This window comes from Bacteroidota bacterium, assembly GCA_039821555.1.
In the GTDB taxonomy this organism is placed as follows: Bacteria; Bacteroidota; Rhodothermia; order Rhodothermales; family Rubricoccaceae; genus JBCBEX01.
In genome coordinates this window covers 61,356-119,026 of record JBCBNX010000007.1, presented here as the reverse complement: position 1 = coordinate 119,026, position 57,671 = coordinate 61,356, and the positions used below count along the sequence as shown (strand labels likewise).

General features: G+C 66.3%; 51 protein-coding genes and 1 tRNA gene (1 of these 52 only partly in view). 37 read left to right on the top strand and 15 right to left on the bottom strand.

All coding sequences use genetic code 11. From position 1 onward, the window contains the following. The 3 genes from AAFU51_10530 to AAFU51_10520 all read right to left on the bottom strand — a co-directional run. Positions 1-2,211, bottom strand: partial view of a C25 family cysteine peptidase gene (locus tag AAFU51_10530; protein ID MEO1571694.1) — the 5' end (the start) only. The gene continues 2,775 nt to the left of window position 1, outside the view; only the first 2,211 of its 4,986 coding nucleotides appear in the window; it begins with the start codon at positions 2,209-2,211; its stop codon lies off the left edge, out of view. Between the two features lie 145 nt (positions 2,212-2,356). Next, the gene (locus tag AAFU51_10525; GenBank protein MEO1571693.1) at positions 2,357-2,911 is read right to left on the bottom strand and encodes a GrpB family protein; all 555 of its coding nucleotides are present in this window, start codon (positions 2,909-2,911) and stop codon (positions 2,357-2,359) included. 79 nt (positions 2,912-2,990) lie between these two features. Continuing rightward, the gene (locus tag AAFU51_10520; protein ID MEO1571692.1) at positions 2,991-3,839 is read right to left on the bottom strand and encodes a hypothetical protein; all 849 of its coding nucleotides are present in this window, start codon (positions 3,837-3,839) and stop codon (positions 2,991-2,993) included. Between the two features lie 97 nt (positions 3,840-3,936). Between AAFU51_10520 and AAFU51_10515 the strand changes: the two genes are divergently transcribed. Further along, entirely contained in the window at positions 3,937-5,997 is a 2,061-nt protein-coding gene (locus AAFU51_10515; protein MEO1571691.1) for a cation:proton antiporter, read from the top strand. A 226-nt stretch (positions 5,998-6,223) separates the two neighbouring features. Here AAFU51_10515 and AAFU51_10510 read toward each other — a convergent pair whose 3' ends face one another. Then, positions 6,224-6,655: a MarR family transcriptional regulator gene (locus tag AAFU51_10510; protein MEO1571690.1), complete on the bottom strand. Its 432-nt coding sequence runs from the start codon at positions 6,653-6,655 to the stop codon at positions 6,224-6,226. Positions 6,656-6,791: 136 nt separating this feature from the next. Here AAFU51_10510 and AAFU51_10505 point away from each other — a divergent pair, with 136 nt between their 5' ends. Beyond that, the gene (locus AAFU51_10505; GenBank protein ID MEO1571689.1) at positions 6,792-7,826 is read left to right on the top strand and encodes an aldehyde reductase; all 1,035 of its coding nucleotides are present in this window, start codon (positions 6,792-6,794) and stop codon (positions 7,824-7,826) included. A 159-nt stretch (positions 7,827-7,985) separates the two neighbouring features. On the opposite strand, the gene AAFU51_10500 is transcribed toward AAFU51_10505, so the two are convergent. Both AAFU51_10500 and AAFU51_10495 read right to left on the bottom strand, forming a co-directional pair. Then, complete coding sequence (locus AAFU51_10500; GenBank protein MEO1571688.1) at positions 7,986-10,097, bottom strand: helix-hairpin-helix domain-containing protein; 2,112 nt, start codon at positions 10,095-10,097, stop codon at positions 7,986-7,988. Positions 10,098-10,259: 162 nt separating this feature from the next. Next, positions 10,260-11,114 (bottom strand): hypothetical protein, encoded by an 855-nt coding sequence (locus tag AAFU51_10495; protein ID MEO1571687.1) that lies wholly within the window; start codon positions 11,112-11,114, stop codon positions 10,260-10,262. A gap of 213 nt (positions 11,115-11,327) precedes the next feature. Between AAFU51_10495 and AAFU51_10490 the strand changes: the two genes are divergently transcribed. From AAFU51_10490 to AAFU51_10450, 9 genes are all read left to right on the top strand, one after another. Then, the gene (locus AAFU51_10490; GenBank protein MEO1571686.1) at positions 11,328-12,254 is read left to right on the top strand and encodes a DUF4835 family protein; all 927 of its coding nucleotides are present in this window, start codon (positions 11,328-11,330) and stop codon (positions 12,252-12,254) included. A 66-nt stretch (positions 12,255-12,320) separates the two neighbouring features. After that, positions 12,321-13,586, top strand: coding sequence for an FtsX-like permease family protein (locus AAFU51_10485; protein MEO1571685.1), 1,266 nt, complete (start codon positions 12,321-12,323; stop codon positions 13,584-13,586). A gap of 76 nt (positions 13,587-13,662) precedes the next feature. Continuing rightward, entirely contained in the window at positions 13,663-14,433 is a 771-nt protein-coding gene (tpiA, locus tag AAFU51_10480) for a triose-phosphate isomerase (GenBank protein ID MEO1571684.1), read from the top strand. An 83-nt stretch (positions 14,434-14,516) separates the two neighbouring features. After that, on the top strand, positions 14,517-15,923 hold the full coding sequence (locus tag AAFU51_10475; protein MEO1571683.1) for a GWxTD domain-containing protein: 1,407 nt from the start codon (positions 14,517-14,519) through the stop codon (positions 15,921-15,923). Positions 15,924-16,590: 667 nt separating this feature from the next. Continuing rightward, positions 16,591-17,277 carry a hypothetical protein gene (locus AAFU51_10470; protein ID MEO1571682.1) on the top strand — a complete coding sequence of 229 codons (687 nt, stop codon included), beginning with the start codon at positions 16,591-16,593 and terminating at the stop codon, positions 17,275-17,277. 115 nt (positions 17,278-17,392) lie between these two features. Beyond that, positions 17,393-19,225 (top strand): SUMF1/EgtB/PvdO family nonheme iron enzyme, encoded by a 1,833-nt coding sequence (locus AAFU51_10465; protein ID MEO1571681.1) that lies wholly within the window; start codon positions 17,393-17,395, stop codon positions 19,223-19,225. 67 nt (positions 19,226-19,292) lie between these two features. Beyond that, positions 19,293-20,066: a hypothetical protein gene (locus AAFU51_10460; GenBank protein ID MEO1571680.1), complete on the top strand. Its 774-nt coding sequence runs from the start codon at positions 19,293-19,295 to the stop codon at positions 20,064-20,066. A gap of 18 nt (positions 20,067-20,084) precedes the next feature. Next, a complete protein-coding gene (locus AAFU51_10455) occupies positions 20,085-21,077 on the top strand; it encodes a hypothetical protein (GenBank protein MEO1571679.1) in 993 nt (330 codons plus the stop codon). Positions 21,078-21,148: 71 nt separating this feature from the next. Further along, complete coding sequence (locus AAFU51_10450) at positions 21,149-21,799, top strand: hypothetical protein (protein ID MEO1571678.1); 651 nt, start codon at positions 21,149-21,151, stop codon at positions 21,797-21,799. A gap of 172 nt (positions 21,800-21,971) precedes the next feature. Here the strand turns inward: AAFU51_10450 and AAFU51_10445 are convergent, their stop codons facing one another. Continuing rightward, the gene (locus tag AAFU51_10445) at positions 21,972-23,171 is read right to left on the bottom strand and encodes a hypothetical protein (protein ID MEO1571677.1); all 1,200 of its coding nucleotides are present in this window, start codon (positions 23,169-23,171) and stop codon (positions 21,972-21,974) included. A gap of 131 nt (positions 23,172-23,302) precedes the next feature. Here AAFU51_10445 and AAFU51_10440 point away from each other — a divergent pair, with 131 nt between their 5' ends. From AAFU51_10440 to AAFU51_10410, 7 genes are all read left to right on the top strand, one after another. Continuing rightward, positions 23,303-24,094 (top strand): HAD family hydrolase, encoded by a 792-nt coding sequence (locus AAFU51_10440; protein MEO1571676.1) that lies wholly within the window; start codon positions 23,303-23,305, stop codon positions 24,092-24,094. A gap of 256 nt (positions 24,095-24,350) precedes the next feature. Further along, on the top strand, positions 24,351-24,866 hold the full coding sequence (locus AAFU51_10435) for a hypothetical protein (GenBank protein ID MEO1571675.1): 516 nt from the start codon (positions 24,351-24,353) through the stop codon (positions 24,864-24,866). 155 nt (positions 24,867-25,021) lie between these two features. Further along, on the top strand, positions 25,022-25,951 hold the full coding sequence (locus AAFU51_10430; GenBank protein MEO1571674.1) for a hypothetical protein: 930 nt from the start codon (positions 25,022-25,024) through the stop codon (positions 25,949-25,951). An 87-nt stretch (positions 25,952-26,038) separates the two neighbouring features. Continuing rightward, positions 26,039-26,539: a hypothetical protein gene (locus tag AAFU51_10425; protein ID MEO1571673.1), complete on the top strand. Its 501-nt coding sequence runs from the start codon at positions 26,039-26,041 to the stop codon at positions 26,537-26,539. A gap of 3 nt (positions 26,540-26,542) precedes the next feature. Beyond that, entirely contained in the window at positions 26,543-27,445 is a 903-nt protein-coding gene (locus AAFU51_10420) for a DUF6175 family protein (GenBank protein ID MEO1571672.1), read from the top strand. A 2-nt stretch (positions 27,446-27,447) separates the two neighbouring features. Then, positions 27,448-28,440, top strand: coding sequence for a hypothetical protein (locus AAFU51_10415; GenBank protein ID MEO1571671.1), 993 nt, complete (start codon positions 27,448-27,450; stop codon positions 28,438-28,440). Between the two features lie 46 nt (positions 28,441-28,486). Further along, entirely contained in the window at positions 28,487-29,230 is a 744-nt protein-coding gene (locus tag AAFU51_10410; GenBank protein ID MEO1571670.1) for a hypothetical protein, read from the top strand. Between the two features lie 82 nt (positions 29,231-29,312). On the opposite strand, the gene AAFU51_10405 is transcribed toward AAFU51_10410, so the two are convergent. The 4 genes from AAFU51_10405 to AAFU51_10390 form a co-directional block, all read right to left on the bottom strand. Beyond that, positions 29,313-32,009, bottom strand: coding sequence for a serine/threonine-protein kinase (locus AAFU51_10405; GenBank protein MEO1571669.1), 2,697 nt, complete (start codon positions 32,007-32,009; stop codon positions 29,313-29,315). Between the two features lie 18 nt (positions 32,010-32,027). Beyond that, entirely contained in the window at positions 32,028-32,543 is a 516-nt protein-coding gene (locus tag AAFU51_10400; GenBank protein MEO1571668.1) for an ECF-type sigma factor, read from the bottom strand. Between the two features lie 537 nt (positions 32,544-33,080). After that, entirely contained in the window at positions 33,081-34,307 is a 1,227-nt protein-coding gene (locus tag AAFU51_10395; protein ID MEO1571667.1) for a site-specific integrase, read from the bottom strand. 2 nt (positions 34,308-34,309) lie between these two features. After that, positions 34,310-34,585, bottom strand: a complete 276-nt coding sequence (locus tag AAFU51_10390; protein ID MEO1571666.1) for a hypothetical protein — start codon at positions 34,583-34,585, stop codon at positions 34,310-34,312. 247 nt (positions 34,586-34,832) lie between these two features. Between AAFU51_10390 and AAFU51_10385 the strand changes: the two genes are divergently transcribed. The 10 genes from AAFU51_10385 (at position 34,833) to AAFU51_10340 (ending at position 45,407) form a co-directional block, all read left to right on the top strand. Continuing rightward, a complete protein-coding gene (locus AAFU51_10385; protein MEO1571665.1) occupies positions 34,833-35,489 on the top strand; it encodes a hypothetical protein in 657 nt (218 codons plus the stop codon). 295 nt (positions 35,490-35,784) lie between these two features. After that, on the top strand, positions 35,785-36,129 hold the full coding sequence (locus AAFU51_10380) for a helix-turn-helix domain-containing protein (GenBank protein ID MEO1571664.1): 345 nt from the start codon (positions 35,785-35,787) through the stop codon (positions 36,127-36,129). Next, a complete protein-coding gene (locus AAFU51_10375; GenBank protein MEO1571663.1) occupies positions 36,129-36,386 on the top strand; it encodes a hypothetical protein in 258 nt (85 codons plus the stop codon). Before AAFU51_10380 ends, AAFU51_10375 begins: the two co-directional genes overlap by 1 nt. 29 nt (positions 36,387-36,415) lie before the next feature. Beyond that, positions 36,416-38,815 carry an AAA family ATPase gene (locus tag AAFU51_10370; protein MEO1571662.1) on the top strand — a complete coding sequence of 800 codons (2,400 nt, stop codon included), beginning with the start codon at positions 36,416-36,418 and terminating at the stop codon, positions 38,813-38,815. Between the two features lie 2 nt (positions 38,816-38,817). After that, entirely contained in the window at positions 38,818-39,117 is a 300-nt protein-coding gene (locus AAFU51_10365; protein MEO1571661.1) for a hypothetical protein, read from the top strand. Between the two features lie 15 nt (positions 39,118-39,132). Continuing rightward, positions 39,133-39,351 (top strand): hypothetical protein, encoded by a 219-nt coding sequence (locus tag AAFU51_10360; GenBank protein MEO1571660.1) that lies wholly within the window; start codon positions 39,133-39,135, stop codon positions 39,349-39,351. Further along, the gene (locus AAFU51_10355) at positions 39,341-39,664 is read left to right on the top strand and encodes a hypothetical protein (GenBank protein ID MEO1571659.1); all 324 of its coding nucleotides are present in this window, start codon (positions 39,341-39,343) and stop codon (positions 39,662-39,664) included. The genes AAFU51_10360 and AAFU51_10355 overlap by 11 nt, the downstream gene beginning before the upstream one ends. A gap of 74 nt (positions 39,665-39,738) precedes the next feature. Then, on the top strand, positions 39,739-40,764 hold the full coding sequence (locus AAFU51_10350) for a hypothetical protein (protein MEO1571658.1): 1,026 nt from the start codon (positions 39,739-39,741) through the stop codon (positions 40,762-40,764). A 48-nt stretch (positions 40,765-40,812) separates the two neighbouring features. Next, positions 40,813-45,060, top strand: coding sequence for a hypothetical protein (locus AAFU51_10345; protein MEO1571657.1), 4,248 nt, complete (start codon positions 40,813-40,815; stop codon positions 45,058-45,060). A gap of 29 nt (positions 45,061-45,089) precedes the next feature. Continuing rightward, entirely contained in the window at positions 45,090-45,407 is a 318-nt protein-coding gene (locus tag AAFU51_10340) for a hypothetical protein (GenBank protein ID MEO1571656.1), read from the top strand. Between the two features lie 611 nt (positions 45,408-46,018). Here the strand turns inward: AAFU51_10340 and AAFU51_10335 are convergent. Next, positions 46,019-48,763: an endonuclease gene (locus AAFU51_10335; GenBank protein MEO1571655.1), complete on the bottom strand. Its 2,745-nt coding sequence runs from the start codon at positions 48,761-48,763 to the stop codon at positions 46,019-46,021. Between the two features lie 136 nt (positions 48,764-48,899). Here AAFU51_10335 and AAFU51_10330 point away from each other — a divergent pair, with 136 nt between their 5' ends. Together AAFU51_10330 and AAFU51_10325 are read left to right on the top strand one after the other, a co-directional pair. Beyond that, positions 48,900-49,319, top strand: a complete 420-nt coding sequence (locus AAFU51_10330) for a hypothetical protein (GenBank protein MEO1571654.1) — start codon at positions 48,900-48,902, stop codon at positions 49,317-49,319. A gap of 48 nt (positions 49,320-49,367) precedes the next feature. Beyond that, positions 49,368-49,703 (top strand): hypothetical protein, encoded by a 336-nt coding sequence (locus tag AAFU51_10325; protein ID MEO1571653.1) that lies wholly within the window; start codon positions 49,368-49,370, stop codon positions 49,701-49,703. 7 nt (positions 49,704-49,710) lie between these two features. Here the strand turns inward: AAFU51_10325 and AAFU51_10320 are convergent, their stop codons facing one another. Beyond that, a complete protein-coding gene (locus AAFU51_10320) occupies positions 49,711-50,187 on the bottom strand; it encodes a hypothetical protein (GenBank protein MEO1571652.1) in 477 nt (158 codons plus the stop codon). Positions 50,188-50,266: 79 nt separating this feature from the next. Beyond that, positions 50,267-50,473 carry a hypothetical protein gene (locus AAFU51_10315; GenBank protein ID MEO1571651.1) on the bottom strand — a complete coding sequence of 69 codons (207 nt, stop codon included), beginning with the start codon at positions 50,471-50,473 and terminating at the stop codon, positions 50,267-50,269. Between the two features lie 163 nt (positions 50,474-50,636). Between AAFU51_10315 and AAFU51_10310 the strand changes: the two genes are divergently transcribed. From AAFU51_10310 to AAFU51_10295, 4 genes are all read left to right on the top strand, one after another. Beyond that, entirely contained in the window at positions 50,637-50,882 is a 246-nt protein-coding gene (locus AAFU51_10310; protein ID MEO1571650.1) for a hypothetical protein, read from the top strand. A 78-nt stretch (positions 50,883-50,960) separates the two neighbouring features. Continuing rightward, positions 50,961-51,311: a hypothetical protein gene (locus AAFU51_10305; protein MEO1571649.1), complete on the top strand. Its 351-nt coding sequence runs from the start codon at positions 50,961-50,963 to the stop codon at positions 51,309-51,311. Between the two features lie 54 nt (positions 51,312-51,365). Next, a complete protein-coding gene (locus tag AAFU51_10300; GenBank protein ID MEO1571648.1) occupies positions 51,366-51,980 on the top strand; it encodes a hypothetical protein in 615 nt (204 codons plus the stop codon). Then, positions 51,977-52,462: a hypothetical protein gene (locus AAFU51_10295; GenBank protein ID MEO1571647.1), complete on the top strand. Its 486-nt coding sequence runs from the start codon at positions 51,977-51,979 to the stop codon at positions 52,460-52,462. The genes AAFU51_10300 and AAFU51_10295 overlap by 4 nt, the downstream gene beginning before the upstream one ends. Positions 52,463-52,649: 187 nt before the next feature. Here AAFU51_10295 and AAFU51_10290 read toward each other — a convergent pair. Continuing rightward, positions 52,650-52,722: transfer RNA gene (locus AAFU51_10290), tRNA-Ala, on the bottom strand. Between the two features lie 148 nt (positions 52,723-52,870). Here AAFU51_10290 and thrA point away from each other — a divergent pair. The 3 genes from thrA (at position 52,871) to AAFU51_10275 (ending at position 57,594) form a co-directional block, all read left to right on the top strand. Next, positions 52,871-55,375 (top strand): bifunctional aspartate kinase/homoserine dehydrogenase I, encoded by a 2,505-nt coding sequence (gene thrA, locus AAFU51_10285; GenBank protein ID MEO1571646.1) that lies wholly within the window; start codon positions 52,871-52,873, stop codon positions 55,373-55,375. Positions 55,376-55,466: 91 nt separating this feature from the next. Further along, positions 55,467-56,879, top strand: coding sequence for a HAMP domain-containing sensor histidine kinase (locus AAFU51_10280; GenBank protein MEO1571645.1), 1,413 nt, complete (start codon positions 55,467-55,469; stop codon positions 56,877-56,879). A gap of 76 nt (positions 56,880-56,955) precedes the next feature. Beyond that, positions 56,956-57,594, top strand: coding sequence for an adenylate kinase (locus tag AAFU51_10275; protein MEO1571644.1), 639 nt, complete (start codon positions 56,956-56,958; stop codon positions 57,592-57,594). Positions 57,595-57,671: the final 77 nt, after the last annotated feature.

The following is a 57,671-nucleotide window of genomic DNA, read 5'->3' as shown; positions in this document are numbered from 1 at the left end:
GGTGTCGGCGTCGCCCTCGCGCGACTCGCTGAAGATGACCTGGTGCGCGAAGTCGCTGATGGCGCGGGTTTCGGGCACGCGCGCGATCTCGGAGGTGCCCCAGTGCGCGATGCTCCCCGCCTCCGAGCCCAGCACGAGGCGCTCGGCGAGCGTCCCGCGGTCGGATAGCGCGGCGAAGTTGCCCGTCCGGCAGCCCAGCGAGAACACGACGGGCAGGCGGTCCTCGTTGCTGAAGTCCTCCGGGTCGTCGATGACGATCTCCCACGTCTCAGCGGCAGAGTGGCCGAGGTAGGTCAGGAACGCGGCGCCGTCCTGGATCGCCACGCGGATCGAGTCCTGCAGCGAGGTGTCGAGGACTTCGTCCGACGTCTTGTGGAAGAAGACGGTGTCGGCACCCACGGGGCGATCCGAGACGCGGGCACCGACGCCTTGGATGTAGGCGCGGAAGTCGCGCTGCTCGCCCGCGCCGTTGCCACCAGACATGAGGATGGCCCGCTTCTGCCAGTCGGAGGGCGCGGCGCTTTCGCTGCGTTGCACCTTGCCGGTGAAGAGCGCGCCCTCCGCGTTGGTGCGCAGCGGGACACGCCCGATGGCGATGATCTCGGTAAGGTCGCCCGGCCCCTCGCTCTGCATGGCAAACCAAGCGTCGGAGACGGCATTGCCGTAGGACGGCAGCCACCACGCGGGCTGCGGATCGGTGCGGAATCGGTAGATGTCGTCGCCCCATAGGAGGAGGAAGCGGGGGGGCTGGCTCCAGGCCTTCGTCTGGCGAATGAAGCGGCGAAGAGCCACCGGCGTCGCCCGGCCATAGTCGAACTGGTCGAACACGTCGCGCAGGTCCACGATGGCTACGGTGTGGCCGCCGCCCGCCGCCGTGCGACGGTATGCGGCGTGGGCTTCGGCGCTCGGCCGGAGTGCCGCAGGCGTTACGATCAGGTAGTCAGCGGCGTTGGCCGTGCTCGCGAGGTCGCTCTGGACAACGGCCGCGATGTCGGCGACGCTCGCATAGCCGCTCGACTCGGCGACCCAGAGGATCGAGGGGGCCGCGATGTCGTTGGTGAAGCGTACCGAGTTGCCGAGTTGGCGCAGCTCGATCCGGCGTAGGGTGGCGGGGTCGTAGGCAACGGGGACTTCGGTGGAGCCGCGCAGGATGAACTCGTAGCGTCCGGGCACCGCCGCAACGCGCGCGATGCCCCCTTCGAGCCGAAGCGCCCGCGTGGAGATCACCTCGATGTAGTCGAGGTCCACGATGCTGTTGACAGCCCCCGGCGAGGTCGAGGTGATGCGGAAGCGAAGTTGGTTGCCCGGAGGTACGGTCGCGGCGTCGAAGGAGCCCGCCACCTCGGCGAAGGCATAGTTGCTCCAGCCGACGCGCCCCAACTCTACATAGCCGAGCACACCGCCGCCCGTGTCCACCTCGACGTCGAGGCGTACGTCGTGCTGGGCACCGGAGGCCCCGTTGAACTTCGCGCGGACGAGCAACGGGTCGGGAGACGTTCGGTCGATGAACGACGCCGCCACGGTAGGCTCGAAGACGATTTCGCCGCCCGACTCGAAATGCCGGAGGCGGCGCCAGTAGTAGCCCTCGCCGCGTGTGTAGAACGGATGCCCGGCGCGGAATTGAGCCGGATCACCTGGGTAGTAGTTGTTTCCGTCGACCTCCGCGAGCACCGTGTCGCGCTGGATGTTGCGGGTAAGGGCGCCCTCGGCGAAGGCCTCAGCACCGAGCGTCTCGTAGCGCGGGCTGGGCGCGCCGTTCCAGGTCAGCCAATAGGACGTCGTGTCGGTGAAGAGGCTGAAGTGGTCGCTGCTCTGGAGGGCGGGGTCGGATTGGGTGGGAGCCGTTCCGTCGTTGTAGGCCCAGAGTTCGTCGTCGCCCCGGTTTTGGCGGCCGACGAAGACGAGGGCGTCGGCGGCCTGCATCGGGCCCGTGGTGTTGCCGTCGAGGTGGACGGGGATGCGCCGTCCGTTCTCGATGAGGGCGAGCGTGGCGAGGTCGATCCCGGAGGCGCCCGCAGCCGCTAGCTCCGCGCCGGTGACGCGGTAGAGGCCGTCCTCGACGACCGAGAGCTTGACGTGCGGCTGGCCGGCCACGTACCACGACGGGTCGTAGCCATCGGCTTGCGTCTGGGCCGCGGTGGGAGCGGCGAGCAGCCCAGCAACGAGCCCTGTGAGGAGTGCTAGGCTGAGGGGGAAAGACCAGGATCGCATGGCGGAAGCGAAACGGGTGGGCGTCATCCGGAAAGGAGGCGACGGGTGCGGTCCCGTCGCTCACCAGACGGCAAGGATAATGCCTACCTGATCCTAGGGCTAGCCCTTTTCCCTGCCAAGCGGGATGACATCGTTTAAATCGCCCTCAAGCGTCGGACATGCCGGGCGTCCAGCCCGTTTCTTGGGCCCAGCGGTGGGCGCCGCGCAAGGCTTCCCAGAGCACCGTCGGCTTGGCCGTCGCGTAGGCGGCTGCCGGGTACTCTTCGTGAGCCACGGCATCCGCGAGTGCTCGTTTCCCTGACGCGAACGCGGTGCGCGCCTCGGCATCGGTGCGGAGGAAGTCGCGTAGGACCAGCGCCGATTGCTCACCGAGGGTGCCGGCGGCGCGAACATGCAAGTGAACACGGCTCGGCATCTTGGTCTCACGGAAGAACCGGACCGTCTTGTCGGGGTGGCCCGCCTCCATCGCGAAGCCGAGCGCCGAGAGCGCCTCCCGGTACGCCGACTCGGGCGTGAGAGCTGGCACTGAGATCTGCACGTCTACGATCGGAAGCGCCGGGACGCCGTCAAGGGCCGTGCTTCCGATGTGGTCGATGCGGAGCGCGGCGTCACCGAAGGCGAGGCGGAGGCGGCGGCCTAGCCCGCCAAACCTGTGTCGCCAGTCAGGATCGGAAGACGCGAGTTCGAGCGGGGCAGGCATGACGAGGCGGACTTGAAGAGCGAGGCGATTGGGCGGAAAACATAGGAACGCAGACGGTTGTCACGCCCGAAAAACGCCGTCAAAGCTCAGTCGGAGCGTCGGCCGCCAGCGCCCGACCGTCGAGGCGCGCAGCTGGGTCTGTGAACGCAGCCGGGTCGAGGTCTGTGGGGAGCGCGAGCGCATCGGTCAGGATCGCCAGGCCGTCCGCACGCTCCTTGCGGGCTGAGAGCAGCACCGGCCCCGCCTTTGTTTCAAACGGCTGGTAGTCCACCCAGGCAGACTGGCCGACGCCTCCGCTCTCCAGTACATACGTCCAGCCCTCCACGGCGCCCGAGTCTCGGTTGATGTAGATCCAGTAGGCGTCATCGGGCGTGAGGCCCACGCCGTCGAAGGCGAGCGTGAGCGCCGCCGTGGTGGCGTCCGACGAGTCGGCATCGAGGCCGCGCGTGACGCCGTCGTCGAAGAGCTTGACGGGGAGCAGCAGCCAGTAGGTGTCGTTGAGGTAGGCCTGCTCGGCGTTGTCGAGGGCGTCGGCGAGCGTGCTGTCCGCGAGCGGCCTACCGTTCATGTAGACCGAGCCCGCGGTGTAGTCGTTCACGTCGAAGAGCGCCGTATAGAGCGTGTCGCCGTTGGACCAGTCGATGCGGTAGGCGCCGGTGGTGCGGTCCCAAAGGTGGTGACGGATCGGGATGCGTTCACCGCCGCGCTCGATGGCAAAGTCGAAGCGCAGCGCGGCGACGCTCGCCCAGGCAGCAGGGCCGCCCGCGTAGTCAAAAGCCTGCATTGCCAGGGAGTCCGCTGCCGAATGGAGGGGGATCTCAGCAACCTCGGACGGAGCGGCATCTGTGGTCGCGGTGTCCGGGTCTGGGGTAGCGCAGGCGGCCAGAGCAATGGCTACGAGAGGCGTGAGGAGATAGGCGAGACGCATGAGCGGACGGGCGATGGTATGGAGAGAAGCTTCACAAGGTAGCGCGGGAGCATGAACTGTGGGTGTCGCCTACCTTGAACATACCGCCCCTCTCTGCTTGCCTCTCTCCGCTGTGGTTCTTGCTGCTTCCATCCCTTTTCTCAACGAGATCGTCGCGCTCTTTGCCGTGAGCGTGGGGATGGCCTACCTGTGCTACAAGCTGCGGCTGGTGCCCATCGCAGGCTTCCTGCTGGCGGGCGTCTTGATCGGGCCGAACGCCCTCGGGCTGGTCTACGAGCAAGAACTCGTCGACGTGCTCGCCGAGATTGGCGTGATCCTGCTGCTGTTCACCATCGGCGTCGAGTTCAGCTTGGAGAAACTCTCGCGGATCGGGCGGGCCATCTTCATCGGCGGTGGGACGCAGGTGTTCGTCACCATTGGCCTCGTGACGGGCATCTTGGCGCTGGCGGGCATCGGCTGGCAGGCGGGAGTCTACACGGGTTGCCTCGTCGCGCTGTCGTCCACGGCCATCGTGCTGGCGCTCCTCGCCGAGCGCGCCGAAACCGACACGCCCGCGGGAAAGCTCTCGCTCGCGGTGCTCATCTTCCAGGACCTCGCCATCGTGGCGATGGTGCTCCTCGTGCCGATGCTCGCGGGCACGGGCGGCGGACCGCTCGACCTCCTGATCGTGCTCGGCAAGGCCGCGGCGCTGATTCTGGCGGTGATCGTGCTCGCGCGGCGCGTGGTGCCGTGGGTGCTGGAGAAGGTCGTCCGCACGCGGCGCCCTGAGTTGTTCCTGCTCACCATCGTCGCAATCTGCTTTGGGACGGCGGCCGTATCGGCGATGGCCGACGTGAGCCTCGCGCTCGGCGCATTCTTGGCCGGGCTGATCGTGAGCGAGAGCGAATACTCCGAGCAGGCGCTCAGCGAGATTCTGCCGCTGCGAACCGTCTTCAACGCGGTGTTCTTTGTCTCCGTCGGCATGCTGCTCGACCTCCGTTTCGTGCTGGGGAATCCGCTGCTCGTGCTCGGCGTGGCAGCGGCCGTCGTGGTGCTCAAGTTTGTCATCACGACCGGGGCGATCCTCGTGCTCGGCTATCCCATCCGCATCGCGGCAGCGACGGGCTTGGCGCTCGCGCAGATTGGCGAGTTCTCCTTCGTGCTGGAGCGGGCGGGCCGCGCCGCCGGGATCACACCGGCTGGGCTGGGCGACGCGGGCGCGCAGACGTTCATCGCTGTGACGGTGCTGCTGATGATCGCAACGCCATTCCAGGTGCAGGCTGCGCCTAGGTTCGGGACGTTCATGGCGCGTACGCCGCTGCGCAAGCTGGGCGACGGCCCCGGCCCTGACGCGGTGAAACCCGCGAGCGAGGACGGCGCCCATGGCGTGGACGTGCATGCGATGGAGGACCACGTGGTGGTGGTCGGCTACGGACCCGCCGGGCAGCGCCTCGTGCAGGTGATGCAGGATGTCGGCATCCCGTTCGTGGTGATCGAACTCAACCCGGAGTCGACAGCTAGGCTGCGCAAGGAGGGCGTGCCGGTGATCTACGGCGACGCCAGCCGCGCCTTTCTGCTCGAACACGCGGGCATCGCGCGGGCCAAGCTCGGCGTGATCCTCATCAACGACCCCACCGCTGTCCCGCGCATCCTCCAGCAGATGCGCTACCTCAACCCGACGCTCCAACTCATCGCACGGACCCGCTTCCTGCGCACCGTCGAGCCGCTCCAGAAAGCCGGCGCCGACATCGTGGTGCCGGAAGAGATGGAGACCACGGTGCGCGTCTTCTCGCACGTGCTCGGGGCCTACCTCGTCCCGCCCGCCGAGATCGACCGCCTCGTGCGCGAAATCCGGCAGGAGGACTACCGTATCCTGCGCGGCTCGATCCAGGAGGCGCACCTGATGGTGCTCCAGGGCCTCGACGAGGAGGGCCTCCACACGCGCGCCGTCGCCCTGCGGAACGGCGCTCCAGCAGCCGGGCAGACGCTTGCCGAGCTCGACCTCCGCCGCTGCCACGAGATCACCGTCATCGCAGTCCGGCGCGGGGGCCGTACGCTCGCCAACCCCGCAGGCGACTTCCAGGTGGAGGCGGGCGACCGTCTGGTCCTGATCGGCTCCGCCGAGCACTTCGCCGAGGCGGCCACGCTCTTCCGTGCCCCGATGCCGAGCGACGGATGAGGCGGCGAGAAGCTCGAAACGAGTGAAACGCACCCGCTACTGAGGTCGGCAGCTGAGGTTGGCAGTGGGGCACAGCGGCCCTTGCGCAGGCCTGTCGCGTGCTCGATATGGTGATAGGCCAGCTTGTGGTCTTCAGCGCGATCCTACAGGAACGCACTCCTCATCCGCCTTGCGGACACGAAATCGCTGCGGCGTGCGCGTCTGACCTGCTGAACGTCACCACGCCCTAGTCAGGGACGCGCATCTTTTTGAAGAGCTGGACGAGGGCGCGCTGCTCCTCTGGGGAGAGCGGGGCAAGCATTTCGGCCGCGGCTTGCCGGTAGACCGCGTCTTCGTCGTCATAGACGCGCGTGCCGGCCTCGGTGAGTTCGGCGAGCCAAACGCGCCGGTCGGCCTCGCTACGGTGTCGGCGAACGAGACCATGGTCTTCCAGGCGGTCAACGAGCGGGGTGACAGCGCTCTGGCGGACACCGAGCCGCTCGGCAATCTCGCCCATGCGCATGGCGCCATGGAGGCCGATCGTGCCGATCGCAACGAGCTCCTGCTTGCTGAGCGCGGTGTGGGCGGCGCCCCGAGCCCCGGCGATCTCGGTAAGCCGCCCTCCGACACGCCGGATGGCGTCGGAGAAGAAGTCGAGCGAGGCGGGGTCGACAGACATGGGGCAAGGCGCGGAGAAGGAGCCTAAGATCGCACGTTGCACCCTCAACGCGCTTTCTTTTCGATTTTTGAAACATCCGAAATGCGAAGCGGTTCTTTGCGAACCTCGCTTACCCGCTGTCTACCAGTCTGTGCTCATGCCTACTCCCATCACCGACGCCCCGGTCCTCGTCACGGGTCTAACCGGCTACATCGGCTCGTATCTCGCCGCGGACCTCCTCCGCCGTGGCTACGCTGTGCGCGGCACGATGCGCAATGCCCAGAAGTTCGAGCGCGTCCGCGCGGCTCTCGCTGAGCACGCGCCCATCGACAAGCTGACTGTTGCCGAAGCGGATCTCCTCGATGCCGGCTCGTGGCAGGCGGCGGTGGAGGGCGTGACGCATGTCCACCACGTTGCCTCGCCCTTCTTTGTCGTCCAGCCCGAGGACCCCGACGAGATGATCGTGCCAGCTCGCGAGGGCACGCTCAACGTGCTTCGTGCAGCGACCGAGGCAGGGGTGCAGCGTGTCGTGCTCACGTCATCGCTCGTGGCCGTCGCCTACGGGTTGAAGGCGCCCCCTGCTGGTTCACTCGACGAGTCGCACTGGACCGACACCACCGTTGCGGACGACGTCACGCCTTACATCCTAAGCAAGACGATCGCCGAGCGCGCGGCGTGGGACTATGTCCAAGACACCCCAGGCGCACCCGAACTGGCGACTGTAAACCCAAGCCTCGTGCTGGGGCCGCTGATGACCGACAACCTGAGTGCCTCGCACGTGGTGGTCTCGAAGATGATGAAGGGCGAGATGCCCGGCATGCCGAAAATCGGCTTCGAGGTGGTCGATGTGCGCGATGTGGCGAACCTCCACGTCCGCGCCATGGAGGCGCCCGAGGCAGCAGGCGAGCGCTACCTCGCCGCGGGCGGCTACCGCTCCTTCAAGCAGATTGCCGACGCCATCCGTGAGGCAGCGCCGGCCTATCGAAAGAAGCTGCCCAAGTTCGAACTGCCCGACTTCGGCATGCGCCTGTTTGCCCTCGTCGACAAGGAGGCACGCAACGTGCTGTTCGAGCTAGGCAAGCGCCGCACCGTCAGCAACGCGAAGGCGCGCGGACTTGGCTGGACACCCCGCACGCCTGAGGAAGCCATCGCCGCCAGCGCCCAGGCGCTCATCGAGCAGGGGGCGGTGTAGCTACCGGCTCGCCGCCAACGGCTGCATACAAGGCGGCTTGAGAGGGGCGACTGGGGCCAGTTCCATCCGGCGAATTCGCTTGTGCGTGCCGCTGCCATCGGTTTGCTTCTGCGACCTGCGACCTGCGACCTGCGACCTGCGACCTGCGACCTGCGACCCTCAGAACCGCACCTGAAGCTGTAGCGTGAGGTCGCGCACCTGTGAGCCTTCGACCTCGTCCAGCCCGGAGCCGACGGTGAAGCGGTCCTCGAAGCGCGTCTGGGCGAGCTTGGCCTGGAAGCGCACGCCCTCGGCAGGCTCGACGGTGGCGAGGAGGTAGGCGCGTGTCCCGCGTCCGCTCAGGAGCACGTTTGAGAGCACGCCCGTGGCGTCGGACTCGAACTGGTAGAGGCGCGCGTCGAAGCCATCGGTGCGGAAGAACGTCAGCCGACCGTCCAGGCGGAGCCAGCGCGCGGTCTGCCAGCGCACGTCCTGGAAGACGAGCGAGCCGTAGCTGTCATCGAAGCCTGCCTCCTGGTAGCGCGCGATCTCGGCGCGGGCCCGCAGCCGCAGCGCGCGGTTGGCGACGTAGCTGCCATGCAGCCGCAGCGTCTGCCGCGTCTCGGAGGTCAGTCCACCCACGACGGAGCCATTGGGATCGCTCACGTCGGTGCCGATCTCGCGCGTCTCGTGGCGGCCCTGCGCGTAGACCGTGAGCCAGCGCGCAGGGCGATGCTCGACGTAGAGCAGGGCCTCGTAGCCCGTCGCTGAGCGCGGGACGGTGAAGCGGAGGTACGGGAAGCGGTATTGGTCAAAGAACCCCGTGATCGTCCACGTGGGCGAGGGGCGGAGGCGGAGGCCGAGGTAGAGCCCGGTCTCGTTCTGCGTGGTGCCGTTGCGCTCACCGAAGGCGTAGCCGTGGAGGCTCACGAAGTCGCGCGGGAAGTGCCGGGCGACGGCCAGCGCCTCGACTTCGCGCCCGAGCTTTTGCAGCGCCCCGACGATGCCGCCGACGGCCCCGCCCGGCGCACGTGCCACCTCGCCGAAAAGCTGCGTGCCGCCTGCCTCGCCGCGCGGGCGTAGGAGCGTCACGTCGAAGTAGGCGCTCAGCATCGCTGCCTGGTCGCCCTCGAAGTCGAAGCGCTGAAAGTCGCGGTCGCCACGCTGGATCGGGTTGTCGAAGCGCGCCGAGTAGCCGACGAGGCCCACGGTGGCGCGGGGGAGGCGGAGTTCGGTCGCCCCGCCGAAGAGCGTCTCGTCGAGGGCGTCCTTGCGGGCGCGCTCGGTAGCGGTGCGGTGCAGGCCCGTGATCGGGAGGCTCGTCGCCACGCCGTCGATCTCGGCGGCCGGCTGCCCGGCCAATGAGCCCGCAAGCGAGGTGTCGGCTTGCACGATGGAGGCGTCGAGCGAGCGCCGCGAGCCGAAGGCGCTCACGTAGAGTTCGGGCGTCACCGCGACGGTCGCCGCAAGCCCGCGGAAGAACTGGTTCTCGTCAACCGAGCCGTAGGGCCGGATGCCGCGCGACGTCCGGACGATGGGCCGCAGTTCGCGCCCTTTGCCGAAGCCACTCGCCCGCCACAGGGCCACGCCCTGCCCAAACTCCGCCGTGAAGTCGCCCACCACGAGCGCGTCGATGCGCCCCGCGTCGAGCAGCGCCACGTGCATCGAGGCGAAGTCGTAGCCGTAGCTGCCGGAGCCCGGGTCCCAGGCGAATTGCTCGCCGGGGTCCTTTTCGAGCGTGAGGTTGGCCGAGGCCTGCCGCCGGTACGTCGCGCGTACGCGGGTGTAGACGCGCTCCGGCGAGCCGATATAACTCGACCGAGTTGAGTCGTCGCGCAGTTCGTCGGAGTAGCCGCGGCCCTCATCGAGGCGCCGCTGCACGCGTTGACGGACTTCGTAGCGCGCGCCCTGGAGTATCTGGCCGAAGCTCGGCGCGGTGGGAAACGCCGAGGGCGTGGGTGTTACAACATCGAGCGTCTCGCCGATGGTGAGGTAGGGCCGGGCCGCGAGGAAGACATCGACGGTGACGCCTTCGATGGCGCGCAACTCCGGGATCGAGTCGAACAGGCCGAGCTCGTCGCGGAAGCGGACGATCGTCTCGGCGAGGAGCGGCGAGATGACCGGGATGAGCGCGAATTCCTCAGCCGTCGCGCTGTTGATGTCGAGCGGGTTATCGCGGAGGTCTTCGAGCGCCTCCAGCAGCACCGTCGGGTCGCCAGAGACATCCTCGTCCACGAGCGATTCCAGGACGGCCTCTTCAGGAGGCTCCGCGTCCGTCGAGTCTGCCGGCACTTGCGCGAACGTGATGGGCGCGAACAGGGTCAGGAGAACGAGCCAGAAAGCCAGCGAAACGAAGCGAAAGCAAAGCCAATCCCGCCGAGGGGTTCTGCGCTGCAACCCGCGACTGTTGGCCTGCGACTCTCGACCTACGACCTGCGACGCGTGGACCATGACCTAAAACCGCACCAGGAGGTCGATAGCGGGCGTCCAGCCGAGCGCCTCATGGTTTTCGAAGGCGAGCGCGGCATGTGCGCGGCTGAGGTCGACGCCGGCGCCCAAGCTAATCCGGGCTGGCGCGGTCGTGAAGCCAGCCCGCACGGCGAGCACCTCCACCGGGCGGATCTCCAGCCCGCCGCGCACCGACGTGTCGAAGTCGTCCACGCCGCGATCCACGGCGAGCAGCACCGTCGCTGCGTCGATGGGGCGATAGGCGAGGCCGACTTCGAGGCCGGGCTCGGTTGAGAGCGGCGCTTCGAGGCGGGCGCCGTCGTCCCGTGGGGCTAGGAGGTTGCGCGCATGCACGCCAAACGTGACGCCGCGCAGCACGTCTACGAGCGCACCCGCGGAGAGCGTGAACGTCGAGGTCGAGCCGAAGTCGCCGCCGAAAGCGAGGGTGTGAAGGCGGGCGTGCAGGCCGAGGTGGATGCGCCGCGAGCGGCTCAGCGGCACCGCGCGCGCGACGCCGAGGCCCAGCGTCGTCTCGCGGTAGTCCTCGAAGCCATACGTGCGTGCGGTCGCGGCGGCGGTGCCGTAGGGCGTTGGCACGGCGGCGGCGAGGCTCACGATGCGCAGCTCGGACAGGCCAAACGGCTGGCTGGCGAACAGCGCCACGGAGCGCGCGTCGAGCGTGCTCCACCCAGCCGGGTTATGGTGGTTCCAGGTGTCGCCGGGAAGCGCGACCGTTGCCCGGCCTAGCGATAGCGAACGCGCGCCGCCCTCGGCTAGCTGTGCTTGCGCGGCGGGGAGGGCGCCGAGCAAGCCCGCGAGCAGGATCAAGCAGCAGGCGAAAAGGCGACGACAGACGATCATGCAGGGCGAAGGCGTTGGGATGGCGGACCGTCGGTCGTGGTGCTAAGTTGCACCGCCAAGCTACGAGGCCACAGCGCCGGGGGCGGCGTCGCGGGAGTATACCCCACGGTATGCGAATGCTGACGGGCTGCCAGCGATTCGGTCTCCCTCGCTGCGCAATCGGTCTCCAGACGCCCCACGCCTACGCGGCCTCACCTCGCTGCCACTCGTTCCATGCGCCGTCCGTCGTCAACCCATCTGCTTGGTCTCGTGCTGGGTATCGGAGCACTCTGCGCCGGCGCGACCTCAGCGCTGGCTCAGAGCGGCGAGTTCAACTGCAACGTCTCGGTCAACTACGAGTCGATCAGCGGCACGGAGTACAACTTCCTGGAAGACCTGCGGGACGACGTGTTTGAATACGTCAACAACCGGTCGTGGACGGAACTCTTCTTCGAGGAGATCGAGCGGATCGGCTGCGACATCGCCATCACGATCCGCGACGCGGAGTCGCTCAGCCGCTTCCGCGCCGAAATCTTTGTGCGCAGCCTGCGGCCGATCTACGGCAACAGCGTCAGCACTACCGTCTTCGCCGTCGCCGACGACACCTGGACGTTTGACTACAACCGGGGCCAGCCGCTCATCTACGACCCCAACCAGTACAACTCGCTCACCTCGGTGATCGACTTCTACATCTTCCTGATGCTCGGCTACGACTTCGACACGTTCGAAGAACTGGGAGGGACGCCCTACTTCGAGCAGGCTCGCGAGATCGCGGACATCGCCACCGGCCGCGGCGTCGACGACTGGGTCGCCATCGGCGACGACCGGAGCCGTACCACGCTGATTCAGCAACTCCTCGACCCGCTCTACGTCCCGCTGCGGCGCGCCTACTTCCAGTACCATTTCGGGGCGCTCGACCGCTTCGCCACGCAGCACGAACAGGCCTGGGAGACGGCGTTCGAAGCGCTCACGGCGGTCTACGGCGTCTTCGAGGAGTTCAACCAACTCCGCTACGCCATTGACCTGTTCATCACGGCCAAGAGCGACGAGATCGTGAACCTCTTCCGCGAGGCCGATCAGCAGCGCAACGACCTCTACGACATGCTGATCGACATGAACCCGAGCAACCTGCAGGTCTACCAGGGCCTGCTCGAAGGGTAGGGAAGTCGCCGACCCGCATCGCCTACGACCGCGCTTCACTTCTCGACGCCCTCGCCCTGCACATCGGTGGACTTTCGCTTTCTCATCGCCCGGCGCCTGCTGGCCAGCCCGCGCCGCGTGTCGCTCGTCTCGGTGCTGAGTGGGCTGTCGGTCGCAGGGGTGGCGCTCGGGGTGACGGCGCTGATCGTGGTGCTGAGCGTGATGAACGGCTTCTTCGGCGTCGTGCGCGACCTGCTTGTGTCGTTTGACCCGCACGTTCGCATCGTGGCGACGGCGCAGCATGAGGGCCTCGCCGAGGCCGACTCGCTGCGCGCCCTCGTGCTCGACCTGGAGCACGTCGAGAGCGCGACGCCGTATGTGCAGGGCAAGGCGCTGCTCGCCGCGGACAACGGCGGGGCGGACAACAAGGTGGTGATCGTGCGCGGCGTGGAGGCGACGCACCTCCCGAGCGAGACGGGACCAGGCGCCGCCGTCATCACGGGCGGCTTCGACCTCGCGACGGCCGACGGGCAACCGGGCGTTGTCATCGGCGGAGCACTCGCCAGTCGCCTCGGGCTCTATCCAGGCACGACGCCCACACGCGGCTCGCGCATCGACTTGCTCTCGGCGCCGGCCCTGGAGCGGATGCTCGTGCAGTACCCGTTCGGCCTGCCCGCAGCGGCGCGCTTCACCGTGCGCGGCATCTACGAGATGGACGAGGTCTTCGACCAGTCAAATGTGTACGTGGACCTCCCGCAGGCGCAGCGCCTCTTCCGCATGGGCGACCGCGTCACCGGCCTCGACCTACGCCTCGACGACCTCGACCGCGCTGCCGAGGTGAAACGCACGCTCCAAGCTCAGCTCGGCGAGCGCTATACGGTGCAGACGTGGTATGACCTCCAGCAGTCGCTCTACAGCGTCATGCGGCTGGAAAAGTGGGGGGCGTCGCTCATCCTCGCGCTCATCATCGTCGTGGCGGCGTTCAACATCGTCGGCAGCCTCACCATGATCGTGATCGAGAAGCGGCGCGACCTTGGGGCCTTGCAGGCGATGGGTGCGTCGCAGCGCGACATCCGGCGCATTTTCTTGATCGAAGGCCTGCTCGTCGGTGGGCTTGGCGCGGGGCTTGGCCTCGTGCTTGGCCTCGGCATCGCCTGGGCGCAGCAGCAGTTCGGACTCGTCAAGCTCGCAGGCGCCGAGTCGTTCATCATCGATGCCTACCCGGTCGACATTCAAGCGCTCGATGTCTTGGGTGTCACGCTCGTTGCTCTCGCGCTCTGCGTCGTCGCCTCGCTCTACCCTGCGGCTCGTGCGGCTCGCATTGAGCCGGCCGATGCTGTCCGGTGGCGCTAGCCGGTTGCCGTGCCGGGTCAGAAGTGCGAAGTTCGAGGCGCTGTTGCAACCCCAACTCCAACCCTCACCCCTCGCCATGCTCGTTGCTGGAAACTGGAAGATGAACACCGACTTCGAGGGGGCGCTCGAACTCGCCGAGGCCGTGGCGGACGCGGTCGGCGAGCCTGGCGAGGGCGTCGACGTGGCAGTCTGCCCTCCCGCGCCGCTCCTGCTGGCGGTCCTCGACACGCTCGGCGAGTCGGACATCCTCCTCGGTGCCCAGACGATGCACGAGGCTGACAGCGGGGCCTACACCGGCGAGTCGTCCGCGTCGATGCTCACGTCGGTGGGGTGCGTGTTCGTGATCCTCGGGCACTCAGAGCGACGGCAGTATTTCGGCGAGACGGACGACGGAGTGAGGCGCAAGGTCACGCAGGCATTGGCGCATGAGCTCGTGCCGATCGTGTGCGTGGGGGAGACCCTCGCCGAGCGCGAGGCGGGCGACGCCGAGGCCGTCGTGCTGCGCCAGCTCAGCGGTGCTTTCGGCGAAATGGAGGCGTTGGCGGCGCCGGACGCGGTGGTAGTGGCCTACGAGCCCGTGTGGGCCATCGGCACCGGCCGGACCGCCTCGCCGGGCGACGCCCAGGCGATGCACGCGGCCATCCGCGCGTGGATGACCGAGCGGTTCGGAGAGACGGGCGCCGACGTTGAACTGCTCTACGGTGGCAGCGTTAAGCCTAGTAACGCCTCCGAACTCTTCGCGCAGCCCGACATCGACGGAGGCCTCATTGGAGGGGCAAGCCTGGATGCGTCGTCGTTTGCCGCCATCGCTCGGGCCGCTGAGGCGGCGGTCGATGCAGGCACATGAGGGGGAGCAGGCGCGCGAGGCTGTCCGACAGGACGAGGGGCCGTGTGTCCCTGACCTGGTGGGTAATTCCCTGGCTGGGCGCGTTGGCGCTAGTCCTCGCAGCCTGCTCCGCGCCGGATCGCCTCGACGACGTGGATGCCGGTCGTACGCTCGTCTACGACCCCGACGAGCCGGTCTTCGACCTCGATGCCCGGCTGCTACTCGCCGAGCATGTTGAATCCGGTGTTGAATCCGATGTGGACAGCGCTAAGACGGTTCCTCTGCAAGCGCTGGTCGCCGTCGAGCCGAGCACCCTCGTGGCCGAAGCGGACGGGGTCGAGGAGGAGCGCGTCCGCGTGCGTTACCAGCTATCGGTGCTCGTACGAATTGCTGGAACGCGAACGACAGTGCGCGAGCAGCTTTGGGCGGACACCCTGAGCGCCAGCACCGCCGACGGGCTCCGTTCCCTCACAACGGCGATGCACGAAGCTCGCTTTGCGCTCGCGCCGGGGCTATACCTAGTCGAAGCACGGTTGGACGACCTAAGTACGCAGCGCGAAGCCGTGAGGCAGCTACGGATTGAGGTGCCGGACACCAGCGCTCCAGACTGGAACACTGAAGTGCGCGTCGGGCGCCTCCAACTCGAGCGGAAAAACGGCGACGGGTATGCGCCGTACCTCGGGCGAACGCTGGCGACTTCTCCCGAGTCGCTCCGAGTCCGGGCCACGGTAGTCACTGGAACGGACCTTCCAGTCACGCTACACGTCGAGCGACTGCCGAGCGACACGACGGTGGCGCGGCCGCCGCACTGGCTGGGTCCGCAACGTGGTTCCCTTGCCTACCAGGGCGTCCGGATGCGCGATGGTGTTGTGGTGGCGCGGCGTGAAGCTGTGCACGCAGGCGGTGCTGCCGACCATGTCCTCATGGTGCCGCCCATGACGCCCGGGCTCTACAAAATCGCAGTCTCTATTGGGGAGCCCGAGGGGCTAGGAGCAGTGTCCGCCCGGTATCTCACCGTGCTTGACGCTGGGCATCCACGCATGGAGACCATGGACGGCCTCATCGAGAGCCTCGCGTTCATGGCCTATGAACGCGAGCGCGCTTTCATCCTGGAGGCTGAGGCTCCGGAGGAGCGCCGCGCCCGCTTCGACGCATTCTGGGGGGCGCTGCTGGGCGATCGTCGGGTGGCGGCCAACGTGCTCCGTCTCTACTACGAGCGCGTCGAGGACGCCAACCGCCGCTTCTCAACCGTGAAAGCAGGGTGGAAGACAGACCGGGGCATGCTCTACGTTCTCCTGGGGCCGCCCGCCTACGTCGAGCTCGATCCCATGGGAGAGACGTGGTACTATGGAAGCGGGCTGCGCCAGGACGCGACGGCGTTCAGCTTCAGGAGGGTCGACGATTTCGGGCAGCCGGCGGGCTGGCAACCCTACGTTCTGCAGCGTCAGGCAGCGTATGAAGCCGTTTGGGCACGGGCGCTCCGGCAGTGGCGCACGGGACGTGCTGGGTAGGCATGTTGTAGTCCAGGCGCTACATGGCCGTGCCGGTAGCGTGCAGAGGGGCAGGCACGTGTCCAGGCCATGGATGGGCGTGGCGTAGTCGCTGGGATTTTGAAGAAAACGCAAGAGCCCGCAATCAGGTGGGTAGGGAGCCGCGTTCACGGGTCGTTCACAGCGAGGAGAGGGATCGCAGGAGAGGTGAAAAAGAACCACCCGCCCGAGGGGAGGAAAAAAAGTGCCTATCATACAGCACCGTGACCTTCGCAGAAGCAACGGCGGCCTACCGGGTCGCGTCGCCCCCGCGCGTTCCGTGCGAGAACGCTGTTGCGAAGAGGTGTCGCCCCACCACCTAGAGGTGAATGACCGCAGCCACAGGTGCGGTCCGTTGCCCCCTAACCCGATTGATCGTCAGGATGGGTTGTCCCGTCTCGTCCGTTGTCTCGTCCTGCGTCTCAAAACTGGTATGATCCATGCGGGACGTATGCCACGGCGGTGGACCCATCACCCGTCCCTTTCTCCAATCACCTGACAGTCTCTGCTGACCGCGCTGCGTGGCGCCCCGATCGCCCCCACACCCCCGTCGGGATGCCCTGCCGCGTCGTCATAACCCCGCTGAGAGGAAGCAGCCGCCCGCTCTTTACCGAGCTTCGTAGCCTCCATACTCGCACGATCCACACCCATGACTTGGTTCTCGCCCACCCGGCGTGAGTCCGCACGGCTTCAGGAGCAGCCCGGCCTCGCCCAATCGCTTGCGTTCGTCCTTCTCCTTCTGACAGGCCTGGGGGTAAGCACGCCTGGTGCACACGCTCAAGGAGGGGGCGCTATCGATGGCCTGACGCTTGGTCTCGGCCTCGGGGTCTACCAGGGCGAGCTTGACCGCAATGCCTCGAGCAACCCCATCGAATACTTCGCGCTGGCTGAGTTTAGTCTCTCCGTCCACGCCGACCGCGCCCTCTCGCCGTTGTTCATGGCCGAGGCGGGCCTGGTCTACCACCGCTTCAACATCGACGTGGATGCGGACAACAGCATGGGGGTGAACGTCTTCGCCTTCGACGTGAACGCGGGCCTGCGGGTCGGGCTCTTCGGTCGGCCCGGGTTCGTGCGGCTCCAGGCTGGCGTGGCACCCACGATGGTGTCGACGACCTACAATTTTTCGACGCCTGACGTGTTGGAGTCGCGGGGCTACGTGTTCGAGCAGACGAGTCCGCGCTTTATCCTGACGTTCCCGGTGTCCATGATCTTGCAGGACGCTTGGCGCTTCGGCATCCGCTTCATGACGTCTGACTTCCTCGATAGCGCCCAGCGGCGCACGACCGGCCCCGATGTGATCTCGTCGATCCACGTGGGCTACCGATTCCGCCTCTAGCTTCTCACTCACCTGACTCCTGGCGCTCCGCCATCGCAGGCGCTTACGCCTGTTGCAACTCTGCCTTCTTCTCGGCGCAGTTGCCCCGCCACCCTCACCTGATCCCACGCGATCTATGAAGACCTCTACGTTTTTCCTCCTCGCGCTGCTGCTGGCCTTCGGTCCTGCAGTGGGCGCTCAGTCGCTGCTCCTCAAAGCGGGCCCCGCTGTGACCCAGGCCCCGGACGCAGATCCAGTCACGCAGGCCGGGTTCCAGATTGGCTCCCGCATTTGGCTGGCCGAGTTCTTCCAGGTACAGGGGATGCTCGGCTACACCGACGAGGCGAGCGCCGAGGTGACCATGAACGTGCGTCCGTTCTCCGGGGCGCAGCGCTTCGAGCCGTACGTCTTCTCGGGCTTCGGCCTCTTCTTCAGCGGTGACGACCACCGCTCGGTGATCCCGGTGGGCATCGGCATGGACTACTCGCTCAACGAGCGCGTGGCTCTCAACTTTGAGCTGGCAGCCCGCTGGACGCTCTTCCGTGACCTCACGCCGTCGCCCGGAGCTCGCAACGGCCTGCAAGAGCTTGGGTTCGGCGTCTTCCCAGCAGTGGGCGTGAACTACACCTTTGCCAAGGCATCGCGCTACGACCCCGAGGTCATCGCAGAGGAGCGTGCTATCGAGCGGGGCCAGATCGCACGCCGCGACTTCCCTGAGCAGGATCCTACGATTGTCTCGCGCGACGCGACGGCTGGCGGAGGCCAGGTGGCGGCGCCGAGCTATGGCACGCCCCAGGCGGGCGGAGGCGCGGTGTCGGCGCAGCCCGGCATCACGTCGGAAGGGCAACCGGGCTACGCGCCGTCGGTCCAGTCGGGACAGTCGGTGGGTATGCCGGTGCAGGGTACCGTCGGCCGGACCGTAGCAGACCCGGCCGCCCGGCAGGGAGCCCTCAGCGGCTCCTACCAGGTTCCGGGCGCGGCCGCTATCGGAGGCGCCGCGGCACAGCCGGTGGGCCTCCCCCAGCAGGGCGGCTTCCCCCAGGGCGGCGGCGTCCAGCCCGCGGGCGTGAGCCAGGCTGGCGACATGGTCTTGGTTCCGGACGGCACCTACACGATGGGCCTCTTCGAAGAGGACCCACTCGGCCTCCAGACGCAGGGCTTCAAGCGCGTCACCGTGTCCTCGTTCTTCATCGACAAGTTCGAGGTGACCAACATGCAGTTCCGCCAGTGGCTCCAGGGCCTCGCGCCGTCGGCCCGGGAGGCGATGACGCCGGACTCGATGGCGTGGCAGGACGCCGGTGGCCGCGCCAACTTCCAGTCTTACTTCCTGGGTCAGGCCTACAACGACTACCCCGTGGTGGCGGTGACCTGGGACCAGGCCAACGCCTATTGCCAGGGCCAGGGCAAGCGCCTCCCGACCGAGGCAGAGTGGGAGTACGTCGCCCGCTCAGGCGTGTCGGGCGGCATCTACCCGTGGCCCGGCCAGTCGCCGCAGGCGCCCAACGGCGGCTACTACGCCAACTACAACCCCGGTCGCGCGGGCTATGCCGCGGACGGCTACGCGTTCACCGCTCCCGTCGGCGCCTTCCCGTCCTCGCCGTGGGGCATCTTTAACATGAGCGGCAACGTCGCCGAGTGGACCCTCGACGCGTACAACCCGACTTACAGCGTGCTCGCTGACTTCAACCCACGCTGGGTAGATGACCGTGAAGCGCGTCGCATCGTGCGTGGCGGCTCCTGGGCCGCCGAGGACTTCTACATCGGCGTCGGCGTCCGCGAGGCGTTCGACATGAACGACGCGAACATCTACACCGGCTTCCGCTGCGCGAAGGACCTCGGCAGCGAGTTTGGTCCCGCTCCAGGCCAGGCGCAGAGCGGTAGCGACCCGGCTGGCGGCTTCGTGCCTCCGGTCCCGCCCCAGGGCGGCCAGCCCAGCGACAACGGGGACCAGAACGGAGGGGGGCAGTAGCCTCGTCCCCCTCACCCTCCAACCACAATACAGGTAGAACACAATGGCTGAAGCACAATCCAAGTCGATGTCCCGCGTGAACGGGTTCATTGGTCTCCTCGTGGGCGTCTTCGGGGCCCTCGCCATCATCGGCGTGACCGCGAAGATCCTCAAGTGGGACTCCGTTCTCGGCTTCGACTACAACGACGTCATCCTGGTCGGCTTCCTCGGGGAAGCAGGCGCCTTCGTGGCCATGGGCGTCTTGGCGCTCATCCAGGGCCTCGCGGCCAAGGGGACACCCACCAAGGCGCTCGGTGCTGCGGGCGAGCCGCTCCTGCTCAACTCGCCGGAGAAGTCCGAAGAGTTCTATCGCCAGGTTCAGGAGATCGCTACTACCGAGGTGCGTCGCATCTTTGGGACGATGGGCGAAGACTACAAGCGCATGAACGCCGAGGTCCACCAGGCCCTCGTTGCCTCGGTGAAGTCGGGCATCTCGACCGAGCTGAGCCAGCTCACGACCGGCCTGGGACAGGTCATGGGTGAGCTCTCGGGCGATGTGCAGAAGTTCGGCTCCGAGATGCGTGGCATGAGCCAGGAGATGAGCCAGGCGCGTACGTCGGTGGCGCAGATGCGCCAGACCCTAACACAGACGGCAACGGGCTCGCTGCCGCAAGACGCGCAGCGCCTCGGCCAGGGCATGAACGCCCTCAGCCAGGAAATGGGCGCCGCCGGTACGCAGGCCGAGGCCATCCGCTCCGAGCTGGAGCAGGTCGCCCGTCGCTTCCGCATGTTCAACAACCCCGGCGTCTCGACGAACGGCAAGGACGGAGCGTCCGCCGAAACGTACGTGTCCCGCGCCTAAAACCGACGAGGTATCCCTATGTCTGTAAAAGACATGCGGTACAACGTCATGCTGGCGTTGTACTTCCCCATCCTGCTCTACGCGATGAGCACGTTCGACCTGGACGACAGCACCATCGCCGTGGGCAACGTGCAGCCCTACCTCGACGCTGAGGAGACGGTCGTGCTCGGCCAGCCCTTCCAGGCGCGCGCCATGCTCGCCGTCGGCGCGGGCGAGGGCCTTTCGCTCAGCGGCTCGGAGGCGTTCATGGCTTCGGGCGACTCGATGTTCGTCATGGAGACGGGCAACCTCCTCGCGGAGAACGAGGACGTCAAAGAGGTCGAGTATGCCGCAACGATGACCGTCCCGCAGATCGGCGGTGGCACGCGCGAAGTGCCGATCACCGGCACGTTTACGGTGCGCCGACCTGAGATCGTCGCCGTCAACGCGGGCGAGGTGGCGCTTTATCGCCAATGCCGCAACGAGGTCCGCATCGACGTGCCGGGTCTGGAAGATCGGCCGCTCATCCTCAACGGCACCGAGGCGCGCACGCTCACGCTCGCGCCCAGCGGGCAGACCGCAGGCATCCGCGTTGAGACGCCAGGTCCCGACGGCAACGTCTTCCTGGGATCGAAGTCGTTCGCGGTCATCGACCCGCCGCGTCCGGAGATCCGGGTCGCCAACGCAGGCCGCGCCGTCAACAACGGCGACAACCTGCCGCGCGGACGCTTCGCGCTCAACTTCTCGGTCCAAGCCGACCAGGAGTTTGCCCAGCGTTACCCGAGCGATGCTCGCTACGGCGTAGGGAGTGCCACGGTGTACATCCGGCGCGGCCTCACCGCCTCGGAGCGCCTCGGCACCTACAACCTGAGCGGCGGTCGCCTCCCTGCCATCCGTGCCCTTGCCTCGGCGCGCCCCGGCGACCGCATCATCGTCCAACTCAACAACGTGTATCGTCTCAACTACGCAGGCACGTCCGTTGGCGTCTCGCTTAACGAAGGCAGCCGCACGTTCAGCTTCACGATTTCGTAAGCATGCCCGAACCCCGTGCTCCGGCGCTGTGCCGGGGCACGGAGCTTCGGCCTCACCGACCCGACTGCATTATGTCTACCACCCTCCGTCGTCTGGCCCTGGTGGCGCTCGTCGCGCCGCTCCTCCTGGCCCAGGCCATGTTGGCCCAGGGCAACTGGCGCCAGACCGTCGAGATCATCGTCCCCGTGGAGCGCGAGAACGAGCAGAACGTCACTGGCGTTTTCCTCGACTCGCTCGTCGCCTACATCGAGACCGACGACCTCCAGGTCCGTCGCGACCGCGAGGACGAGACGACCTACACGCTCGCTCAGATCGAGGATGACCTCAGCTACGAGGGCCTCTTCCTCAGCAGCGCCAACCGCGTCTTCATCACCTACCGCATGGAAGGCAACTCGCGTGGCTTCCGGTCGAGCATCGAGGAGATCTTCTTCATCTACCGCCCCGATGGGGAGTACGCCGATGTGGACATCCCCGTCCTCTACGTCGATGGAGAGAACACTACGCTGAAGCGGCTCCTCAACAACAGCGGCACGAACATGCGCTACAACGAGGCGGCCTTCAAGCCCTTCCGCGACCAGATCGCCATGCACCAACTCGCCAAGACCTCGGACGCCGTGATCGTCCGCTACGGCGAAAACGGGCAGTACGTGATCTACGAGGAGGCCGAGTCCGAGCGCGAGCGTGTCCGTCTCGTGAACGTGATTCGTCGCTTCATCGACTAGCAACCGGATCGCTTGCGCGCAGGCTTTGCGCTCAAGCACCAAGTTCCTGGCTTCGCCGGGATTCCAAGGCGGGGTGCGCTGTTTCTACCTGGGCGCACTCCGCCTATTTATATCTGGGGACTTCGTATTTAGAGGATCTCCGTTCCCGATGACGCGGCCACGATGGCACCGCTCAGAGCCGGATGCCGAGCACGCCTGCATAGGTGGTATGCCGCCCAATCTTGTTGTCCCCGAACGGGATGTAGATAAACTCATCGGAGAAGTCGAGCCAACTGGCTCGCACGCCGAAGGACAGGCCGCGCGAGGGTGTCACGTCCCAGACCACGCCACCAGTGAGCGTGAAGCCACCCAGCGCGTTCGCCTCGCGCCTAAGCGTGGCCTGCTGCTGTCCTGCAACCGTCCATCCGAGGACGTAGGTAGCACGTAGAAACGGAGCGACTGGGGCCGCAGAGAAGTCGTACTGGGCGCCGAGGCCAAGAGAGAGGTAGAGCGGATCATAGTTCGGGACGTCCGACCGTTCCTCAAGGCGTTCGTACGGGCCGTAATTCTCGAGGCCCAACTCGACCACGCCGTACCACGTGTTCGGCCACGCCTTGACTTCGATGAGACCAACTCCGCGCAGTGCATAGGTCGAGCGGAACGCATCGGCCTCCTCCAGCGCCGTGTCGAGGACGAACGAGGCGGCCAACCGCTCCACCCCAAAGCTCCCCTCCACGGCGAAGTGCAGCGCGTAGCCCGATTGCTGGTCCACGCGGTCAAGACGCGGCGTGAAGCGATAACCGGGCTCTGCGCACGTGTTGTACTGCACCGTGAGGTCGACAAGGTCGCGCTCCCTGTAGCGCGCCTCTGCCACGCCGTCCAGCAGGGCGCGACACGACTGGAAGGCCCGATTGAGCGTGCCGACCCACAGCTTCAATTGCCGTGACTGGGTAGGTCCACGCTGGGACGTGACCTCAAAGAGCCCCTCGATGGGGAAGTCGGTCCCCTCGATGTAGTACGTGTCCGCGCCGGTGTCGAGGTGGTGCACGTACAGCGTGCGAGGGCCTGGGACGAGTTCACGCAGGAACGTGTGAGCCCCGCGGGTCCCTTCCGTGTTGAAGTCGATCCAGCGATGCACGAAACGGGTGCCGCCGTCGATCTGGTAGCTCTGGGCCTCGCGGTGGGTGAAGGTGGCGGGGGCAGCGCTAGGGGTGGCGCGGAAGGTGACGCCGCGCATCTTTTCGAAGTCAGGCACGAGTGCGATCTCCCCGCGCAGCGTGTCGCCCTCCACGGAGACAACGGTGCCGGGGGCAAAGCGAACGTCGTCTTGGGCAGCGAGTGGGGGGGTGAGAGTCCCGGCGAGGACTGCGAGGGCAGCGAGGACAAAGCGCATGAGCGGGAAGCAGCAGGGAGGAGGGAAGTAACCTGGAAAACTAGGACCAGCGCCGATAGGGTGGGCGCGAAGAACCGTCGGAGATCAGGACCATCGCGGGACGTATTCTGTGCCATACCACGGACGGCAGTATGGCTTCATCGACCAACGGCTCCGCTTCGATCAACGGCTCCGCTACGGAACCCCTTCGCATTGCGATGTGGTCAGGACCGCGCAACCTCTCGACGGCGCTCATGCGGTCGTGGGGCAGCCGAGCCGACACGGTTGTTGTGGACGAGCCGCTCTACGCGCACTATCTCGCCGAAACCGGTCTCGATCATCCTGGCCGCGCTGATGTGCTCGCGAGCCAGCCGACTGATTGGCGTGTGGTTGCCAAACAGCTCACAGGACCGGTGCAGGAAGGCGCGCCGATCTACTATCAGAAGCACATGGCGCACCACCTGCTGCCGACGGTCGGGCGTGCGTGGCTGGATGCGCCTAGCTTCCGTCACGCGTTCCTCTTACGTGAGCCTGCGGCCATGCTCGCTTCCCTCGTGAAGGTGCTCGGGCAGGACGTGCGGGTCGAAGACACCGGCCTGCCGCAACAGGTCGAGCTGTTCAGGCGGATCGCTGACCGGGACGGCTTGGCGCCGCCCGTCGTTCGAGCGCGTGACATCCTAGCCGACCCAGCTTCACGGTTGCGTGCGCTTTGCGATGCCCTCGGTATTTGCTTCGACCTGGCCATGCTCTCCTGGAATCCAGGACCCCGCCCTACCGATGGGGTGTGGGCCAAACACTGGTACGGGGCCGTGGAGCGCTCGACAGCGTTCAGCCGGCCGCATACAAAGACCGCTGAGGTTCCCTCGTCGTGCGTATCCGTCTTGGTGCAGTGCGAGCGGTTGTATGGTCAACTTGAACCGTTTGCCCTGGGGGTGACTTTGTAGAGTCGACCTATATTCGTTCGTCGTGCTGTCTTTCAGGCTGCGTTAATTAGGAATACGTGCTTCCCGCTGGGCTCATGCGAGCCGCCCGGCTTGCGAGCATCGGTAGAGAGCAGGATGCAGGTGACGGCAGCCAGCATGACAGCTGAAGAAAAAAGCATAGCACATGGCGAGGTCGTGGGCGAAACCTCGCACGGGTAAATAAGGGGGCAGCGCGCTCCGCTCACGCTCCAGCCACATAGACTCCTACTCTCCCGCTATGACGCGCTTGCACCTCGCCTTCCTCTCAGCTCTTGCCCTGATCGCGGTGGCCTGCGCCCCGGTCCTCGCACAGGACGGTACCACCGTTGGCGTGCAGGATGGCAAGTTCGGGATCGGCTTTTCATCGGCCTACCCATCCTACGGGATAAGTGGGGCCTACTACCACAACGAGTACCTCACAGGGTCGGTGGTCGTTGGCGCGCTCGGGACCGTGACCGCGTACGGCGGTCGCGTGTGGTATCGCTTTCTGCGCGACGTGCCCTACGACGTGTATGCCTACGGGGGACTTGCAGCCTACCGCGTGGACGTGGTCTTTGCGAGCGAGACCGCCATCGGGTACGGCGCAGGCGCGGGCATCGAAGCGAGCCTGAAACAGCTCTTCAACAGTGAAGACTTCCCGCCCATCTTCGTCAACGCCGAGGTCGGCTTCGCCGGAGCGAACTGGGACACCTACAGCGGCTTCTCGGCGCTAGCGGTCGGCGTGGGGGCCCACTTCCGTTTCGGCAAACGCTAGATCAGGGTCCTGCTACACTACCCCAGGGCGCTTGCAGGCTCGTAACGATACGGTAATACAGTGGCAGCTATTCTAACAGGCGTCTACTCAAGTCCGGTTGGTTCTTGGCTGGGTAGATCATGCCAAGCTATTCCATGCTTCCTTGCTCCATTTCCATGTACACCGCCCGTCTCTTTGCCCTGACGCTGTTGACCCTATGCGCCACTAGCGCCCTGGCACAGACGAAGCCCATTGTGGGGACAGCTCCTTTCTTCCGTAGCTCCGCGGTCACCCCTGCGACGGCAGCGGAGGCACAGGCGCTCGTCACGAATGTGCTCGTAGAAAGCGACCGATTCATGGTCGTAGAGGTGGAGCAACGCACGGCCATCGAGGACGAACTGTTCGCCCAAGGGGACGACGCCTACCTGGATGGCGTAGTCACGGCCGTCGAGCCGATGGGCGCTGAGTACCTCCTCTTCGGAACCATCCTCGACGTCTCGGCGCGGGAGCAGGTCAGCGACGGAACGCGGACGTACGCCGGGAGCGTCACTTACGAACTGCGTAAGGTGTCCGTGGGCACCCGCGAAGTCGAGTGCCAGCAGACCATTCAAACGGACGTGGCGGACCAAGCCGTCAGCGCCGGGCGCGGGGGCCTGGTGGGACTCGTCCGAAAGCAGGCCGGTGGATTGGTCGGGCGCGCCGCCGCCGCCGCGCTCAACGCTGACTCACCCGACGCCGCAATTACGGCCGCGATCAACGACTCCAGGAGTCAGGTGCAGAGCTTCCTTGACACTTGCTTCCCAACGACCTACGAGGTGCTTGCCATCGAGCGCGAAGGAGACGGCGGGCGGATCGAGGAGGTGCTGATCGGAGGCGACAGCGACGGGCTCCGCGCTGGGCAGTCGCTCGATGTGGTCGAGTTGCAAGTGTTCGAGATGAGCGACGGGACGGTACGCACCCGGGAGCGCCCGGTGGCGTCGCTGCGCGTGCGCGATGTGCAGGGCGAAGGGTTCGCCGTGTGCTCAGTACGCGGGCGCCGCGACCAGGAAGCCCTACGCGACGCCTTCGCCGAGGGCACGACCCTCGTCGTGAAGGTCGCCGACTGACCCTCGGACGTTTCAGTTTATCGATCCTGCCACCTTGCCGCGTGCGATGCACGTCAGGCTCGGCGCCCACTCTCTCTCACCGATGCCATGACTCGATTCAGCCCGTTTCCAGTCTCGACGAGGCAGGCGCTCATTGCAGCCATCGGGACCCTTCTCCTAGCGGGACTTGGCGGCTGCGGTGGCACGCCTCCGGCTCCGCCGAGCGCTGAAGTGCTCTACGCGGGGCGCGCAGACCGTGGTACGATCACCCTCCGCGCGACGGGCTACGGACAGCGTCCTGAGGACGCCATCCGCCACGCGGAAGAAAATGCCTTCTGGACGCTACTCTTCCGCGGCGTCCCCGGCTCGCCGCAGGCTACTGCCATGGTGCGCGACACCTCGCGTCCTGAGGACAGCCCGCATGCGGCCTACTTCGACGAACTCCTAGCGGGCGGGCGCTACGCCACCTTCCTGACGGAGTCCTTCACCGAGGGCGAGCCCGTGCGAACCCAGAACGGACGCCGCGCTCAGGTCACCCTCACCGTCAACACGCAGGCGCTCCGGCGCGATTTAGAACAGCACGGCGTCCTGCGCCAGTTTGGTTACTAGCCCATGCAGACATGCTACCGAGCAGGGTGGGTCCTGCTTCTTCTCGCGGTGCTCGTGCCGCCCGCCATCGCCCAGCCTGAGCCCGTCGCGCAGGTGCAGCCCAGCATCATGGTGGTGCCCTTTGCCCGCGAAGGCGAAGACCTCCGCACCCTCATCGAAGCCGACGCCGACGTCGGCATCACGCTCACCGTCGTCCAGCGCGCCTTCGACGCCCGCGGCTTCACGACCGTCGACGCGCTGGCCTACATCCGCGAGATGACGCGCGACGATGCCATGATGCTCGGCACCCAAGAGAGCCTAAAGCAGATGCTCATCGACAACGCCCCGACCGAGATCTACCTCGAAGTGCGCACGTCGGTGGAAGACACGGGAGCAGGCAGCCGCGCGGCCGTCCAGGTGAACGCCATCGACACGGCGACAAGCGGCGCGCTCGCCAACGACGTGTGCCGCAACGCGCGGCCCTTCCGCACGTCGGACCTCGGCCGTCTCGTCGAGAACGCCCTGGACGACTGCCTGGACAACCTCCTCGACACGATGATGGGCAAGTTCGACCAGGTGCGGTCGAGCGGGCGCAGCCTCGACATCACGATCCGCTTCGGTGCGGACTCCGACCTCGACATGTACACTGAGATCGGCACGCAGGGCGACGTGATCGCGGACGCGCTGGAGGACTGGATGGACGAGAACGCCTACCAGAACAACTACCGCATCCGCGGTTCGAGCGACCTCAGTCTCGAAGTGGACGACTTCCGCATCCCGCTGCGGGAGCCGGGAACGGACCGCAACTACCGGCCCCGTACGCTTGGCCGCGCGCTACGACGCTACATCACCAACGAACTCGGCATCGACGCCCGGATGGATGTCCAGGGTGCCAACGTCTACATCACCCTCGGATCCTGGAGGTAGCCATGCGCCCCGCACTTCTTCTCCTGCTCGCGTTCGCGGCCGGCAGCCTTCTGGCGCAGCCCAGCGACCTCGACGACCTCGCGCGCGTCTCGCTCTCCGTCGTGACGCCTGAGAGTCATAGCGACCTGAGCGAGGCCCAGCTCAGCAGCCTCCGCAACACCGTCGTGCGGATGGTCACGGCCAACGGGATCTCCGGCGACGGCACCAACGCCGACATCGTGATCTTTCCGGTGGTCGACCTCTACGACAAGCGGACGGTCGAGGGCATGCGGACCCTCACGGTGATCCAGGGCGAGCTGAGCCTGTTCGTCAAGAACGTGGTGCAAAACGTCACCTTTGCCTCGTTCAGCACGCCGCTCCGGGGACAGGGCACGAGCGAGCGGCAGGCCGTCACGAGTGCGCTGCGCAGCGTAGACGCCGACAGCCGCGCTGCCGCTGACTTCTTCGACACGGCGCGCCTGCGCATCGCGGACTACTATGCTGAGGAGTGCGACCGCCTCCTCACGGAAGCGCAGACGTTGACCACCGCGCAGTTCTACGACGAGGCCTTCGGCATCGTGATGAGTATCCCCGATGTGGCGTCGGACTGCCATGCCCGCGCCCAGCGCGCCGCCACCGAGGTCTTCGATGCCTATCGCCAGCAGCGCTGCGGCGCGCAGGTCCAGGCAGCCCAAGCCGCCCTCGCCAACAACGAACTGGGACGCGGGCTGCGGCTGCTCGGCAACGTAGACCCGTCGTCTGAGTGCCGCGACGAGGCGTCCCGGCTCGCTCGCAGCGTGGCGGCCGAGGCCGACGCCCGCGACCGCCGCTACTACGAGGCGCTCCAGGAAGCCTACCGCACGTCGGCTGACCTTGAGAGCCAGCGCATCGACGCGTCGCGGGATGTGGCCGTGGCCCGAGCGAAAGCCGCCGGGCGTGTCGCGCGGGTCTACTACAGCTACCGACGGCCTACCGTCACCTACACCACGCTCGTCCGCACCACCACTGTGCGGTGAGTCGGGGCGGCCACCCAGTACCATCCAACATTGGACTCAGAATCCTATGCGCCTACTCTACGGCATATCGTTTACGCTCTGCGCTCTTGCTCTGTCTGCCTGCGACTCAAGTGACTCCAACAACCTTTTTGGGGGTGACGGACCGCAATACGACGACCAATTCGTCCGAGCTACCATCGGCGGCGATGCGTGGCAAGCACGCGGCCTCGCCAACCCTGGCGACCTCGGGCTGGTCTTCTTCGGCAATGAGGTTGACTTTGCCGGGACCGACATCTCAGATGGGGAGGTCACATTCGTGTTCGGATCTAGCTTGCCCATCAATCTCGTCGAAGCTGGCGCGCGCCTTGTGCAGGTCGCGGCGTACATCGTTCGCGTCGATGAGATCGAAGAGATCGATGACGACCTGGTCGCTTCAGGCCGCAGCGAGGCCGTCTTCGTGACGACGCTGGTGGACAGCGACGGGAGGCAGATCACGGACCCCGACTTGGAACTGCCCATGATCAACTACGTCGCATGCGATTTCTCTCGCAGCGTGTCCGACGACTGCGAGGACGGTACCGGCGTCTTCACGGCGGTGGGCGGTGACATCGAGATCGCCTTTACAGAACTCTCCACATCCTCCCTGGTCGGCACCTTCTCTGCCACGCTCAGGAGCGAAGGGGGAGCAGCACAACCGTTGTCTATTTCCGGGGGCGCTTTCAACGTCGACGTGGTGGAGACGCCCACGGCTGCACTGCCGTCACCATGGAGGCAGCACTTCTCCTCGGCTGTAAGCAGCGCTACACAATAGGTCTTCTGGCTCAGACCATTGTGGCGCCTCAGCGGCACGCAGGATGTGGTGGTCCTGCGTGGCGCTTTCGTTCAAGTCCGATCTATGGTTGAAGGCGATAGCTGGCGGCGGCGTCGGGGCGGCCCCATGCCTCGTAGAGTTGGGCGAGGCGCTCGGTGTACAGGGGGATCTGCTCGTGGTCGGGGCCGAGCGACGCGACGATGGCATCGTGGCTGGCAACCAGGAGGCTTTCTGCCTCCGCATAGCGGCCCTGAGCCGTCCGAAGCTCGCCAAAGTGCGCCTGATGCCGCGTGGCGACGTAGACGCGGATCCCTGCCGTCGACGGCAGGGCGGGGACGCACTGCTGGTAGAGTGCTGCCGCCTCCGCGAGCGAGCCGGAGTCGAGGAGCAACTCGGCGAGTTGGCAGGTTGTCGTGACGGTGTAATAGTGATCAGGACCGAGCACCTGCTGGAAGACGGGTAGGGCCGCGCGCTGCGTGGCGAGGGCCTCGTCTAGCTTCTCCTGATCGCGAAGGACGAGCGCGAGTTGGTTGCGCGCCACCGCCGTGTTCGGGTGGGCTTCGCCGACAAGCCGGGCAAAGATGTCGCCCCCTTCGCGCAGGGCGGCCTCGGCCCGCTCTAGGTCGCCCGTCTTGCGTACGATGGAGCCGAGCATGAGCAGGCCAGTGGCGACTTGGATGTGGTCGTTGCCAGTCGCGGCTCGGCGTATCCGTAAGGACTCCGTGAGCATCGAGTCCGCAATCGCATGTTCGAAACGCGAATCATGAAGCACGGCTAGGTTGCCGAGCTGGATCGCCACGCGGACATGCTCGGGGCCGAACACCTCGCGGTCCAAGGCCAGGGCCTCGCGGTAGAGCGGTTCTGCCTCCTCGGGCCGACCCTGGTTGATGTAGCTCGTCCCGAGATTGGTCAGTGTCTGGGCGAGGTCCGCCTTGCTGCTGTCATCGGAAGCGCCGCGTTGCACGGCGAGGGCCGCCAGCAAGAGGGGCTCGGCCTCGTCGTGGCGAGCTTGCTCGGTGTAAAGGACGGCCAACTCGGACCGGAGCGAGACTAAGTCGCGAGCATCTGGGGGCAATGTCTGTTCGAGGAGGGCCTCGGCTTCGAGGAGGGCCGCTTCCGCTTCGGCGAAGTCTCCCTGGAGGTAGCGCGTGGTGCCGATTCCGTAGAGCGTCTCGGCGCGGTCGAGCGGGTTGTCGAAGGGGCGCTGGAGCGCGAGGGCGCGTTGCAGCAGCGTGTCGGCGGCTCCATAGCGGCTCAGGCCGGAGTGCACGCGCCCGAGGACGGTGAACATGCGCGCCTGGAGCTGCGGTTCGCCCGCGAGCGCTTCGGCTTGGGCGACCCCGTTCCGAAGGAGGTCCTCGACCGTCACGTCGCCGGACTGAGCACTCATCGGGTTGCTCGTCTCGAAAAGACTCACCAGGTAGTCGGTGATCCGTTCGGCGGTCTCGGCCTCAGCCACCGCCGCGTCGCGGGCGTCAGCGAGACGGAGCGTGTAGAACGTCACGAGCGCGGTGACGAGGGCCAGCACAATAACCACGGCGGAAAGTCGCTGGCGGTGACGGCGGAAGAATTTCCAAGAGACATACCCGAGCGTGGCCGGCCGAGCGTCAAGAGGGCGGTTGGACGCATATTGGTCGAGGTTACGCAGGAGCGCTTCCACGGAGGCATAGCGACGGGCAGGGTCCCGCTCCATCGCTTTGAGGCAGAGCGCATCGAGGTCGGCCCATGCGGCAGCACCCAGCGAGGTTGCGTCAGGCGGAGTAGCGTTCTCAGACGCCGTCCGAGCCAGCCGGGACGGTGGCGGCGCCTCTGCTTCGAGCAGCACCCGTTTCACCTCAGCCTCCGTGCCGTCCAGGTCGTACGGGTGTCGCCCGGCTAGCAACTCATAGAGCAACACGCCGAGGGCATAGACGTCGGTGTAGGTGCCGAGCGCTTCGCCGCGAAGCTGTTCGGGCGCCGCGTACGCGGGCGTCATGAGCCGAAGGTCGTCGACCGCCCCAGCATCGTCGCTCTCATGGCCGAGCGAGTCGAGATGCCGGGCAATGCCGAAGTCAAGCAGCTTCACCATGGACTTCCCGTCGGGGCCCGGTGAGACGTAGACGTTGGAGGGCTTCAGGTCCCGGTGGAGGATCGCCTGCCGATGGGCGTATCGGACGGCCTCGCACACGGCGCGGAACAGGCGCAAGCGTTCCTGGACCGAGCAGCGTCGCTCGGTGCAATACGCCGTGATCGACGCGCCCTCGACGTACTCCATGACGAAGTACGGTGTGCCCCGCGGTGCGGCCTCGTTGTCGTCCGCGACGTCTCCGGTGTTGTGCACTCCCGTGTCGTACAGGTGTGCGATAGAAGGGTGTGAGAGATCCGCTAGTGTCTGTTGCTCGCGCTCGAATTGGGCGAGCCGCGCCGGTGAGAGCGTTGCGTCCCGGAGTATCTTAACCGCGACGGTGCGGTCGGGGTCGGTGCGTTCACCGAGATACACCGTTCCCATGCCGCCCTCGCCCAACACCCGAAGCAGGGCGTACGGGCCCACGTGGTCCGGCATCGCGGCGTCATACCCGAAGACATTCTGGGCCATCATGGGCAGGCCTGCCTCCATGAGCGCACCAAAGCCTCCCGGCGCGTCCAGGTCGATGTCGCGGGTTGCCGCGAGCGTACGAAGCGCCTGCTCCAATGCAGGGTCGTGTTCGGCCGCCGCCTCCAATTCGCGGGCTCGTTCTTCGGGAGAGAGCGCCTGGGTGTCGTGAAGAATGGTGCGTAGACGCTTCGGTGGGGGTGGCATGAGAGAGCAGCGTGTGCGTCAGGAATGCTTGCGTTGCCAGGCGTTGAGCCAGCCTTTGGCCTGCGTCCACTCGCGCGACACCGTACGCTCGCCGACGCCGAGCAGGTGCGCGGTTTCAGGGATCGTGTAGCCCCCGAAGAAGCGCATCTCGACGGTCCGGGCCCAGCGAGGGTGATCACGTTCGAGCGCCTTCAACGCCTCGTCGAAGGCCAGCGTCTCATCGAGGTGGATGCCAGAAGCCACGAGGTCACGGTCGAGCGTGACGCGGTGGAGGTCGCCGCCTTTGCGCCTCGTTGCGCGCTGCCGGGCGGCGTCTACCAGGATGCGCCGCATCACCTGGGCGAGCAGATGTTTGAGGTGGACCTGCGACTCGACGTCGAGGTCTTCCGCCTGGATCAGCCGGAGGTAGGCTTCGTGGACGAGCGACCCGGTGCTGAGGGTGGCGTTGGCTTCGCCACGGCGCACCGTCCGGGCCAGCCGAGTGAGTTCCTCGTAGGCCAGGCTCATGAGGTGATCGAACGTCTCCTTGTCCATGAGGACGGGGTGGGTAGAGGGCCGCTTGAGTGGGTCGAGGCGATCTGTAGCGACGCCTAGAGCAGGAAAGAAACGGCCCAGGTTCGCACGTGGGCAAACGGGAAAAGAGGGGGCGGCGATTCCGTGATGGCCTACCCGAATGGTGCCAGTGGTCGACCCAGCAGAATTCCGAATTATGTGCGACACGGCGTAGACGAGGGCGTCTACGGCCCCCAATCAGGCATCGAGCGCACGGGACTGGGCAATCCAGGCGTAGAAGGCAGCGTGCCAGCGAACCGCGGCGAGGATGCAGGCGCGCACAACCAGGGCAGACGCTTCCCGAAATACCTCAGTACAGCCTCAAAGGGGTCGGCGACGATCTACAGTACCCAAAAAAACGGCCCGAACGCGATGTACGGGCCGTTTCCGGGGTGGAGCATAGCGGATTCGAACCGCTGACCTCTACAATGCCATTGGGTCGGGAGCGGGGTGCTACACCCCTCGAAACGGCCCGTATGCGCTCTATTCGCCGCTCAGGCTCTGCCGATCCATGCCAGATCATGCCACTTCTTGCCTGCTTTGGTGGCCCATGTGCGGCCCGCCCTGAGGCTCCTGCACGCCAGCCGAGACAGCGATCGGTGGGAAGATGCGCCGCGCTTCGTCGACGAGCGACTCTGGGCGGAGGTGTGCGTACTTCATCGTCGTCTTGAGGTCGGCGTGGCCCATGATCTCCTTGAGCCGGTAGAGGTCGCCGCCGCGCTGCACCCACCAGCTCGCGAAGGTGTGGCGGAGGCTGTGGAAGCGGAGGGCTTCGGGAAGGCCCGACAAACGCCGGTAGTGCCGGAAGCGCCGTGAGGCGTAGTCACCGGCGAGCGCCTTCCCCGTGGCACCGCGGAGGACGGGGGTGCGAGCACCGGGCTTGCCCGACCGGCTGCTAGCGCAAGCCTCAGCGTGGAGACGTTCGAGCACCGGCGCGGCCTCGCCAACGATGGGCACGGGGCGCTTACGGCCGCTCTTGGTCGTGAAGTCGTCGGTGTTGCGCACGTGGAGTACGCCTGCGTCGAAGTCCACGGCTCCCCAGCGAAGCGCGGCGAGTTCTCCCAGGCGCAGACCCGAGCCGACTGCCACGCGCACCGCGTCGAGCAGCCAGCGGTTGCCGCCCTCCATCTGCTGCATGGCCGCGTCGGCCTCAATGCAGGTGACGAGGCGCGCGAAGTCGTCCACGCTCAGGAATGGGATCTCCTCTTCGCGGCGGTCTTGCTGGCTGCGTGCTCGGCGTCGCTCCGGCATCGGCGAGCGCTCGACGAGCCGCTCCTCGACGCACCACGCGAAGAAGATGCGCAGGCGGTCGGCGTGGTTCTTCGTGGTGGCCGGGCTGCGGGGCGTGCCCTTCGGCGTGGGGAGTGCGAGGTACGCCTCGACGTGGCGCGGCTCAACGCCGTAGAGTGGGAACGCTGGGGCAAGCTGGCGAGCGAAGGGGTTGAGGATGCTCCCGTAGGTTGCCAGCGTGGAGGGAGAACAGTGATGTGCCCGGTTTTCGAGAAAGCGCCCGACGGCCGACGCTACCGTCACGCCCTCCTCCTTCGGACGCTCTGCCCACGGATCGAAGTCGCCAGCGGCCCACGCCCGTTCCAGCTTCGTGAGCTTCGAGCGCGCGGCCTGCTTGTCGCGCGTGCCAAGCGCGCGTTCCTTGCGCTTCGGCCTGCGGTCGGCGTCGTAGAACACGGCGGCGTACCCTTTGAGCGAGCCGTCGGCACGGAGCTTCCTGCGTAGCGAGACACCCATCCTCAGCCCTCCAGTCCGTCCTGGTACGCGCGGTGGAGGCGTCCCCCGGTCTGCTGCACCTCGAAGGCGCGGAAGGCGTCGTCTCGCACCACGAAACAGGAGCGTCCGATACGGTACTCGCGCACGTCGCCGCGTTGGGCGGCGTTGCGGAGCGTCTGGGGGATGCAGCCTTTCAGGCGGGCTGCTTCATCGTAGGGGAGGAGGTCCGAGGCTAGCGGTGTCTGAGCCGTCGGCGCGGCGAGGTCGGGCATGGAGCGAGAGAGGAAAGAGGGTTTCATGGATGGTACTGACTGTGGGGTGTCACCTATAGGTCAGTAGCTTCACGGTGCGCTACCATTTAACCTTGCCGAGCAACCTATGAGTGGGGAAGAAGACAGACTTGGATGTGTCGTCTATCTCGACACCATCGCAGCACGAGAGGCGAGCCGGACCCCTCACAATTGGTCTCGGTGGGCGGATGCCGGATACAGCGAGATCCCTGCTGAGAGCGAGGTCTATCGCGGTGCCGGTGCCCGTTTTGACCGCATGCGTATTGACAAGTTGATGAGTGTTCGACGTGCTCTTAAAGAACTCTCGACGCTGTGGACAGCGAAGGCTTCGGCGAATCGCTCTGCCGCTCTTCACATAGGCAAGAATTTCGACGAGCACTCAACGGTTCTCCTCCAACTAGAGCACGCAGAAGCCTCCTGGATGCAAGGCGAGGCGCGCGTGCTGCGTGGAAGACTGGAGAAGGCGGCGGAGGAGTTTGAGTCGGCAGTCAGGACCGCTCATCTACACCTTCGCGCTTCCGAACTCAGCCTCGCGCAACAGGCCGTCGGCCTGCCCAATTCGAGCGAGCGTGCTGTCGATAGTTGGGCTTCCGTTGGCGCTGACTCTCCCGATGTGAGCAATACGGGTCCAACCGATTATACCAGAACGGACGAGCGGAACGCGCGGGCTGTGACTTCCGCTCTGATGAAGACAAGGGAGTATGACAACCCTAAGGGGCTCTTCGCTGCCGTCGCGACAAACGCAGGCGTAACTCCCGCCACAATCATCGCGTGGGCGAAGAAGTGGCCCGAGGTCTACACAGGCCGAGAGGATAAATACGTGCCACGCATCGTGCGAGCGATTGAGGAGAGGGCGAATGACATCCTCGCTGAAAAAAAGCGAGGCGAAGTTGATAGCTACAATCCACACTGACGAGCCATCCTCCCAGATAGTTGATTCAGAGTTGATAGGAGCTTTCAACTTCTCCCGGATTCACCGACGCTGACCGACGCTGAACGACTGTGCAGTACTGATTCTGGTAATTCGGCCTTCAACTGCATCTACATGTACATAGTCCCACGCGCTACCGACCGCCGACCGTGACAGGGCGGCGAGCCGACCCCCAAGTATCCTGATGACCGTTCTGCTCGGCGCGGTCGCAGACCAGAGAAAGGTACCCTACGGTAGCGCGTTGGGTGCCTTTCTCGCGTTTACCCGTCTCGCTGCCATGCCTGACCCTCCACGCGATCACATAGGCCCCCACAGCGCCGCGCCTGAACGTCCTGACCTCGCTGGCCTAGCTGACCAACTCGCTGTTGTCTCGGCAAAGCTCGACGCGCTAAGCCTCCAACTCGACAAGCCCGTCGATCAACTCCTCACAGTGAAGCAGGTCGCGGACCGCCTCCAAGTAGGCGAGCGTACCGTCGAGCGCATCGTGTCGAGCGGCAAGCTGCGCCCGCTCTGGATCGAGGGGCAGCGCCGGTTCACGACGGCCGCGGTGGATGCCTACCTGCGCGACATGGCGAAGTCGTCGAAGCAAGGTGCGAGGCGCAAGACGAAGAGGGCAGCATGATGCGTGACGAACTCCGCCGGGGCATCGACCACGCGCTCGCCGCGCTGGCTGAGAATCCCGATCTCACCAACGCCGAGGTGTTGGCGCTCACGTTCGGACCGCCTGCCCTCTGTCCCCGTGCTCAGCGGCAGGCCAAAGCGCCCGCCGACGTGCAGGTAGGGAGCCGCACGGGTTTTCGCATGGCGCGGGGGGGACGCCGGACGGCGTGGGCCTTTCGCTCAGGGGTAGAGGCTGGTACAAGTCGAGGTGCGCTATGAAAGATGCCGCTGTAACGAGCTCGCCCGCCGTGAGCCTCTTTCGCCGCGCCAACCGCCCCCACGACGTAGGCGAGGGCACCGTCGGGACCGTGCTCGACGGTATCCGTGCCGGCCGCTGGGCTGACCCCGTGGCTGCCGTGCGTGCCGCCGGGACGAAGGAGGAGCGCAAGCGTCTGAAGATCGCCACGCTTCCCGCTACTGCCTTTAGCGGCACATTCCGCCGCCGCGCGAACGGCGCACTCCTCACACCCTCCGGCTTCGTATGTCTTGACTTCGATGACGTAGAGGACCCCGCAGCGCTGAGAGACAAGCTCGCCAGGCATCTGGACGTGTACGCGGCTTGGATTTCCGTCTCTGGCACGGGGGTGAAGGCGCTCGTCCGCGTCGAGGTTGTGGATCCTGTCACCGGCGAGTGTCGACTACCCGCCAACGATGCCGAGCATAAGGCCGCGTGCGCTGTTGTGTTCGCGCTCTTCCCCGAAGCCTCCCTCGACCAGGCGTGCAAGGACATAGCGCGACTCTGCTTTGTCTCACACGACCCTGACCTCCGAGCGAATCCTGACGCGCTCCCTGTCACCGTCGAGCTGGCACCCGGGGCGAATGAGGTTCCCGCCTCACGCGCCGCGCAGTCTGTGCCGACGATGGGCGACGATGTGCCGCTCACGCTCGGCGAGATCGCTACGCTGCTGTCTTGTCTCCGCAGACCAGCTGCATCCGGGGACTACGACTACTGGCTGTCCGTGTACGCGAACCTGATCGCGTTTTGCGGGGACAACGGCCACGGCGCCGAAGATGTCCGCCGTCTCATGGAGTCGTGGAGCCCATCACGAGAGCGAGGAGACTACCCACCAGGGAATCGTGATCTGAGACAGGGCCAGGCGGGCGCATTCGTGAACCTCCTGAAGGCTCAAGGGCTCCACTACCGGGACTGGCTGCGCGAGCGCTACGCACGACTGCGGGGCGATGAGACTCCGCGAGAGCGCCGACAGAAGACGCAGGAAGGCGCTGCCGCGGCGCTGACGAAGCGCCCCGTGCTCGACGTGCGTCCTGCCTCGACGTGGATGGAGGCCGCTGCGCTCGAACCCATCCCTCGGATGCTCTGGGGGCCGCTCTGGTTCGAGGGGGAGACCACCGTGCTCTTCTCCAGCACCAACGCCGGGAAGTCCGTCGGTGCCGTCCAGATCGCCGACGGCATCGCGTCGGGCTTTGGCGCGATGGGTCTGCCCTGCGAGGCCGGGCCGACGCGCGTGCTCTACCTCGATTTCGAAATGTCGCGCAAGCAGTTCGAGCGCCGCTACTCGCAGGACTTTACCGAGCCGCACCACTTTCACCCCAACTTTCTGCGCGCCGAGATCGACCCGGACGCGCTCGCCGACGAGGACCACTTCGACGCCGCCGTGCGGCAGGCCATCGAGGAGGCCGTCGAGACGTACGACGTGCGCGTGGTCGTCGTGGACAACCTCACCTTCATCGCGAGGCAGTCGCAGGAAGCGAAGGACGCACTCCCGCTAATGCGGGCGCTCTACCGGATGAAGCGGGAGCACAGCCTATCGCTTCTCATCCTCGGACACACGCCGAAACGCGACGGCACCCGCGCGCTCACACGCAACGACCTCGCAGGCTCAGCACACGTCGCCAACTTCGTGGACGCGATGGTGGGCCTGGGGCGAAGCGCGAAAGATCCGGCACAGCGCTACCTCAAGCAGATCAAGCAGCGCAGCACCGAAGAGGTGTTTGGGGCCGAACACGTGCTCGTCTTGACGCTGGAGAAGCGTGGGAGCTTTCTCGGACTGTGGCCGATCGGTACAGCCGAAGAGGCCGATCACCTCGCAGCACCGAGCTCTACGGAGAAGATGCATCGGGACAGCAGAATCCTGGCCTTGCGCGAGCAGGGGCTATCGTACCGGGATATTGCATTCAAGCTCTCCGTTTCGAAGACCACAATACAGCGCGTGGTAAAGAGTGCCGTGGAGGAAGGACGCTTGGCTGTCCCAGATCAGGTGTCCCACCCTGTCCCGCTTCCAGGTGTTGGTACACCTAAAAGCAATACGAGCGATAGTATAGGTGTACCAGGCTCCCCCCTTGCCCCTATGCATGGGGATGGTGCTCTCAAGCCTCCTGCTCTTCCTGGTACAGCTAAGTCGAGTTCCTACGATTGTCTAGGCGTCCCAGCGGGAGAGAAGGGGACAGGGTGGGACAGTGGTACAGCGGATCCGAATCCACTCGCGTCCTCGTCTGCCGCTGGCGTCGAGAAGCCCCCCGTGAACGCGCGCGTCGAGACGCCGGACGGCCCCGGCAGGGTGCTCTCGACCATCAAAGGGGTGCGCGTGCGGCTCGACCACGAGGAGCGTCAGCCGCCTTACGGCGTCGGCCGCTACGACCCATCCGAGGTGCGCCTCCTCGATCCATCTACCGAAGCCCCCTTCTGACCATGCGTACGCTTCAGCCCGACCTCGCAGATACTCGATCTGCGCTTCTCGGCGTCGATCCCGGTGCCGACCGCGCAGGCTTCGCCACGATGCAGCGCGGCGTCCTCATCAAGGTCTTCGACGCCCCGCTCCATGACGGCCTCGACTGGCTCGACAGCCACGCCCACACGTTCGGTGCGGCCGTTGTCGAGGACACGAGAAAGTTACCCGTGTTCGCACGCCACCGCGGCAAGGCTGGACGCGACCGCATCGCCCGAGGTGTCGGGCAGGTCGATGCAGCCACGGGCCTTCTCATCGACTGACTGCTCGCTCGTGGCGTGCCGGTCCTGACCTACACCCCGCGCGGGAAGTCGGGCAAGAAGTGGACGCTGGAGACCTTCCGCATGGCCTTTCCAGACTTCGACGTCCAGACCCACGGCGAACCCTCCCAACACGCGCTCGACGCCGTGCGCTGCATCGCAGGCCGCTCTGTGGCCACCGTGCTCGCACTTCCCGCCTGCCGTTTCCCCAAGCCTACCGAAGACCATGTCCTCTGATTCACGTATGCCAGAGCCGTTCAGCGAGGCGTGGCGCAGACTGCCCTACGCTGTCCGCTTTCCCACGATCTACGAGCTCTATCAGGTTGTCTCTGACGGCAAGAAGCCCACCGATGCTGAACTCGTCCAGGACGCGCGGAACTACATCTTGGGGGTGTGTCTGGAGACCAACAGCCCCACCGACGACTTCGACCATGCGAGTGACGACGTGATTCTCCACGTCGTCGAGAATCGCGTTCGCGCTGTTCTCGCTGGTGAGGCCCCGCCGCCCTCGCTGCCAACATCACTGCAGCACCCGATTTCCTTCAACTGAGTCCAACGAGAGCCATGTTTCCTTACCCAACGGCAGGCGTTCCAACGACAGACCCTCCGCCACGCTACAGCGGCATGAAACCGCGCCCTCCCAAGGTGCCAGCGGCCAAGGATACCCCCAACCGATCGGTGTTCGACGGCGGGCTGTTCGCAGGGATCGCCCGTGCGCCGGGTGGGTCGCCCTACGCCGACGCCATCGAGCGAACGCGCGACGAGCGCGAAGACCTCCGCGCCCGGATTGACCGAGCAGGACTGAGGCCGTCGCGTGCGGCGCTCGCTCTTCAGTTGGGCGGGGCGGCTGTCGGACTGATCGGCGGGCTCTCGGGCAACGTCGGCGTGGGCAACCTCGGTGTGGGCGTGGCCCGTGGCGCGCAGGCATTCGAGGGCCAGCGTATGAGCATGGCCGAGGCTGAGATGGAGGCCATGCGCGAGCAGTTGTCAGGGAGCTTCGAGCACGAGCGCCAGTTGCTCCTGAAGCACTACGGCCTGCAAGGCGACCAGCTCCTCATCGAGCAGCGCGCCCAGGCCGACGAGGACCTCCTCACGCTCCGCGAAGACCTCTACGGAAAGCGCCCCGACGTGCAGGCGCGAGTCAGGAAGACCGACGCCGACACCGGCCTTGTGGAGGCACGCACCGTCCTCACGAGCGAGCAGGCCGAGACCGAGCGCACCCTCCGGCCCCTCGAAGCTCGCACCGAGCGACGCCAAGGCGATGCCGCCGGAGCCCTCGCCACGCAGCGCAGTCGCGTCAAGGACCCCGAGGCCGTCCTCGACTTTGCCAGCCAGAGGCTTGCCGACGGGCGATTCACCGAGGAGCAGGCCCGTCAGTACGTCGAGAACGCGGGCCTCTCGCCCGACCTGCTACCACTCTCCGCCGCTGATCCGTCTCCAGCAGCCGAACCGCCCCCAGTGCCTGAGCCGCCCATCGGGTCTACCAACGGCGGTTTCGTGCGCCCTGGCGGTACCTCCGTTCCCATCACGCTCGATCTGCGCGAGCGGCTCGTGAAGATGCAGCAGGGGTTGATCGACGGCACCACCACCGAGGAGCAGGTCGAGCGCGTCCTCCGCGCTCTCGGCCTTGACCCGGATGCGCTCGAATAGGCTCGGCCTCCCTCGTTCTTTTTTCTGGTATACAACTGTATAACGGCTATGCTGACCCCTCCTCAGCCGCCGCGCTCGACAGCGGCACGCCCACGAAAGCGCCCCCTAGCCGAACGCCTCGGTGCGCTCCTCGCCACACTCCCGGACCCACAAGGTGGTGACCCACCGAGCAGTGACCCACCGCAAGGTGACCCACCGAGCGGAGACTCACCAACGCCGCGAGCGGCCGCACCGCTCGTCCGTGCCCATCGCCCAGCGCTCTACGACGAGGTGGGTGTCGAGGAGCAGGACCTCCCTGCGCCGATGCCACGCGGCTCCGTCCTCGCCGACGTGCCTGCCTACCGCGCTGTCCGTGGCCCCCAGGAGGCCGTGAGCGCCCCGGAGCCGACCGACCCCGGCCAGCGCCTCCGAGTGGACGAGGCGACGTACAACGCCGAGACGACCGCACTGGAGCGGCTATCGGCTCGCGTGCAACGGGGCGTGCTCAACCTGCGCAAGCTCCGCGAAGAGGGGCAACTCGGCAGCACCGTGCGCCGCCTTGCCGCGCTCGAAGCCGTCGAGGCAGGGGGACCGATCCCGGCCAACCTCGGCATGCACCCGATGGACGTCGTGGTCTACCGCGGTATGCCTGCCGAGGAGCGCCGCACCCTCATCGCTGACCTCCGCGAGCAACTCGGCACCGGCACGGAAGACGTGGCCGACGTAGACGCCCGCCTCCAGGCAACGGAGGAGACCGCACCCACCAGCCCCGCCACGCGCGCCATGCTGGAGGCGGAGACGTTCGGTGGGGCTGTCGACGCCCTGCGGGTCAACCCCGCCGGTGTTGCGGCCGAGGTCGTGCTCGGCAGTGCGCCGAGTGCCGTGCCGTCGCTTGCGGCTGCCGGAGCCGGGGGTCTTGCCGGTGGTCCTGCTGGCGCTGCCATTGCGGGAGGCACCGCGAGTGGAGCCACCGACTACAGCGCGAACTTCCTGGCCGCGCTCGAAGCGGAGGGCATCGACCCGACCGACCCCGAAGCGCTCGCCCAGGCCATCGCCGCCGATCCCGCGCGCGTGTCACGCGCGCACGCACGCGCACGCGAGGGAGCCACGATCATCGGAGCCGCCGATGCCGCCTCGATGGGCGTAGCGGGGAAGACCCTCGTGCCCGGTCGCACCGTCGCACGTCGCCTCGGCAACGCCGCCACCCAGGCCACAGCGGGGGGCACGCTCGGCATGGCAGGCGAGGCCGCGCGTCAGCAGGTCGTAGACGGCGAGCTACGCCCCGGCGAGGTCCTTGCCGAAGGACTCGGCGAACTCGCCCAGGCTCCCGTCGAGATCATCGCCGCGAACGCCCGCGCGCTTGGCGCTCCAGACGTCGCTGAGGCGAGCGTAGCCACTGAGACGCCCACGAGGTCGGACGAGGCTCCGGTCGTGCCGGAGGGCGCAGTGAGCGAGGCCGAGGGACTCGTCGACAACCCACCTCGCGCCGCCGGTGCCGTCGTGCCGGACGGCGTGGTCCGCCTCACGCGCCACGCCGTGGACCGCACTCGCGCGTCTCTGCGCAGCCGGGGCGACCTCCCCCAGCCCGCCTACGAGGCGAGCACCGCCGCCGAGGGTGAGGAGTCGGCCCTCGTGAAACGCACCGCTGCCACCCTTGCCGACTTCGACCGCGCCGTACGCGAGGGCTACGGCACCAAGCCGGACGACCTCGACGCTGAGACCCGCACCGCACTCGATGAGGCTGTCAGGACGGGGCGGGGAATCGACACGCTCCCGCCCTCGGTGCAGCCGGTCGTCGTCGCCATGCGCCGCCAGGCCGAAGCTCTCAGCCGCCGCCTCATCCGTGCGGGCGTGCTCGATGGGACCGCAGAGGCGGCACTCGACGCCAATGGAGGCGCGTTCATCCGCCCGCGCTTCCGTGCGGGTTCTGATCCCGACTGGGCGGCCACGGTGCCGGACGACGTGAAGCACCGCGCCCGTGCGCTCCTCGCCTCGAAGTACCCCGACCGCACCCCCGCCGAGGTCGACGGCCTCCTCGGTGCCATGCTCGAAGGCGAGGCGTCGAGTCCGCTACGCCACCTCACCGCCCAGCGGATCGCGCCCAAGCGTATCCAGCAAGCCGCCTCGGCTCCGCTCCCCTCGGTGCTGCGCGCCTACCTCGGCGAGTCGAACGACGCCCGCGCGTCCTACGCCGCCGCGATGGCCGAGCTGGGCAGCCTCGCCGCCGAACGCGACTTCTTCGACCAGGTGCGCCAGGCAGGGGCAGCAGACGGAAACGGCCGCTTCCTCTACGATCAGCCCACCCAAGGGCCCGACGGCACGCTCTACACGACGCCCGTGGACAAGCTGGGGACCACCGTAGGCGCTCCGCTGAGGGGCCTCTACACGACGCCGGAGATTGCCCGCGCCCTCGGTGAGGTCGAGTCGCCCCGCGCCTCCCGCATCCCCGCACTCATCCTCCAGGCGACGGCCGGCGTGAAGTTCGGCAAGACCGTGCTCTCGCCTCTCACGCAGGTGCGCAACGTGCTCGGCAACGTGGGCTTCGCTGTCATGCAGGGGCATCTCGGGCGGGATACGCCGCGTGCCGCTGTCGAGGCTGCGAAAACGACGTGGAGCGAACTGCAGAAGGGGAGAGGGTCAGGCGAGAAGCGCCGGGCCTACGCCGAGCGCCTCGCCCGACTGGGCGTGCTTGACGAGTCCGTGCGCGCCGGTGACCTCGCAGGTATCTTCGCCGACGCGGGGCTGATCGCAACGGGGGCTGCCACGTTGCCGAACCAGAGCACCAGCATCGGCGCGAAGGCGAAGCAGGCCGGTCGTACCTCCGTGGAGTTGGCCACGCGCCTCTACCAGGCCGGAGACGCCGCATGGAAGGTCTACGCCTTCGAGATGGAGCGCGCCCGCTACGCCCGAGCGCTGCCCCAAGCGAGCGCCCAGGCCCTCGACCGTATCGCGGCGCGCGTCGTGCGCGACACGTACCCGACCTACTCGAAGGTGCCCCAGGCCGTGCAGAAGCTCCGACGCCTGCCTTTCTTCGGGCCGTTCGTCTCGTTCCCCGCCGAGGTCTTCCGCACGACGTACCACACGCTGCGCCTCGTGCGCGACGACCTCGCGGACCCTCGCCGCCGCCCGATCGGTCTCTCTCGCGCCGCCGGTGTCCTCACCCAGGCCACCATCACCGGGGCTGCGGCCACGGGCGCGCTCGCCTTCTCAGGGCTGACCGAGGACGACGAGCGCGACGCCCGCCGCCTCCTACCCTCGTGGGACCGCAACGGCACCCTCGTCTTCTGGAAGGACGGCACGGGCCAGCCGGGCAGCTCTGAGGACCTACGCTACACCAACCTCGGCTATACCGACCCGCACGCGATCCTGCGCGAGCCCGTGATCGCCGTCGTGCGTGGCATGGAACGCGCCCCAGGTGAGCCGCTCACCGACACGGACCTCCTTAGGCTCTCGCTCGACGCTACGAAGCCGCTGTTGGCTCCCTTCACGAGCGAGGACATCCTCGCAGGCCGCATGCTCGACGTGCTGCGCAACCGCGACGAGTACGGGCGCGAGGTCTACGACGCTGACCGCCCCGAGGCATGGACGGAGGCTGTCCTCACGCACCTCTACGAGGGCATCGAGCCGGGCCTCCTCCAGCAGGCGCGGCGGCTCCAGACGGCGACTGAGGACCAGGAGACGCGCCTCGGACGCAAGTACGCGCTCGCCGACGAGGCACGGGCCTACCTGACAGGATCCAGGGTGCAGACGCTCGACGTGCGCCGGGGCTTCAGCTACCGAGGTCTTGCACTGCAACGTGCGCTCTCGGCCTCGTCGGGGCGGCTCTCGACACTCCTGACGCAGGCTGAGGAGCCGACCGATGAGGAGATGACCGAAGCCCTCACCGTGGCGCTAGAGGCACGCCGCCGCGCCTTCGAGACAGCAGGCGATGACTACCAGGCCGCTCTCAACCTCGGCACAAGCGAGGACCGCGCCGAGCGCATCCTCCGCGCCGCCACGAGCGAGGAGACCGCCGCCGCCGTGCGAGCCGGGCAGGTGCGCCCCCTCGACGTGTCCCGCCTCGGCAGTGGACGCCAGAAGCGTGCCGCTGCAAGGAACGCGAACGCCGAAGTGCGGACGCTCACGCGCCGCCGTGCTGCGCTGGAGGAGTTGCTCACTGAGATGCAGCGCGAAGAGGTCGAGGCGTACGTCGCATGGCGCAGGGCCACAGGCGCGATCAGCGAGGACAAGGCCCGCGAGGCACTCCGCACCTTCGGCATCGAGCCGGACGGTGCCAGGGCTTCGAGCAGCAACGAGTCCAACGACGGTTCCGAATAGCCCCCCCCCCTCACTGAAAGACCAGACACATGGCTAACCCCAACCCTGATGCTGCACGTGCCCGCCGAGGCAAGGCTGCGAAGCGTCGCCAGCGTGCCGAAGACTCAGGCACGCTCGACGACCTACGTACTGTCTTGTGGAGCGCCATTGAGCGCGTCGAGAAGCTGACCGAGAGCGAGGACGCAGCCCAGGTACTCAAGGCTACGCACGCCCTCGTGCAGGCTTCTGGGACCTACGTGAAGGTGGTAGAGGCAGCCGAGCTCGAAGCGCGGCTTGACGCCGTCGAGAAGGCCCTCGCCGAAGGAAAGGCCAGTGCCTCATTCCAACAACCACGGGCAGCGGCCTAGTTGCTCGACATCCACGATGAACCGATGAGACTCAAGACCCGACTCGACCGACTGGAGAAGCAAATGGACACCCAAGAGGCGGACCTCAATGCTGCGCTTTCAGGGAAAGGGACCTTCGTAGTCCGCACCGACGAGGACGCGCAGCTTGTGCGGTCTCGATGCAAGCTGTCTCAGCCCGGTGGGCCCCTCGCGATCTACCGACGGAGAGGACAGACGCAGGAAGAGCACGCAGCAGAACTGGAGGAACTGCGTCGAGAGTGGGAGCGCGATCCTCGGCCTACGTTCGCAGGCTTGAAGAGGCTAGGGGCGATCCGCGACGAAAGACCCAAGCGAGGACTAGACTGGTACTTCCGCAAGCGTCCTACCCAAGAGGCTTCCTCGGAGAGTCACTGACGCTCGCTCACTGCTCCAGGCTTCATGGGGATCCCAGCGCTATCGGCGCTCCATGGGGTTTCCCGAAGAAACCGAGTGTCATGGGGTTTCCAACGAAACCCCTTCGTCATGGGGTAGCCCTCGTGACCGGGTAGAGATGGCAGAGTGACCTGATTGAGTCTGCGGTGCCTACCTGTAGGTGAAATTGCTCGGAGCGGCGTGCAGGCAATTGGTTGAGATCAATGAGCGACCATGAAGCGCTGTGTCTCTATCATGGAGGCACCCAACGCACGGCACACGTAGAGGCCGCTGGAGAGTTCGCCAACGCTGACGCTCAGGCGGCGCGCTGTGCCTGCGGCAAGCAGACCGTCGTGCAGGGTCGCCACGTGCCGTCCGAGCATGTCGAAGACGTCTACCCGGACCTCTTGCGTGGACTCGACCTCTAGGAGAAACTGTGTGGTACTACTTGCGGGATTGGGGTGAGCAGTCGAGAGCGCAAACCCCCGCGCTGCATCAGCCTCGGTATTGGGGATCGAGATCTGGTATGCCTGAACCCAGAGGTCTTCGTCGAAGAGGTACGGGTTGATGTTGCCCTGGTACTTCGCAATCCGCGCTGTCCGTAGCACCTCCTCTGGGGAAACCGGGTCTTGCAGGCTCCAGAGTGCAAATTGGACGAGTCTGTCAAAGAAGAAGTCGTCCGCAGCAGTGCCGATTGCAGGCTCATAAACCGAGTGGATATACATGAGCGCGCGGGCGATGTCTCCCTTGACCGACTCCCTCGGCTCAAACGCACCCGAGGCGGCCTCACTCCAGAGGTCTCGGTCTACAGTAGGCGGCTCCGACTGGGATTGGTCTAGGTAATACCAGGCTGTGGCTAGATCGTCATCGATGTCGCTGTAGGGGTTGTTGCCACGCGCTGAGTTGACACTCGCCCGCGCCGGGTAGAGTCCATACATGTCGCTCACCTGGGGCTCCTCTCCCATACCAAGAGACCGGGGCCAGACGTGCTCCGCGTTCATGCCGTTGTTGAAGAGGTGCAACGACGGGTCAACATCAGGGGGCAGCTCTACCGCGAAGTCAGTGTAGATGCCTCGCACGAAGCCGTCCGCGTCGGCCTCCACTACAGCGTAGAGGGTGTCTCGTGCATCGATGGAGCCTAGCGTCCGTGCTGAGTACGTCTCTCGAAGTTGCTCACGGGCTTCTTCAAGAGTGCCGCTGATCGAAGCAGAACCCATCACCCCACCAAAGAAGGTGTGAGACGCTGTGAGCGTGCCGTCACTGGCAACGATGACGAACTCGTAGACACCAAACGCATCGGGGGGACTTGTCCACTGAAGCTCACCCGAGGTGCTGAGGGTCGCGCCCTCGGGTCCGCTGGTAAGCTCGAAGGTGACCGGGTTGCTGTCGGGGTCATCAGCCTCGAACGTCACAGGGCTGCCAGTCAGAATACCCGCCTGGGGTGCCAGCGCGAAGAACGGCGGACGGTTTGGGATGTCATTGAAGACCGTGAGCTCTGCTGTTGTCTGGACCTGAGTCTGTCCGTCGCTCGCTTCGACCGTGACGGTGAACGCTTGATCCGCTTGCGTGATGGTCGGCGTCCAGGTGAAGCGGCCAGCGGCATCAATGCTCGCTCGCTCTGGGGCCTCGATGAGGCGGTACGTGAGGGCATCACCGTCGGTGTCTAGCGCGTCGTAGTCGAAGATAAAACCGCTCTCGGCCGCGACCCGCCGGTCGGAGAGAGCATGCGCAAAGAAGGGGGGCACGTTGCCCCCTTGATCGAGCACAGTGAATGCAGCGGGAAAGGACTGGCGGTCACTATCGCTGCCCGACCAGTTCTCAGGGTCAGAGATGGCCGCTAGTAGCTCGCTGCGGCTACCCATGATTGGTCCATCGTAGGTGACGTTGTCGCGCTCGTCCACGGCGAGAGCCGTCCTACCGTTGAGCAGTCCTGGAGGAAGGGCCGAGGTATTGGACGAGGTGGCGTTTGCTTGCCAAACATCCCCTTCGACGTTGAGCGCGTAGAGGAAAGACGGAGTGTCCTCCGAGCCAACGTAGGCGAGGACTTGGTCACCGGAGGCTGAAAACGAAACGCCTGAAGGGCCTTCGACGGAAACGACAGTGCCGGGGTCGAGTCCACCTGAGGGGACCGTATAGATGAACGTGCCCTCGCTTGCACGAAAGCCACCCCTGGCCTGCCAGCCGTTGTCGGTGAAGCGGAGTTCGGTGCCTTCGGCGAGAGGCGAGAGCGCAGCGAATGCAAACGCATCCGGGTCATCGGCGTTGAACCCCACGATGGCGAGGTCGCCAGGTGCAGGCCGGGCATTCCGCTCGCACTGGCCCTGGGCAGGGGCCATCACGTCAACGGGGTCGCTACAGCCGGAGCCATTCGAGCCAAGATTGATGCTCGCACCTGCTGCGATGAGACGATAGAGGCCACACGCGCACTCCGACAGGAGCGGACTATCCGAGATGAAGATGCCAAAGCCTGGACGCCGGAACGAGACCGAGGCCAGTCCATCAACGCTCGTGAGAGCGGGGTTGAACTGGATAAATGCGTCTCCGTCCAGCAGCGCCAGGGAGGCGAACCCGTCGAGGTTTTCGAGGGAGTCGTTGTAGTAGATGCCGAGACCGCCGACTTCCTGGAGGCTGTGGAGCCCATCTACATTTCTCAGCAGGGCGTTGTCGTTCAGAGAGAAGCTGTCCCCAACAGAGGTAAGACTCCCAAGCCCGTCAAGCGTGACTAGGTCGTTCGTCAGGAGAATCGTGAAAGAGCGGGTGACGGATTCGAGTTCGCTCAGGCCCGCTAGGCTCGTAATGGGGCCGTTGTCTGCGCGGATGGTGAGTGTGCCTTCCACATGCGTGCAGGCAAAGCTGTCCACGGCCTCTTGACTGGTGAGCTCATAGGTCCCTTCGCACGTCTGCGCGGCAGCGATACGAGGGAGCCCCAGGGCAAGAAAGGCGAGAGCAAGCAGGAAGCGATGCATCAGCAGCGGGGTGACGTTGGGAAACGAGCGCGTGCCGTCTAGGGCGGTGCTAGTAGTGCCGTTCGGTATAGGCCGGAGGATACTAAGCACAAAGCGAAATGGGTAGTATGGATGCTGTGTATCCCTACCTTGGGCCATGACCTTCGACCTCGACCGACCGCTCTCCGTCCCCAACCTCTGGCTCCGCGCTGGGAGGCACCAGCGTGCGCAGGGCGACTGCGAAGCACGAGACGGGACCGTGTCACCCTACACCGACGGCGACGCCGTGAGCGAGGCGCTACGGGCGGCGGTGCGCCTCCGCACCGGCCGACGGGTGTTCGCCCCCGCTACGACCATCAAGGAAGCCCTCGTGGACGTGGAGGGCTACTGTGTCATGCCGGAGTGGTACGATGATGCTGCTGAGCTTGCTCGTGAGACGCTACGGGCGCTCTACAAGCTCGACGGAGCCGACGACGTCCAGACGTGGACTCTCTACACGGAGGCAGCGCGGCGGCTAGGCGTGCCAGGTGAGGCACCGATCGCTCTCGTGCCCGGTCGTCCTGTGGGCGCGGCGTAGGCCGAGGCATGACAGGGTGGGTGTCACCCTGGGAGCGCTCCTTCCGCCATGTCACGCCCGCTCCCTATCGAAGGCATCACGCTCGCCGAGGCCCTCGCTGTCCTTGAGGTTCGCTACAGTGGCGTCTATTGCCGCAGGAGCCGCAGCGTCGTACCGGTGCGTGAGCGGGTACGTGCTGACCTCGGGACGTACGAGGATGGGGCCGAGGTCGTGCCGCTGAAGAGCACGGTGTCGCTCGTGCCAGGCTTTTCGCTGTGTTGGGCTGGTCAATGGTTCGTCGAGCAGGAGCATGGGTCGCTTGCATCGGTCGGCATCTACCACACGCTACACGGATTTCCGTGGCATGCAGTGCAGTCGTGGCCGTTTGTGCGAGGATGCCAGTGAGTAGGCGTCAGCGCGGCTCGACGGGTGCCGAGTCTCGCGCGTCGAGGTTGACGAGGTAGTAGAATCCGTAATCGCCGATCATCGAGAACTGTACATAGATCCGGTCGCCGTAGCTCCAGTACGGCTCGTCTTCTGCGAGCCACTCGCTCCCGTCCGAGAGTTCGATGAGTGGCCCCTCGATCTCGTAGATCACCTCGAAGTCGTCGGCACCGCAGACCTCCATGACGGTGTCGTGCTCGACCGCGAACCGCGTACCCTCGACCTGGCGAGCGTAGTGCTCGTAGAAGAAGGCGTCGATGGCGTACTGATCTTGCATCGACATCTCGTCGATCCCGAGCCGCTGCCTCAGGTTGTCTGGCATGGCGGAGACGCCGATCCACTCTTGCCCGAACACTGTCGGCGCGAAGACGAGGAGGGCAAGGAGAGGGAGCACGATCCGGTTCATGGGTGGGCGTGGCTGAAACTCGCTGGTCAGGACGAGCATAGTCTACCACTGCTGTCCGCCCCTCGGGGTAGATGGTGAACCGGCCCCGGCGCGTTGCACCGCGTCGGGGTTTTTCGTGTCACGGCTTCACGTCCTTCGCCATCGTGGCGATCTCGCGGGCGTGCTCCTTCAAGGCCTCGCGCAGGCGGGTATGCTCGTCAAGAGTGAGTTCGCGCTCGCGGTTGACGGCAGCGTACCACGCCGATTCGGAGATGCCCGCAGCCTCGACGACGCGGCGGAGGATGACGACCCCTTTGAAGAGGTCGGAGAAGTCACGGGCGGTCATGATCTGCTGGGGTGAGATGCGCGAAAGTGGGCAAGGTGAATGTAAGAAAAAGGTTGGCATAGTCGCAAGGTTTAGCTTGACATTTGCAATGTAAAACCTTACATTGGTATCAGTTCAAGGGCGGTGCAACGCCCACCATTTCAACCCCTTCTGGTTCACCATCATGACGATCAGCCTCACCATCCCTTCGACGCGCTACGGTCAGATTCGCGTCACCGCCGACATCGCCCCCGACGACTATCGTATAGGGTACCTCACCGACGGCACGGGGCGTCCCTTTCCCGGCACCGTCGAAGCCGACGTGCTCGAAGAGGTTGAGACGGCCATCGAGTTCGAACTCCAGTGCGCCCGCTATGACGAGATGATGCGCAACGCCGACGACATGGCGCTCGCGTCCTGCCACGCCTAGGAGCACACGCAGCGGGGCAGGGGCTTCGGTCCCTGCCTCACCTTCCGAACTCAACCCCGCACCATAGGTGCTCTGACCATGCCCATCTGTCCGCTCCGTACCCTCGACGACCCCGCCGACCTCGATCGCTACCTCCACCTCAAAGCCGAGATCAAGCGGCTCACGGCGGAGATGAAGGAGCTCGAGCCCGTCATCCTGAACAGCCTCATGGATGAGGACGGGGACCGCGCCGAACATCTCGGCTGCGTGCTCGAAGTCCGCACCCGCCGCCGCTGGTCCTACTCGGGCTATGTGGACCAACTCGCCGACGAGTTGAAGGCGACCAAGAAGCTGGAGGAAGCCAACGGCACCGCCAAGCTCGAAGCCGTCGCCGCGCACATCGCCGTGACGTTGCCGAAGAAACAGGACACAGCGCCGACTACTGCCTAAGCCGATTCCCCTCAGACCAGCGAGACGTCTCGCTGGTCGCATCCCCTCCGACCGATGAATACAAACGCCCATCAGGACGCCGATCTGCGCGAAGAAACCGAACGCAGCCCAGAGACGCGCGCGCTCCTCGATGCAGCGGCGCGTCTCCTCTACGCCGCTGCGGCTCGCCATGCCGCCCAGTACTGGGGCTATACGATTCCGACTCCAAGCGACGCAGGCTCGTTCGCACTTCAGGCCCTCGCCCGTGCCACTGCCCAACTGGCAGTGACGGACACGCTTCGCGTTCGAGCTCGGCAGGCTTGCTTTCGGATATCTCCGCAGGTCCACGCTATCACCGGCGAGGCCCTCAAAATCCCTCGCGGTACTGTTTTCGTAGCGGCCGAGTACGATGCCGTCGTTCAGCAAGCGGGGGGGGCACTCGAACGCGAACTTGAATACGTGCCCATCGAGTGGCCCTATGCACAGGAGGGAGCGGAGGAGGTGCAGCGAGAAGCAGCCAAGCGCTCGCTGGTCCGCGCCGAAGACACGTGGTTTCAGCACGTTCAGCCCCTTGTGGTGCTCGAAGCGCTGGCAGCCGCTGACGAAGTTCCCGTCGCCTGGCCCAACGTCTTCGCGCTCAACAAGATGGCGCAGGAACTGGGAGAGGAGCACGCCCGCAAGGCAGCATGAACCACCACCCAGCGAGGTCTGGCCCTGACGGGCTAGCCTCGCGGGACATACTCCACCTGACGATGAGTGACGACGCCCAACAGCCCGACCCCGCAGCGATCGGCGTAGCCCTCCAGCGCCTCCCCGCTGTGCTCGCAGCCCTTTCATCATTGCCTGATGAGCTCGAGCGCCTTCGAACGGACGCAAACCATCTGGCCGCAGCAAAAGCGCTACTCGACGTTGTTGAAAAGCCCCTAAGGCCTCATCATTCGTACCTGCCGAAGCACGCCGCTGTGCTCCTCGGCATCAAGCCCAATAGCCTCAACAGCGGCAAGTACAGCACACTCCCGCGAGGTACGTCCGGGAGTATCCTCGGCATCTGGATCATGGCCGCCCAGGGTGTCGTGAGCTACGATGAAGCAAAAGCCTACGTCGAGGCTCGACGCAGTGCAGTCCTCGCTCTGACCAAGAAAGCCGAAAAGACAGCAACTGGCGAGCGGTAGTGTCCGAAGTGTCCTGGAGGATTTCGCGTGCTCGCTGAAGGCCCCGTCGGTACCGCGCTAAGTCCTGCATCGCGCTACCCCTTGGTGGCCCATGTGCGGCCTGGTATTGGTTGAAGCCTCACATCTCCGAAAGCGAATCGCCCCTCAGATCGGCCTTGTTGGCGTCTGAGGGGCGATTCTGAGGGTGTGGAGCATAGCGGATTCGAACCGCTGACCTCTACAATGCCATTGTAGCGCTCTACCAACTGAGCTAATGCCCCGGACAGGACGACAAACATAGGGCGGCTGCGTTGCACTGGGCAAGCCTTCCGTCTGCGAAGATCGCGTGGCGACCCCTTGGTAGGCTAATTCAGAGGCGAGGCATCCCTAGCTTCTGGCTTCCTTATTCCCGGCCCAGCCCGCTGCCCGATGTCCCGCCTGCTCGTCGCCAAGTTTGGCGGCACGTCCGTCGCCACGCCCGAACGCATCCGCCACGCGGTCGCCCTCGTCCGGGACACGATGCCGGCTACGGCACGGCGCTTGGTCGTGGTCTCGGCGATGGGGCGTGCATCGGCTGGGCAGCGCGGCGTCACGGACACACTCCTGGAGGCGATTGCGGCGGCGCTCGACCGCACTGGCGAGCACCGCGCGCGCCTCGAAGCGATCCGGCGGCGCTACCTCGACGCGGTGGCCGCGCTGGCACCACTGGAGGAGCGGGCTGAGCTGCGCGCCGAACAGAACGCGCTCTGGGGCGAGGCGGGCGACCTCCTCGACGGCGTGTGGCTCCTGCGCGAGTGCACCCCGCGCACCCGCGACGCCATTCTCAGCTTCGGCGAGCGCGCCAACGCGCCCCTCACCGCCGCGGCGCTCCGCGAGTCGGGCGTCGCCGCGCAGGCCCTCGACGCGCGCGCACTCATCCGCACAGACAGCCGCTTCGGCCACGCTGCCGTCGACTTCGAGATCACGCGCGACCTTACCCGGGCGGCGTTCGCAGGTATGCCTACTTACGCGGTGGCGGTCGTGACCGGCTTCATCGCAACAGACTCCAACGGCGTCACGACGACCCTCGGGCGCTCCGGGAGCGACTACACCGCCACGATCCTCGCCGATGCCCTCGACGCAGACGAGGTGACGATCTGGACCGACGTCGACGGCGTGCTGACGGCCGACCCGGGTCTTGTTTCCGAAGCGCAGACGCTGAACTACCTCAGCTACAAAGAAGCGGCCGAGCTGGCCTACTTCGGCGCGAAGGTGCTCCATCCGCGTACCATGCAGCCGGTCGCGCGCAAGGCGATCCGCCTCATCACGCGCAACACGATGGATCCGGCCGCGCCAAGCACCGTCATCGGGCCGTCGCAGCCGCCCACGGGACGAGACACGGTGAAAGCCGTCACGTCGATCCGCGACGTGGCGGTGCTGGTCCTCGAAGGGGCGGCGCTCTACCAGCACCCGCGCGCGTCGAGCGAGGCGCTAGCGGCGCTCACGGGGGCGTCGGTGCCCGTGCTGATGCTCTCGCAGGCGTCGAGCGAGCAGAGCTTGTGCGTGGTCGTCTTCGGCGCGGACCGAGAAAAGGGGCTCGCAGCGCTGCGCCGCGCGTTCGCTGCCGAAGTGGCTCAGGGCGACGTGCTGGTGTCGGCGCTGGAGCAGCCGCACGCGCTCGTCGCGGTCGTCGGCGAGGCGATGCGGCGCCAGGTCGGCGTGGCGGGGCGCATGATGGCCACGCTCGGCAAGGCGGGCATCAACATCACCGCCATCGCCCAGGGATCGAGCGAACTCAACATCTCGGTGGCCGTCGCCGATGCCGACACGCCGGCAGCGGTGCGGGCGCTCCACGAGGCGTTTCCGATGAACCGCCTGCGCGCCCATCTCGCCGTCGTGGGCGTGGGCGTCGTTGGGGCCGAACTCCTCGATCAGCTTGCCGCGCAGACCGTCCCGCTACTCGAACACGTCGATCTCAACCTCAAGCTGGTGGGGCTCTCGTCGTCGAAACGGTCGGCTTTCGACGCGGCAGGGTTCGACGCGGCCGAGTGGCAAACGGCGCTCGAAGCTGGCAACGGGAGCGGCGTAGACTCCCTCGTCGATGCGTTTCTGGACGCGCGGCTCGAACGCAAGATTCTGGTGGACGCGACGGCCTCGGCCAATGTGGCGCGGCGCTACCCGCACCTCCTCGAAGCGGGAATTGCCGTGGTGACGCCCAACAAGCGTGGCAATACCCTCGACGCGGATTTCTACGCCGACATCCGCCGCGCGGCGCGGCTCCACCGGGCGCCGTACCTCTACGAGACAACGGTGGGTGCAGGGCTGCCGGTCATCTCGACGCTGCGCGACCAACTCCGCTCCGGCGACCGGGTGCGCCGCATCGAAGGGGTGTTCTCGGGCACGATGGCGTTCCTGTTCAACGCGCTCGCCGACGGCATGGCCTTCTCCGAGGCGGTTCGTGAGGCAAAGGCGCGCGGGCTGACCGAGCCTGACCCCCGCGACGACCTCGGTGGGGAGGACGTGGCGCGCAAGCTGCTCATCCTCGCCCGAGAAATGGGTCTCGACGCCGAGATGGCGGATGTGCAGGTGGAATCGCTCGTGCCTGAGCGGCTCCGCGGTGGCTCCGTCTCCGTCGAGGCCTACCTCGACGGCATCGCTGCGGACGATGCGGCCTGGGCTGAACGCCTCGAAGCGACGCGCGCGGAGGGCAAGCGGCTGCAGTTCGTCGGGCAGATCATCGAAGACGGCAACGGCTGCTCGCTATGCGTGGGGGTTCAGGCCGTCGGGCCGGACTCGGCGCTCTACACGCTGCGCGGCACCGACAATCTCATCGTCTACACGACCGACCGCTACCTCGATCGCCCGCTCGTTGTCCAAGGGCCCGGTGCCGGGCCTGCGGTGACGGCCGCCGTCGTCCTCGCTGATGTGATCCGCGCGGCGGAACTGATGAGCTAGCGGGGATTTAGGATTTGAGAGGTTCGATGTACGATAGCTCTCGCATTCGGCTCAGAAATCGTACACTAGAAATCGGAAATCGCCCATTACCATGAAGGCCTACCGCACCTCTGTCAAGATCAAGCTCGGGCTGATCCTGGCAGCGGTGGCGATTGCGGTGGGGTCGCTGGTCTACACCAACAACCTCGCCGAGCGCATCATGGAGCGCGAGCGCGGCGCGATCCAGCTTTGGGCGTCGGCCATCGAGTATCAGGGCACGGCGAGCACCTCGGGCAACCCGTATGCCGTCGAATTGCGCGACCTGGCTGAGATGGTGCGCGAGGGGCGCCTGGGCCTCGACGACGCAGCGCAGCGCGACTCGCTCGCGGCGGCCGTCGCCTGGGCGCGCAGCCAGCCGACGAGCGAAGAACTCAACTTCGTGTTCAACGAGGTCATAGAGCCCCAGCGCTTCTCCGTCCCGGCCATCATCACCGACACGGCCACGACGGTCGTCTACGTCGCCAACAACGTGCGCGTGGACTCCGCGCGCGGGGATGCCGCCGTGCAGGCCGAACTCCTGCGCCGCGCCGCCGCGTTCGACGCCGTCCACGAGCCGATCCGCATGAGCCTCGGCGGGGGCGTCGAGCAACTCGTTCACTACGGCGAGTCGGACCTGGTGCGCGTGCTGCGCAGCTTCCCCTACGTGCAACTCGTCGTCGTGGGGCTGTTCATTCTCGTGGGCTACCTCGGCTTCAGCTACGTGCGGCGCAACGAACAGTCGAGCCTCTGGGTGGGCATGGCGAAAGAGGCGGCTCACCAACTCGGCACACCGCTCTCCAGCATGATGGGCTGGATCGAACTCTTGCGGCTCCAGAACGACGAGGACGAGGCGACCCTGATGGCCGCCGACGAACTCGATAAGGATGTGGAGCGACTCAAACGGGTGGCCGATCGGTTCCAGAAAATTGGCTCCGTTCCGGAGGTACGTCCGCAGGTGGTCGCGCCGGTGGTGGAAAACGTGGCGGCCTACGTGCGCCGCCGCGTCCCGCAGCAGGGCCGGAGCGTGACCGTCGAGACCGCCGTCCCCGACGACCTCGTCGCCGAACTCAATCCGGACCTCTTCGAGTGGGTGATCGAGAACCTGCTCAAGAACGCCCTCGATGCGATGCCGGGCGATGGGACGATCTCCGTCACGGGAAGCCGCGTGGGTGACGCGGTCGTGCTCGACGTGCGCGACACAGGCAAGGGTATGGACCGCGCCACCGCCCGCCACGTCTTCCGCCCTGGCTTCTCGACCAAGAAGCGGGGATGGGGGCTGGGTCTGAGCCTCGCCAAGCGCATCGTCGAGGACTACCACGGCGGCACGCTCACGCTGCTCGACACCAAGCCGGGGGTGGGGACGTGTTTCCGGATCCGCCTCCATGCGGCCGTCATGGTGCTGGAGGGCGATGGGGCCGCTGGGGCGCTTCCGGATCGCCAAACGCCGACAGCTACGTCAGGGAACCCCCCGCACGCGGCGCCTTGAGCCGTGCCTGCCCGCCGCCTATCTTCCCCGTCCTGACCCGTCGCTCGTCCTCCTTCCAACGCAACCGACACCCCCGATGCGTCTCGTCCTCTTCGGCCCGCCAGGCGCGGGCAAGGGCACCCAGGCCAAACTGCTCGCCGAGGGCCAAGCCCTCACCCATCTCTCGACCGGCGATGCCTTCCGTGCGGCTATTAAGAACCAGACGCCCGTGGGGATGGAAGCCAAGCGCTTCATCGACGCTGGCGACCTCGTGCCAGACCGGGTGACGAACGGCATCGTGGACGAGTACCTCGCCCGCATCAACTACGGCGACGTGATCTTCGACGGCTACCCGCGCACGGTGCCGCAAGCCGAGTTCCTCCTCGACCTCCTCGATGAACACGAGGCGCCGCTCGACGCCGTCGTGAGCCTGCAGGTGCCGGACTCGATGATCGTAGACCGGCTGAGCAAGCGCCGCATGGACAAAGAGACGGGCGCGATCTACCACCTCGACTTCAAGCCGCCGCCCGCCGACTTGCCCGCCCAGCGCCTCCTGCACCGCGCGGACGACCAGCCCGAGGCCATCCAGAACCGCCTCACCGTCTATCACGCTGACACCGCGCCCGTCGAAGAGGTCTTTGCTCAGCGCAGCCTCGTGGTGCAGGTCGACGGCACGGGTACGATGGACGACGTCCACCAGCGCATCCTCGACGTGTTGGCAGCGAAGGCTGCGTAGACGTGTTGGCAGCGAAGGCTGCGTAGACGTGTTGGCAGCGAAGGCTGCGTAGACGTGTTGGCAGCGAAGGCTGCGTA

Coding starts and splice junctions, on each gene's coding strand:
- AAFU51_10440 (MEO1571676.1), top strand. CDS start 23,303: ATGGCTTCATCGACCAACGGCTCCGCTTCGATCAACGGCTCCGCTACG.
- AAFU51_10450 (MEO1571678.1), top strand. CDS start 21,149: ATGTCTACCACCCTCCGTCGTCTGGCCCTGGTGGCGCTCGTCGCGCCG.
- AAFU51_10355 (MEO1571659.1), top strand. CDS start 39,341: ATGTCCTCTGATTCACGTATGCCAGAGCCGTTCAGCGAGGCGTGGCGC.
- AAFU51_10280 (MEO1571645.1), top strand. CDS start 55,467: ATGAAGGCCTACCGCACCTCTGTCAAGATCAAGCTCGGGCTGATCCTG.
- AAFU51_10390 (MEO1571666.1), bottom strand. CDS start 34,585: ATGAAACCCTCTTTCCTCTCTCGCTCCATGCCCGACCTCGCCGCGCCG.
- AAFU51_10335 (MEO1571655.1), bottom strand. CDS start 48,763: ATGCATCGCTTCCTGCTTGCTCTCGCCTTTCTTGCCCTGGGGCTCCCT.
- AAFU51_10455 (MEO1571679.1), top strand. CDS start 20,085: ATGTCTGTAAAAGACATGCGGTACAACGTCATGCTGGCGTTGTACTTC.
- AAFU51_10340 (MEO1571656.1), top strand. CDS start 45,090: ATGGCTAACCCCAACCCTGATGCTGCACGTGCCCGCCGAGGCAAGGCT.
- AAFU51_10460 (MEO1571680.1), top strand. CDS start 19,293: ATGTCCCGCGTGAACGGGTTCATTGGTCTCCTCGTGGGCGTCTTCGGG.
- AAFU51_10300 (MEO1571648.1), top strand. CDS start 51,366: ATGAATACAAACGCCCATCAGGACGCCGATCTGCGCGAAGAAACCGAA.
- AAFU51_10325 (MEO1571653.1), top strand. CDS start 49,368: ATGTCACGCCCGCTCCCTATCGAAGGCATCACGCTCGCCGAGGCCCTC.
- AAFU51_10405 (MEO1571669.1), bottom strand. CDS start 32,009: ATGCCACCCCCACCGAAGCGTCTACGCACCATTCTTCACGACACCCAG.
- AAFU51_10520 (MEO1571692.1), bottom strand. CDS start 3,839: ATGCGTCTCGCCTATCTCCTCACGCCTCTCGTAGCCATTGCTCTGGCC.
- AAFU51_10445 (MEO1571677.1), bottom strand. CDS start 23,171: ATGCGCTTTGTCCTCGCTGCCCTCGCAGTCCTCGCCGGGACTCTCACC.
- AAFU51_10345 (MEO1571657.1), top strand. CDS start 40,813: ATGCTGACCCCTCCTCAGCCGCCGCGCTCGACAGCGGCACGCCCACGA.
- AAFU51_10380 (MEO1571664.1), top strand. CDS start 35,785: ATGCCTGACCCTCCACGCGATCACATAGGCCCCCACAGCGCCGCGCCT.
- AAFU51_10410 (MEO1571670.1), top strand. CDS start 28,487: ATGCGCCTACTCTACGGCATATCGTTTACGCTCTGCGCTCTTGCTCTG.
- AAFU51_10435 (MEO1571675.1), top strand. CDS start 24,351: ATGACGCGCTTGCACCTCGCCTTCCTCTCAGCTCTTGCCCTGATCGCG.
- AAFU51_10400 (MEO1571668.1), bottom strand. CDS start 32,543: ATGGACAAGGAGACGTTCGATCACCTCATGAGCCTGGCCTACGAGGAA.
- AAFU51_10395 (MEO1571667.1), bottom strand. CDS start 34,307: ATGGGTGTCTCGCTACGCAGGAAGCTCCGTGCCGACGGCTCGCTCAAA.
- AAFU51_10420 (MEO1571672.1), top strand. CDS start 26,543: ATGCAGACATGCTACCGAGCAGGGTGGGTCCTGCTTCTTCTCGCGGTG.
- AAFU51_10295 (MEO1571647.1), top strand. CDS start 51,977: ATGAACCACCACCCAGCGAGGTCTGGCCCTGACGGGCTAGCCTCGCGG.
- AAFU51_10350 (MEO1571658.1), top strand. CDS start 39,739: ATGAAACCGCGCCCTCCCAAGGTGCCAGCGGCCAAGGATACCCCCAAC.
- AAFU51_10510 (MEO1571690.1), bottom strand. CDS start 6,655: ATGTCTGTCGACCCCGCCTCGCTCGACTTCTTCTCCGACGCCATCCGG.
- AAFU51_10315 (MEO1571651.1), bottom strand. CDS start 50,473: ATGACCGCCCGTGACTTCTCCGACCTCTTCAAAGGGGTCGTCATCCTC.
- AAFU51_10415 (MEO1571671.1), top strand. CDS start 27,448: ATGCGCCCCGCACTTCTTCTCCTGCTCGCGTTCGCGGCCGGCAGCCTT.
- thrA (MEO1571646.1), top strand. CDS start 52,871: ATGTCCCGCCTGCTCGTCGCCAAGTTTGGCGGCACGTCCGTCGCCACG.
- AAFU51_10505 (MEO1571689.1), top strand. CDS start 6,792: ATGCCTACTCCCATCACCGACGCCCCGGTCCTCGTCACGGGTCTAACC.
- AAFU51_10470 (MEO1571682.1), top strand. CDS start 16,591: ATGACTTGGTTCTCGCCCACCCGGCGTGAGTCCGCACGGCTTCAGGAG.
- AAFU51_10375 (MEO1571663.1), top strand. CDS start 36,129: ATGCGTGACGAACTCCGCCGGGGCATCGACCACGCGCTCGCCGCGCTG.
- AAFU51_10365 (MEO1571661.1), top strand. CDS start 38,818: ATGCGTACGCTTCAGCCCGACCTCGCAGATACTCGATCTGCGCTTCTC.
- AAFU51_10275 (MEO1571644.1), top strand. CDS start 56,956: ATGCGTCTCGTCCTCTTCGGCCCGCCAGGCGCGGGCAAGGGCACCCAG.
- AAFU51_10320 (MEO1571652.1), bottom strand. CDS start 50,187: ATGCTCGTCCTGACCAGCGAGTTTCAGCCACGCCCACCCATGAACCGG.
- AAFU51_10525 (MEO1571693.1), bottom strand. CDS start 2,911: ATGCCTGCCCCGCTCGAACTCGCGTCTTCCGATCCTGACTGGCGACAC.
- AAFU51_10490 (MEO1571686.1), top strand. CDS start 11,328: ATGCGCCGTCCGTCGTCAACCCATCTGCTTGGTCTCGTGCTGGGTATC.
- AAFU51_10385 (MEO1571665.1), top strand. CDS start 34,833: ATGCGTATTGACAAGTTGATGAGTGTTCGACGTGCTCTTAAAGAACTC.
- AAFU51_10495 (MEO1571687.1), bottom strand. CDS start 11,114: ATGATCGTCTGTCGTCGCCTTTTCGCCTGCTGCTTGATCCTGCTCGCG.
- AAFU51_10430 (MEO1571674.1), top strand. CDS start 25,022: ATGTACACCGCCCGTCTCTTTGCCCTGACGCTGTTGACCCTATGCGCC.
- AAFU51_10305 (MEO1571649.1), top strand. CDS start 50,961: ATGCCCATCTGTCCGCTCCGTACCCTCGACGACCCCGCCGACCTCGAT.
- AAFU51_10310 (MEO1571650.1), top strand. CDS start 50,637: ATGACGATCAGCCTCACCATCCCTTCGACGCGCTACGGTCAGATTCGC.
- tpiA (MEO1571684.1), top strand. CDS start 13,663: ATGCTCGTTGCTGGAAACTGGAAGATGAACACCGACTTCGAGGGGGCG.
- AAFU51_10425 (MEO1571673.1), top strand. CDS start 26,039: ATGACTCGATTCAGCCCGTTTCCAGTCTCGACGAGGCAGGCGCTCATT.
- AAFU51_10465 (MEO1571681.1), top strand. CDS start 17,393: ATGAAGACCTCTACGTTTTTCCTCCTCGCGCTGCTGCTGGCCTTCGGT.
- AAFU51_10330 (MEO1571654.1), top strand. CDS start 48,900: ATGACCTTCGACCTCGACCGACCGCTCTCCGTCCCCAACCTCTGGCTC.